The sequence below is a fragment of the Duganella sp. 3397 genome, assembly GCF_031456625.1.
Classification (GTDB): Bacteria; Pseudomonadota; Gammaproteobacteria; order Burkholderiales; family Burkholderiaceae_D; genus Rugamonas; species Rugamonas phyllosphaerae.
The window spans coordinates 397,156-453,682 of the sequence record NZ_JAVDVB010000005.1; the positions used below are offsets into that span (position 1 = coordinate 397,156).

The following is a 56,527-nucleotide window of genomic DNA, read 5'->3' on the forward strand; positions in this document are numbered from 1 at the left end:
TCAAGATGCCGCTGTCGGGCGACGTCATGCAGCGCTTCAATTCGCCATTTTTCTCACCGACGTTTAACTTCGCTGGCGACGCCGGGGTCGAAGACCGCGTGGTGTCGGAAGTGGCCAGTTACGGCAAGCAGATAGGCTGGCTCAACGACCTGGTGATCAAGCTGGCGGAAAAGCAGGAGGCCGATATCAATGTCCTCAACAAGGTGAAAAAAGCCAAGGCTGACATCGACGACATCAAGCAGGCGCAAACGACCACGGTGTTGCGCACGGCAGTCGATGCCCTCAAACAGCTCGAAACCAGCGAGCCCGACCTGTACAAGCAATTGATCAAGCGGCATGCTCAAGCAGCAGCCAGTGCCTCGTGATCAACCCTGTTAGCGCACCGCTTCAAGAAACAGCGTCAATGCGGCGGACGCGAAAATCTACAATGCGCTGAGCTGAAGTCTTGATTTTGTTAGCCCCGAACCGTCGTCCCCGCGCAGGCGGGGACCCAATTTGGCGGGCATTTCGACGAATTTCGCAGAACTTGAGCACCCACGCAAGCCGGTTGGTCGGTCAACCGGACGGGGTAATGGTCGAGGCCGGTGGTACCATATTGTCCTCTCCTGCCAAATACTCCCCCTAGCTGCCAGTTGCCATGTCATGGTCCCGGCGCTCGCTATCGAGAGCCGGCGGGCCGGTGGCGCCGATATCGGTGGCGAACGTGGCTGTGGCTATCCTCTGATCGGCGCTGCAAGGTGACATCCACGCTGCCGTCGCTGGGCCAGCAGCAGCTGATGCACGCGGTGTCGAAGGTCCGTCGCATGCAACCGCGCTAGCGGTCACTGCCCGATCTTGGCCTGTTGCAGAGCGCCGGATCTGGCCGCTGGCCGTCGCGTGCCTGTACCGCATGTCGATTGTGCTGGTCTCGTGCCGGCCGGGTGCCGTATGCGGCAGGGATTTCGCAAGTTCCAGGCGGAGCGGGTGCAGGCGGTAGAGGTCACCCGCGACAGCTTCCGGCCCCGGCGCGCAGCCATGTTGCGCACCTGGCTGGCCGAACTTCAGGCCGCAGCGCCGGAAGCGCCGCCTTCGTTTCAAAGGAAAAATATGTTGTCGAAAAATGTCAAAGGCTGGTGCGGATGCGCAGCGGCCGCTACTGTCCTGTTGTCCGGCGGTGTCGCCATGGCGGCCGACGAGGGCAAGTCGCCCCTCACCGTGGGCGGTGCGATCCGCTTCAATTATGTTTACAAGAGCTGGCAGGACGAATATCGCAACGGCTTCTTCGGCCTGGACACCGCCCGCCTCGACGTCAACTACGACGACGGCACCACCATCGGCTCGGCCCAGTACCGCTACAATAATTTCCCGAAAGGGCAGGGCGGCTATTGGCAGCATTTCCTCCACCACGGCTGGATCGGACGCCGCTTCGACGACAAGAGCGAGCTGCACATCGGCGTGGACAAGAACCTGTTCGGCCTGCAGCCGTACGCGTCGAACAATTTCTACGAATCGATCGCGTTCTATGCCGGCTTCGAGGACAAGTACGATCTCGGTGTGACCTACCTCAGCAAGCCCGGTCCGGTCGAATGGCAGGTGGGCTTTTACCCGCGCGACGGCGGCTCTTACGGCGGTGGCAGCAATACCGCGCCCTCGGCCAACCGCTACTCGTACAACATCGTGGCCGACGACGATGCGCAAGGCTTCGGCACCGGCCAGCGCGATACCGAGCGCAACACCCTGATCGGTCGCGTGGCGTTCAAGCTGGGCGATAAAGGCCAGCAGGAAGTGGGCTTTTCGGGGCTGACCGGTAATATCCGCAACGAAGCGCGCGCCAACGGCGCCGTCAACACCCGCCGCAACGCCTTTGCCGTGCACTTCAAGGGCAAGTCGGGACCGTTCGATGTGATGTTGCAGGCGATGCGCTACGACTACCGCACCAGCCACGAAGCCACCCAGACCTACGGCGGGCTGGACGCCAACAGTTTCGTCATGATCGGCGGCTTCGGCTACCCGTACCCGGTGGCGTCCAAGGGCGACATCTACATCGCCAACGCCAGCTACGACATCGGCGGCAAGGTCGGACCGTTCAGCGGCTTCAAGGTCTATAACGACTACAGCATGCTGCACAAGCGCGTTGGCAGCTACAAGGACTCGGCCCAGAACGTTACGGGCCTGAGCTTCTCGGCCGGTAAATGGTCGTTCTCCGCCGACTTCATGTTGGGCAAGCACCACCCGTACATCTCACCGGACTTTGGTGGCCTGGGTTCGACCTCGGCCGAGCATCCCGGGTATAGCCGCCGGATCAACTTGCAGGCGGGGTATTACTTTTAAGGAAGAGGGCGTTCAGTGCCGCCGCTTGACCCCCCGCTGTACCTTGCCACCCCGATATCCCGCCAGCCACGATCGCGCCCGGTTGGCGTCTGCCGCGTGCGAGTATTTGCCTTGCGAGTTCAGAAACACCATCACCGTCGGCCGGTTGTTGACCATGGTGTAGAGCACCATGCAGCGGCCCGCTTCCGAGATGTAGCCGGTCTTTTGCAGGCGGATGCGCCAGTTGCTGCTGGCGGTCAGGCGATTGGTGTTGTGGTACACGCTGGTGCCGCGCCCCTGGCGGATGCTGAACGCATGGTCGGTGGAATAGCGCCGGATCAGGGCGCTCTTTTCGGCAGCGATCACCAGTTTGGCCAGGTCGCTCGGGGTGGAGACGTTGGCGCTCGATAAGCCGGTGGGTTCCACGTAACGCGTGTTGCGCATCCCCAGCGTGCGGGCCTTGCGGTTCATCGCGGCCACAAAGGCGCGGGTGCCGCCCGGATAATTGCGGCCCAGCGCGGACGCGGCCCGGTTCTCCGAACTCATCAACGCCAGGTGCAGCATGGACGTGCGCGGCAGCGTGGTGCCCACTTGCAGTCGCGACGATGAATATTTCAATCGGTCGACGTCCGCGCTGGTGACGGTGATCTTCTGGGTCATGCTCTGGCCGGCGTCGAGCACCACCAGCGCCGTCATCAGCTTGGTAAGCGACGCAATTGGCAGGACCGTATCCGGGTTTTTCTGGTACAGCACGTCCTGCGTGGTCGGATCGAGGATCACCACCGCGCTCGAGCGCAGCGCCGCCAGGTGCGCCGCGTTCGGTGCTTGCGAGACCGCCACCGCTTTGGCCATCTTGCGCTTGCGCAGCGGCTTGACGGCCTTGACTGTCCTGGCCCTGGTCGCCTTGGCCTTCACTGCCTTGCTGGACTTGGTGACCTTGGCTTTGTGCCGGGTATCGGCGCCGTATGCGTCCACCGGCGCTTGCAAGCCTGCCAGGCCCACCACGCACATCAGGGAAAAAATCAACGGCTTCAGTAGTTTCATGCTTTTCATGCAGCGGGGCCCAGGCTGGAGTAACGACGTCCGGATGGTAGGCAAGCACACTTAGCAGTCACTTAGCAGACGTTCCATGCGCGATGCCGTTAAAATACCGGCCTGGTGCCGACATTCGGCGCGGAAATCGAAAGGACGTCATGCGGGTGCTGTTGGTGGAAGACGATGACATGATCGGCAACGCGATCCAGCAGGCGCTGCGCGAAGCCAGTTATGGCGTCGATTGGGTGGTCGATGGCGACGCTGCGCTCGACTCGCTGGCCTGCAATCCGTACCAGATGGTGCTGCTCGACCTGGGCCTGCCGCGGCGCGACGGCATGTCGGTGCTGCACACGCTGCGCGCAGCCGGCCGCGGCGTGCCGGTGCTGGTGCTCACCGCGCGCGACGCCACCGAAGACCGCGTGGCCGGCCTCGATGGCGGCGCCGACGACTACCTGGTCAAACCGTTCGCGCTGTCCGAACTGCTGGCGCGCATGCGCGCCGTCACCCGCCGCCAGGCCGCCGCCGTCGGCCCCAACCTGGGCAACGGCGTGATCACGCTCGACCCGGCCACCCACGAAGCCTGCCGCGACAGCCGCCAGGTGCGCCTGACCGGTCGCGAGTTCGCCTTGTTGCAGGCGCTGATGGTGCGCCCCGGCGCGATCCTCTCGCGCACTGAACTGGAAAACCGCATCTACGGCTGGAACGAGGAAGTGGAAAGCAACGCGGTCGAATTCCTGATCCACGCGCTGCGCAAAAAACTCGGCGCCGACGCCATCAAGAACGTGCGCGGCGTGGGCTGGATGGTGTCCAAGGCGCCATGAACACGTCGCTCCAGTACCGGCTCTCGGCCACCATCGCGCTGGCCGTGGTGCTCATGGCCGGCAGCGCCGCCGTGTTCACCCTGGTCGCCTCGTGGAACGACGCCCACATCGCCCAGGACAAGCAGCTGCGCCAGATCGCCCACCTGATCGGCCGCCTGCAAACCGGGCCGGTCACGCTGGCCGCCCGCCAGAAAATCAGCGGCATCACGCTCGACGAGCGCATCGTGGTGCGTTTCCTCAATCCCTCGCCGGGCGAACCGGAGGACTACGATGGCCTGCCGGTATTCTCCACGCCGCTGGTCGATGGCCTGCAAACGGTGGACATGGATGCCGATTCGTGGCGCGTGTTCGTGCGCACCGATAACAGCGGCGTGCGGCTGGCGGTGGCCCAGCAAACGCGCGTGCGCAACGCGGTGGCGGTCAACAACGCCTTGCGGGCCTTGATCCCGTTCGGTTTGCTGTCGGTACTGCTGCCGCTGCTGGTGCACTGGCTGATCCGCAAGCTGTTCGGCCCCCTGCGCGCGGTGGCCGACGAGGCGGGCCGGCGCTCCCACTACGACCTGCGCCAGCTCGACGCCGCCGGCCTGCCGGACGAAGTGCAGCCGCTGGTGGCCGAAATCAACCGCCTGCTCACGCGGGTGGACGCGGCGATGCAAACCCAGCGCCGCTTCGTGGCCGACGCTGCGCACGAACTGCGCTCGCCGCTCACCGCCATGTCGCTGCAGACCGAGCGCCTGGCCGCTGCCGACATGCCGGACGAAGCGCGGCGCCGCATGCAAACGCTGGCCGCCGGCCTGCAGCGCACGCGCGTGATGCTCGACCAGCTGCTGGCGCTGGCCCGCTCGCAGCAGGGTGCGCCCGACAGCACGGCGCCAGGCCCGGTATCGTTACAACAGGTGGTGCGCGCCGTGATCGAAGACCTGTATCCGCTGGCCGAGCAGCGCGGCATCGACCTCGGCGTGCTCAGCACCGATGACGCGCTGGTGGCGGCCGCGCCGCTGGACTTGCACATGCTGGTGAAGAACCTGGTCGATAACGCGCTGCGCTATACGCCACACGGGGGGCGGGTCGATGTATCGTTCTGCAGCCACGCGGGCGGAGTGGACTTGATTGTCGATGACAGCGGCCCCGGCATCCCCAAGCCCGAGCGCGAACGGGTATTCCACGCCTTTTATCGCATCTTGGGCAGCAGTGAGACCACCGGCTCCGGACTGGGGCTGGCGATCGTGAAGGCGGTGGCCGACAAGGCGGGCGCCACCGTCACGTTCGATACGGCGCCGTTGTCGTCCACGGGACTGCGGGTGGTGGTGGCGTTCCCGGGGCCTTTGTCGAGAATGGCGACCGACATCAGGCGTCTGCCATCGTCCCCGGCAGCTTGAACACGCTCACCGCCTCGGTCAGCGCCGCCGCCTGTTGCTGCAGCGCGTCGGCCGCCGCTGCCGCTTCTTCCACCAGCGCGGCGTTCTGCTGCGTGACGCCATCCATGTGACTGATGGCAGAGCTGATCTGGGCGATGCCCTCGGTCTGCTCCTGGCCCGCCACCGTGATCTCGGCGATCACCGAGGTGACCCGCTGCACGCTGGCCACCACGTCGCCCATGGTGGCCCCAGCCACGCTTGCCAGTTCGCTGCCGGAGGCGATGCGGCTTACCGAGTCGTTGATCAGCGCCTTGATTTCCTGCGCCGCCGTGGCCGAGCGCTGCGCCAGGTTGCGCACCTCGGTGGCCACTACCGCGAAGCCGCGTCCCTGTTCGCCGGCGCGCGCCGCTTCTACCGCCGCGTTCAGCGCCAGGATATTGGTCTGGAACGCGATGCCGTCGATGGTGCCGATGATGTCGACGATCTTGCTCGACGAGGCGCTGATCGCGGTCATGGTGGAGACCATCTGCGCCACCGCCTGGCCACCCTTGACGGCGATGGCCGAGGCGCTGTCGGCCAGTTCGCCGGCCTGGTTGGCGTTGTCGTTGTTCTGCTTGACCGTGCTGGTCAGCTCCACCATCGAGGCGGCGGTTTGTTCCAGCGCGCCGGCCTGCTGTTCGGTGCGCGAGGACAAGTCGAGATTGCCGCTGGCGATTTCGGTCGATGCTGCGTGGATCGCCACGGTGCCGTCGCGCACCCGGCCCACGATGCCCGACAGGTTGCCCTGCATCTGGCGCAGCGCCTGCAACAGGTCGCCGATTTCGTCGGTGGTGTCCGAGCGTACCTCGGTGCGCAAGTCGCCGGCGGCGACCGTCTGGGCCACCGCCACCGCCGCATACAGGGGCAGGGTGATGCTGCGGATTAGCCACAGCACCGTCACCGAACCAATGACCAGCACCAGTCCGAGCGCGAGGGCGATCGTCAGCGTGGCGCGCTGGTGCGCCGCTGCATTGTCAGCCTCGATCTGCTGCGCCAGGTCCTGCGCCTGCTGGCCGATGTAGGCGACGATGTCGTCGATCTTGCGGGTCGGTTCGCGGTCGGCGCCCTTGACCAGCGCATCGACCTTGTCGGCGGAGGTGGCCTGCGCCGGGTCGAATTGTTCGAGGGCCTTCAGGTAGCGGGCGGTCAGCCCTTCCTGGGTGCGCAGCGCGTCGTTCACCATGGGCGTGGCGATGGCCAGCTGGTCGAGCATGGTGGCCAGGCGCGCCAGGTCGGCGCGGGTGGCGTCGCCGCCCTTGATGAAGGCGGCGCGGTATTTGTCCAGCGTATCCTGGTCGTCGCCGCGCACCAGGATATTTTTCCATTCCTGGATCTGGATCTTGAATTCCACCTGGGCGCTGCGCGCGGTGTCGCTGGCCTGGCCCATGGCCCCCAGGCGCACCATGGCTGCACTGGCGCGGGTGTTGCCCGCGTCGAGCGCGCGCCAGCCGACGAAGCCAACGATCAGCAAAGCGAAGAAGAAAAGCGCCGCCAGCAGGCCGAGCCGGACACCAATTTTGAGATTGCCGAGTTTCACAGGTACACCCTTGGTCAACAGTGAAATGCGTTCCTGCCAGGCGAAGTCCGGATGCAGGGCCGACGGGCGGCCTGTCATTCCGCGCCGCACCGGGCTGGCCGGGGCGGCAGTCAAGAGATCTTGCGGGGAACGTGAATGGCGGCGGGGATGGGGCCGCGAAAGAAGCCGCAGTTGCGTCAGAGCGGCATTGAGTGATTCTATCTCATTTCCACATGGAAAGCCTATGCAGCTGTGTCCGTCACGCGACGCTTTATCCGGCAGGGCCGGCCAACAGCGGCAGCACGACCGTGAAGCGGGCGCCCGTGCCGGCGCCATCGCTGTGCGCCGTCACTTCACCGCCGTGCAGTTCGACCAGTCCTTTGACCAGCGACAGCCCGATGCCGAGCCCGCCTTGTGCGCGGTCGAGGCCGGGCGCCAGTTGCAGGAATTTTTCAAACACCAGTGCCAGCTGGTCGGGCGCAATGCCGATGCCGGTATCGCTGACCTCGATCGCTATCCTGCCGTCGCGGATGCCCGCCTGCAGCACGATGGAGGCGCCGGCCGGACTGTATTTTCTGGCGTTGTTGAGCAGGTTGGCGACGATCTGGGTCAGCCGCACCTGGTCGACGCTGGCCCACAGCGGCTGCGCCGGCAGGTTGGCGGCGGCGTGCTGTCCGGCCGCCTGCATGGCCGGCAGCGCCTCGTCGAAAGCATCGCGCAAGGTGGGCACGATGTCGGCCACCGCCATGGTCAGCGACACCTTGCCCTGGCCGATCTGCGCGACGTTGAGCAAGTCGTCCACCAGCCGGTTGATGCGGGCGATCTGCCGGCCCAGGATCTCGGCCGGACGGTCGCTGGCGTTGGTGGCCTGGGCGCGCAGCCTGAGGATCTCGCTGACGTTGAGCATCGAGGCCAGCGGGTTGCGCAGCTCGTGGGCCAGCGTGGCCAGGAATTCATCCTTGTAGCGGTGCTGGAGCGACAACGCCGCATTGGCGTCGCGCAGTTGCGCCTGCGCTTGCGCCAGCTCGGCGGTTGCAGCTTCGGCCCGCTCCCGCTCGGCGCGCAGTTCGCGCTCGTACAATTTCCGGTCGGTGGCGATCAGCAGGGCGATTTCGTCGTGGATGATGCCGTCGCGCTGGCGCCGGATGGCGCTGAGCATCATCGGGATGCGGCGCCGCTGCTGGTCGAGCAGGTCCAGTTGCACCTCCGACACCGATCCCTGCATTTGCAGCAGCGGTGTCCAGTGGGTTTGCAAAAATACCCGGGCGCCCATGGGCATCAGTTCGGAGAAGCGCTTTGATCCCACCAGTTCGGCCGGTTCGTAGCCCAGCCAGCGGCACACGGTCAGGTTGGCGCGCACGATGGTGCCGTCGTTGTCGGCAAACAGCAACCCGCACGGCGCGTCGTCCCAGACGTCTGGCGCCGCTGTCATTGTGCTGGTGCTGGTGCCGGGGCAGGGGCGTCGAGGAAGGTCTGCATGGCGGCGATACTGGCGTCGGGCGCGCTCAGGTGGGGGCAATGGCCGTGGTTGGCGATCACCACCAGCGTGCTGTCGCGCATGGCGCGGTGCATGTAGGCGCCCACTTCCATCGGTGCGATGAGGTCGTCGCTGCATTGCATGATCAGCGCCGGCGTGGTCGAACGGGCAAAATCGGCGCGGTGGTCCGATAAGAAAGTGACCCGTGCGAAATGCTTGGCAATCGCCGGATCGGTGCGGCAAAAGCTGTTGGTCAGTTCCTCGGCCAGGTGCGGTTGATCCGGCGCCCCCATGATGGCCGGCGCCATGGTGCTGGACCAGCCGAGATAGTTAGCCTGCATGGTGTCGAGCAGGTCGGCGATGTCGTCCTCGGAAAAGCCGCCGCGGTAATCGCCGTCGTCGATATAGCGCGGCGACGGGCCGACCAGGATCTGCGCCGCAAATTTTTCGGGCGCCAGGTTGGCAGCGAGTACGCCGATGGTGGCGCTGACCGAATGGCCCACGAAGATCACGGGACCGCTGGCATAGGCGTCGATCAGCTCGACCAGGTCGTCGGCGTAGCCTTGCAGCGAGCTGTATTTCTGGCGGTCGTACGCCGCCAGGTCGGAGCCGCCGCTGCCCACCAGGTCGAACAGGATAACGCGGTAGCGGCCGGCGAACTCGGGCGCCAGGTGGCGCCACATGCTCTGGTCGCAGCCGAAGCCATGGGCCATGATCATGGTGGGCAGGCCATCGCCGTCACCGATGACCCTGACGTTGTTCCTGGTGTTTAAGTTCATGTGGCGGCGCTGGACTGTTAAAATTATGTCCATTATATAGCGGGATGCAAGTAACGATCAGACTGCCTCGTAGCGGCGCGCCACTTCTTCCCAATTGATGATGTTGAAGAAGGCCGTGATGTAGTCGGGACGGCGGTTCTGGTAGTTCAGGTAGTACGCGTGTTCCCACACGTCCAGGCCCAGAATCGGCGTGCCGCCAGACAGGCCCACGAACGCACCCATCAGCGGGCTGTCCTGGTTGGCGCTATTTTCCACCAGCAGCTTGCCGTCCTGGCCCACCGTGAGCCAGGCCCAGCCGCTACCGAAGCGGGTTTGCGCCGCCTTGATGAACTGTTCCTTGAAACGCTCGTAGCCGCCCAGGTCGTTGTTGATGGCGTCGGCCAGCTTGCCGGTCGGTTCGCCGCCGCCCTTGGGGCTCAGCACGGTCCAAAACAGCGCGTGGTTGGCGTGACCGCCACCGTGGTTGCGCACGGCGGTCTGGGCGGCTTCGGGCAGGGCGCCGATGTCTTTGATCAGGTCTTCGACCGCCACCGCTTCGATGCCGGCGTCTTTCACCGCATTGTTGAGACTGGTGACATAGGTCTGGTGGTGCTTGGTGTGGTGGATTTCCATCGTGCGCGCATCGAAATGCGGTTCGAGGGCGTCGTACGCGTACGGTAAAGGCGGCAATTCATAGGCCATGGGATGCTCCTTTCAGGTCGTGGCGGTGTGCGGTTGCGACACCGGGTGGGATGCAATCTTTGCATTCCCACATCGACAATAACAGAATCGCCCGGGCCTTGCCGCCAACGGGAGCGCGGGTGGCGCATGGTAAGATCGGCGCGATTATTCACGTGGAGTTCGGCAATGGTATCCAACAGCGCGCCCGGTTTGCCGGCGTTTCTCGATGGCGGCGGCGAAATGGGCATGCTCACGCGCGACCATGAGTGGCATGATCACCCCTTGGGCCCGCCCGCCGGCTGGCCGTCGCTGCTCAAGTCCACCCTGCGCCTGATTCTTACGAGCAACCACCCGATGATGATCTGGTGGGGCGACGACCTGCACCAGTTCTACAACGATGCCTATCGCCGCACATTGGCCGACGACCGCCACCCGGCCGCGCTGGGCCAGCGCTGCCGCGACTGCTGGGCCGAGGTATGGCATGGCATCGAGCCTGAAATCGACTACGTCATGGCCGGCAAGGGCGCCACCTGGCACGAGAACGCGCTGGTATCGCTCACCCGCAACGGCAAGCGCGAAGAGATGTACTGGACCTATGGTTACAGCCCGATCCAGGACGAGGCGTGCGTGCGCGGCGTGCTGGTGGTGTGCGCCGACGTCACCGAGGACATGCGCACCAGCCAGCTGCTCAAGCAGTCGTACGTGACGGTGATCGAATCGATGGACGAAGGCCTGGCCGTGATCCGCATCATGCTCGATGACGCCGGCGTGCCGGTGGACTACCGCTTTCTCGAGGTGAACCCGTCGTTCGAGCGCCAGACCGGCCTGGTCGACGTGGTGGGAAAAACCGCGCGCCACCTGGTGCCCGACCTCGAGGATCGCTGGTTCCAGATCTACGGCAAGGTGGCCCTGACCGGCGAGCCGGTGCGCTTTCTGGAAGGGTCCGAGCCGATGAACCGCTGGTTTGAGGTGTATGCCACGCCGGTGGGGCCGAAGGAAGGCCTGCTGGTGGCGTTGATGTTCCGCGACGTGACCGACCGCACCCGCGCCGAACAGGCGCTGCGCACCGCCGACCGCCGCAAGGATGAATTCCTGGCCATGCTCGCGCACGAGCTGCGCAACCCGCTGGCGCCCATCTCGGCCGCCGCCGAAATGCTGCAACAGCCGGGCGCCGATGCGGCGCTGGTGCAGAGTGCCAGCGCCGTGATCGGGCGCCAGGTGCGCCACATCACGGGCCTGATCGACGACCTGCTCGATGTCTCGCGCGTCACGCGCGGCATGATCCCGCTCAACGCCAGCGCCATCGACGTGCGGCGCGTGGTGGCCGACGCCATCGAACAGGTACGCCCGCTGATCGACAGCCACGGCCATCGCCTCACCGTCAGCACGCCGCCCGCGCCCGCGCTGGTGATGGGCGACGCCAAGCGCCTGGTGCAGGTGCTGGCCAACCTGCTGAGCAACTCGGTCAAGTACACGCCCGGTGGCGGCGACATCATGCTGCGCCTGGACACCGGCGCCGACCAGGTCAAACTTGCCGTGATCGACAACGGCATCGGCATGACGGCCGACGTGCTGGCCCACGCGTTCGACCTGTTCGTGCAGGCCGAGCGCGAAACCGACCGCTCGCAGGGCGGCCTTGGCATCGGCCTGGCGCTGGTGAAAAGCCTGGTGGAACTGCATGGCGGCAGCGTCGTCGCGCAGAGTGCGGGACTGGGCCAGGGCAGCCGCTTCACCATCACGCTGCCGCAGATTGCTTGCGCACCGGCACCGGTGCCGGTGCCGGTCCCGCTGGCCGACGAGCATCCAGCGCTAGCCGCGCCGCTCGCTGCAACCGGCACCGCGCTGCGCGCCATGGTCGTGGACGACAACGAGGACGCCGCCGCCATGCTGGCCATGTTCCTGGAAATCCACGGCCACCAGGTACTGACCGAGGACGACCCGGCGCGCGTGGTGGAACGCGCGCTGGTGTTCCGGCCGCACGTGTGCCTGCTCGACATCGGTCTGCCCGGCATGGACGGCTACGAACTGGCGCGCCGCCTGCGCGCCACGCCCGGCCTCGATGGCGTGGTGCTGATCGCGGTGACCGGCTACGGCGACGAGCAGGCCAGACAGCAAGCCACCGCCGCCGGCTTCGATCATCACTTCGTCAAACCGGTCGATCCGGCCAGGCTGGTGGCGCTGGTGGGCACACTGGCCTGATCAGCGCGGGGCGTCGCCTCTCGCTAGCTGCCTCAGTGTTCCCAAGTACCCATCCAGCGATTGCCAAAAACACGGGCCCCGATTGTTATGCTCGACAGTGCCGACAAAGTTCCGACGTCGTGATCTTGTTAAGAAAAGACTCGCGAGAGGCGGGCCGTCAGGCAACGGCACCGCCCTGGTGAGAATAAGGCTTACTTGGTTTGCGTGCCGGAACCGGGCTTGAGCAAGGCATCCGCCCGAACCAGTTCCGCCTGCGACAGCTGCGGTTTCACTTCGGCCAGCGCCACGTCGGCTTCGGGGTAGCGCGCCTGTTTGGCCAGGCTGAACCAGACGTAGGCCATCGACAAATCCTTGGCGCCGCCTTCGCCGTTGCGGGTCATGATGGCCAGGTTGTACATGGCGTCGGGCTGGGCCTGCATGGCGGCGGCGTTGAACAGCTTGCGCGCGGTTTGCAGGTTTTGATCGACCACTTCACCCTTGTAGAAGTAGGTGCCCAGCGCGTTTTGCGCGGCCGGTACGCCCTTGATGGCGGCCTCCTTGTAATACACCAGCGCGCGCTTGGGATCGGGGGCCACGCTCTCGCCGAAGTCGTACATGCGGGCGGCCGCCAGTTGCGCACCCGGATGGCCTTCCTTGGCGCCGGCAGTGAAGTAGGCGCCGGCCAGCTTGAGGTCCTTCGGTACGTCGTTGCCCTCGTAATAGGCTTTGCCGAGCTGGAATAGCGCAGGGGCGTAGCCCGCTTCGCCCGCTTCCTTCAGGTACTTGACGCCCTTGTTGACATCCTTGGCGCCGGCAAAGCCGGACAGGTAGGCGCTGCCCAGCATGCCGGTGGCCGGGGTGTAGCCGGAGTCGGCCGCCACCTCGTAGAACTCGAGCGCCTTGCGCGGATCGCGCTTGACGCCGGAGCCCACCATGTACACCTTGGCCAGCGTCATGGCAGCTTCGGCGCGGATATTCATCAGCTGCGGATGCTTGGGATCGAAGCGCATGCGGTCCTTCGGCCCGAAGCGCTGGTTGACGGCCTTGTCGAGCCAGTAGAGCGCTTGCGAGATGTCGACTTTTTCGCCCTTGCCTTCGAGGTACATGCGGCCGAGCATCAGGGCCGAGAAATCGTTGCCCAGCTTGCTGTAGTTCTGCTTGAACTGCGACATCGCTTCCACGTAGTCGCCCTTGTCGTAGGCGTCCAGGGCCAGGTTGAGGGTCTTGTCCTTGCGCGCAATGCTGTTGCGGCCGGCGGCAAAGCGGCGGTCGGTATTCGAGCATTTGACCGACGGCTCCATCTGGTTGGAGAGCGCGCTGCTGGCGGTCGCATCGGCGCCAGGCATGGTGCTGTCAAATTCGCGGCCCATGGTATTCTTGCCGGCCGCATCGCCCAGCGGCGAGACGTCGCGGATGGTCTCCACTTCGCTGGACAGGCCGTGGAAGCTGGTGATGTAGTCGATGAAGAGATCGTCTTCATAAGGGTTGTAGCCGGACATATAGGCGCACGACGAGGCGAACTTGCGGCCCAGCACGCGGCTGTCGGCGGCGATGAACTCGGTCGGATCCTGCATCTTGCGCTTGCCGGCCACCACCACTTCCTGCCGGGTGGCGAGGTCTGGCGCCGGCGCTTGCTGGGCGCCTGCCGGTAAGCACAGCAATGCGGCGGGCAGCGCGATGACCAGGCCGAGGCCGAGGCCCAGCGACCGGAACCGACTGCCCGGCGTGCGGGTAGATTGCGACATAATATCTCCATAGTAATTGTTATCGGAAAAATAAATATATAGCTTTACCGCGCCGCTGTGCGAATCTTTCCGTGAAACAATCATCCCGGTGAGCGGGCACGCGATAAACACCGTTGTAAAAAATATCTTTTTATTGTTTCTGGGAAATCTATGCCGTATTCGGTTACAATCGGCGATCCCCGGAATATTCAGACCATGACCTTTTCTCCTCCCGTGCTGCGCAGCGAAAACGAGCGCCTGGCCGCCTTGCGCGAGCTGTGCCTGCTCGACACCCCGACCGATCCGGCGTTCGACGAGATGACTTTGCTGGCCACGCACGTTTTCGGCACCTCGATGGCGCTCATTTCGCTGGTGGACGACGGGCGCCAATGGTTCAAGTCGCGTATCGGCATGGCAGTGCGCGAAACGCCGCGCTCGCAGGCATTCTGCGCCTACGCGCTGCACAGCACCGAGCCGCTGATCGTGCTCGACACGCTGCAGGACATCCGCTTTGCCGACAATCCCCTGGTCACCGGGTCGCCGGGCCTGCGCTTTTACGCCGGCGCGCCGTTGATCACGAAGGAGGGCCTGTGCCTGGGGACGTTCTGCGTGCTCGACGCCGCGCCGCGCGCCGCTTTCGACGCCGTCCAGGTCACCCAGTTGCGCCATTTCGCGCGGCTGGCGATGATGCGGATCGAAACCCTGCGCAGCATCGGCTACGCCGATCCGCTCACGCAACTGCCCAACCGCACCCGCTTCCTGGAAGACGTGGCGCTGTGGATCAACGATGCGCCGGACGACGGCCGCCGCCTGTTCGCCGTGGCCATCGACGTTTGCGGCCACGGTTACCTGCAGCAGATGCAGTCGGCATTTGGCGCCGATTACGCCGATGGCTTCCTCATGGCGGCATCCCGGCGCGTGTCGCAAGCACTCGGCCCGGCGCCCGTGTACCGTATCGACAGCACCGTCATGGCGTGCGTGCTGGCCGCCCGGGACGAGGCGGCGCTCGAGGAGCAGTTGCGCGGTTTGCAGCGGCGTTTGTCGGTGCCGTGCGAGCACCAGGGCATTCCGCATGCGCCGGCAGTGGCGCTGGGCGCCGTGGCGCTGGCCACGCCGGACGCAGTGCCGACGGCCGATACTGCGCGCGTGCTGGGCGCGGCGCTGGCCCATGCCCGTGCCGCCCATCGTCCCTGGGCCATCTACCACCCGCAACTGGACGCGGCGCAGCAGCGGGCATTCCGCATCCTGGCCGCGATTCCCGGTGCGCTGACCGCCGACGACCAGTTGCAATTGCACTACCAGCCGCGCATCGACCTGGCCGATGGTGTGTGCACCGGGGTGGAAGCACTGCTGCGCTGGAACCACCCCGAGCTGGGGACGATCAGCCCCGGCGAATTCATTCCGCTGGCGGAAAAGACCGCGCTCATCGGCGACATCACGGCATGGGTGGTGCGCGCGGCGCTGGCGCAGGCGCAGGTCTGGCACGACGCCGGCCTGCGGCTCACCGTGTCGCTCAACGTCTCTGCGCTGGACCTGGCCACCGCCGGTTTTGCCGACCTGCTGGACCGCCTGCTGGGCCAAAGCCGGGTGGATCCCGGGCTGATCGAAATCGAGTTCACCGAAAGCGCCGTGGCCGACGATCCGCTGCCGGTCGGGGTACAGTTGCGGCGCCTGCGCGCGCTGGGACTGCAGATCGCCATCGACGATTTCGGCACGGGCCATAGCAACTTCAGCTACCTCAAGCAGATTCCTGCCACCATCCTCAAGCTCGACCAGTCGTTCGTGCGCACGCTGCCCACCGACATGCACGACGTGACGATCCTGTGCGCGATGATACGGCTCGGCCACGAGTTCGGCCACCGCGTGGTGGCGGAAGGTATCGAGACGGCGCAAGCATACGAACTGCTGGCCAGCTGGGGCTGCGACGAGGGCCAGGGCTACTGGATCGCCCGGCCCATGCCGGCCGCGCAGGTGGCCGACTGGCTGGCGCCGGCCGCTCAGCGGCTGCGCGCCAGCCGGTAGTCATGCCAGAGCGCGGCGCCGGCCATCAGCCCAAGCGCAGCCCCCGCCACGCACACGCCGCGCCAGCCGGCCAACTGCCAGGCCAGCGATCCCAGCGCCGAGCCGGTTGCCGCACCAGCGAAATAGCCGGTCATGTACACCGCGTTGATGCGCGAGCGCGCCTGCGGATCGAGCTGGTAAATCACGCCCTGGTTGCCGATATGGACGCCGGCGAGCGCGATGTCGATCAGCAGGGTACCCACCAAAATCCATGGCAGGCTGGCCAGGCCAAGGCGCAGCGCACCCCAGCTCACCAGCAACAGCAGCAGGCAAGCGGCCGACGTGGCCAGTCCCCAGCCCTTGTCGTTCAGGCGCCCGGCCACGCTGGCCATCATGGCGCCGGCCACGCCCAGCAGGCCGACCAGGCCGATCTGGCTGTCGCCGAGCGCAAAACCGGGCCCGGACAGCAGCAGCGTGGTGGACGACAGCAGCACGCTGACCGAGGCAAACGTCAGCGCCCCGACCAAGGTGCGGCTGCGCAGGCGCGGATGGCGCGCCGCCAGCGCCAGCAGCGACCGTAATACCTGGCCATAGCTCATCGAAACCGGGTTGCGCGAGGCGGGCAGCACGTACCACAGCGCCAGCGCCAGGGCCACCATCATGCACCCCGCCGCACGGTACACGGTGTGCCAGCCACCGAGGTCCGACAGCAGTCCGGCCGCGCTGCGCGCCAGCAGAATGCCGCTGAGCAGGCCGCTCATCACCAGCCCCACGGCGCGGCCGCTGCGCTGCGGCGCGGACAGGGTGGCCGCCATTGGCACCAGCGTTTGCGCAGCCACCGAGAACAGCCCGGTCAGCACGGTACCGATCACCAGCGTGGAAAAACTGGCGGCGTAGCCGCTGATGAACAGGCCGGCGGCGGCCAGCAGCATCAGGCCGCTGGCCAGGCTGCGGCGTTCGAGCTTGTCGCCAAGCGGCACGAACAGCAGCAGGCCCAGCGCGTACGCCAGTTGCGACACGGTGACCGTGAGCGCGGCAGTGGCGTCGGTGACGTTCAGCGCCACTGCGATCGAGTGCAGCAGCGGCTGGTTGAAATAGTTGCTGCCGGCGCAAAGGCCGGTGGCCACGGCCATCAGCAGCAGGACCGGCGTGGTGAGGGTGGCGGCAGGGGTGATGGTCTGGGAGGCGTGCATGCGGACATCTCGGTAAAAGCGATGGCTGTACTATAGAACCTCAACTTAACATGAGGTCAAGGGAGGGTTTGGCATTTAACTAATTTCCTGGGCTGTCGCCTGTTACCGGTACAGATCAATTGCGGGAGAACTCCATGCTGTCGTCACCGTTGTACCGGGCCGGCCAGGCTGCCGAAGCCAGAGGCGAGCCGCTCGCGGCGGGCGGCGACACCGCCAGGCGCCTGCAAGCGCAGGCGCTGGCGGCGCTGGCCAAGCTCAAGCAAAAGCAGGCCGACCAGGCGCGCGAACGCGCCGACGTGGTCCGCGCCTTGCGCACGGCTGCCGCGCAAGCGGCCAAGGCGGCCGCACGCGAACGCCTCGAGATGATCAAGAAGCGCATCAAGGAGCTGTTGCACCTGCTGGCGATGTTCGGCGGCAGCGGCGCCAGCGGCACGCTGCAGGAACTCAGGCAATTGTCCAGCCAACTGAGGGAAGCCGCCGCCGTGCTGCGCGCGGGCGACGGGGCGCCGGCGGCAGAAGAGGGCGGCGCGGCCGCTGCACCAGCGGCTGCTCCGTCAGCACCAGCGGCAGTGCCTGCATCGACCGGCGACGACCACGCCGAAGGCCGCGCCGCCTACGCCGACCAGCAACCGGCGGTCGAGGCAGAATCAGGCGACCCGCTGAAACACCACCACAATCCCCAGGACACCGAACGCGAGTCGGACGAACGCCTGATCGATGCCGTGCAAAAGCTGCTGCGCTCGGTAACGGCCATGGCCGAATCCGAGGCCAAGAAACAAGCCGCCTAAAGTTCAGGGCCAGTGCCTAAAGTTCAGGGTCAGTGCCGACATCTGGACACGAACTCGGCACTAACAAGCGACCGTAACATGCGCAATAAGTTCAAAAATGTCCGAATGTCGGCACTGACCCCGAAGGTTAGTTGAGGGCGGCTTCGGCGGTTTGTGCAGCGGCGAACAGGCGCGCTTCGGCGCCGGGGGCGCACAGCAGCGAGATGCTGGGGACCAGGCCGGTGGCCGGGTCGCGGTACTTCCAGGCTGGCACCGCGATTGCCGGCAGGTCCAGGTAGTTGCCCATGGTGTGGGCAGTGAACAGGCCGTTGACGCCCGGTTTCAACGACTGCCGGTTCATCTTGCCATGGTGCGGCGCCAGCAAGCCCAGGGTGGGCAGGACCACCACGCCGTCCGCGCCCAGCATGGCGTGGTAGCGGGCGCGCGCGCTGGCGTAGTCTGCGGCGATGCGCGTGACCGTGGACTGGCGGCGCGGTTTCATCAGCGGCGCGATCAGCATCCACGTCAGCAGGCCGTTGTCGATGGTGGGGCGGCGCAGCAGTTGCGCCGCCAGTTCGCGCCAGGGCGAGAAGGGCGCCGCTTCCTTTGTGGTCAGCAGCCGGATCCAGGTATCGTAGAAGTCGTCGAGGATGATTTTCGGGATTTGCAGGAACAGGTGGCGCACGTCCGAAAAATCCTGCGCTTCTTCGCGGTAGCCGCCAGCCACCAGGGCCGCTCTCGCCGCCGCCAAGGCCTGGCCGATGCAGGCATCCCGTATCGTCAGCGGAAAGCCGCCCGGCACCACCAGCCGGCCACCGGCCGCGCCGCCAGCGATGTCGCCACCGGCGGCAAGCGGCTGTCGCGCGATCACGTTGTACACCAGGCGGGCGTCGCGCACGCTGCGCGTGATCGGCCCCAGGCCCAGCCAGGTGCGGGTATTGCCGGTCACCTGTGGCCAGGTGCCGGCGCCATCGACCGCTGCCGAATGCGGCTTGAAGCCCACCACGCCGCAGAACGCGGCCGGGATCCGGATCGAGCCGAGGATGTCCGACCCCACGCCAAAGACCGAGCTGTTCGACCCCACCAGCGCGCCTTCGCCGCCGCTCGAACCGCCAGCCACCCGGTCTGGCGCCAGCGGGTTGTTGGTGCGCCCGTAGCGGGGATTGGTCGATTCGGCCGTCATCGCCAGTTCCGGCACATTGCTGCGGGCGATCACCACCGCGCCGGCAGCTTTCAAACGGCGCACGATCTCGGCATCGTGCGTGTGCGGTTCGGGCGCCATCCGCTGCGAGCCGGCCGTCACCTGCTGGCCGGCCAGACCAAAAGTCTCCTTCACGCTGCACGGCAGGCCAAACAGTGGCAGCGAATGGTCGCCTTCGCGATCGAGCCGCCGTGCCTCGGCCAGCGCCTGTTCGTGAAAGATGCTGGTGGCGGCGTTCAGGCGTGGCTGCTCGCGCGCCAGCGTTTGCAGGTGCTGGCCAACCAGCTGTTCGGCGGTGAGCGCGCCCTGGCGCAGTCGTTCCAGCAGGCTGACGGCGTCCGGTGCTCGGTACGATGGGGTCATGGTGTCTCTTGTAATTGTTGAAGTTGGACGGTGAACAGCGCGCCGCCACCGGGACGGTTGGCGGCCGTGATCCTGCCGCCGGCCGCGCGCATGATGGACTGCGACAGCGCCAGGCCCAGGCCCACCCCGGCTACTTCACTGGCACGTGCGCCCGTCCCGCGGAAGAAGCGGTCGAATACATAGGGCAGCTCGGCGTCGGCAATGCCTGGGCCCTGGTCGGCCACGGTGAGCAGTATCGTGCCTTCGCCCCGTGCCAGGCCGACCTCGATGCGCCCGCCCGGCGGCGAGAACTTCAGGGCGTTTTCCAGCAGGTTGCGCAGCACCAGTCCCAGCGCCGCCTGCTCCACCTGCACATCCCCGGGCAAGTCACTGGCATCAACGAGTTCGATGCCGCGCTCGCGCGCCGGCGCCGCCATGCGCGCGACGGTGTCGCGCACCAGGTCCGTCAAAGACACCGGCTGGCCGGGGCCGCGCTCCTGGCCGGCGTCGATTCGCGCCAGCATCAGGAGTTCTTCCACCAGCGTGGTCAGGCGCTCCACCTCGTCCAGGCACGAGCGCAGGGCCGCGACGTAGTCGCCGCTCTCGCGCGGACGGCGCAGCGTGATCTCGATCTCGGCGCGCAGGCGCGAGAGCGGCGAGCGCAGTTCGTGCGAGGCGTCGGCGGTAAAGCGGCGCTGGGTTTCGAACGCCCCTTCGATCCGCTCGAGCATGGCGTTCAGGGTGGTGACCAGGTGGCCGATTTCGTCGTCGCCGCCAGGGTGCGGCAGGCGTCGGTCCAGGTGGTTGTCCTCGATGCGGCCGGCCTGCTCGACGATGTTCTCGATCGCCACGAACAGCTTGCGCGACAGCCGCGCGCCGGCCCAGCCCAGCGCTGCCATCAGCGCCACCGCCATGGCGCCGAACAGCAGCGCCGCCGAGCGCAGCGTGCTGTTGGCGTCGTCGAGCGAGCCGGCCACCTGCACGGCGTACAGCTGGCCTTTGACGCGCGCCGGCACCGACACCATGCGCAGCGGTTCCTCGCTGGTGTCGGGCAGGGTTTCGAACACGGTGCGTCCCGCTGCCAGTTGCTCGAGCAGCTGCGACGACGCCGGCAAATCCTCGGTGCCCAGGTTGCTGCTGCGCGCCAGGATCCAGCCCTGCTTGTCGATGATCTGCACCAGCCGGTCGAGCCGCGTGAGCGAGGGCGGGGCGCTGCCTTGCGGCGCTTCGTGCACGCGTATCACCGTGCCATCGCTGTCGCTCAGCATCGCCGCCTCGGCTTCGGCCAGGGCCAGCAGGGCGGTATCGAGCTGGCGGTTGACCGACTGCGACAACACCCACCAGCCGGCGCCCGCCGTGGCGCCCACGGCGGCCAGGATGGCCAGCAGGTGGACCGCGATCAGGCGCTGGCGCAGACTAAGCATGGTCAGGCTCAGACGGCGGTCCGAGCCGGAAGCCGCGTCCGCGCACGGTCTCGATCAGCGGCGCCGCAGCGGGGGGATCGACCTTGCGGCGCAGGTTCTTGATGTGGACGTCGATCAGGTTGTCGATGGCAATCAGGTCCGCGTGCCATACCTGCTCCGCCAGTTGCAGGCGGGTGACGACGCTGCCGGCATGGCGCATCAGCAGGTCGAGCAGGGCGTATTCCTTGGCGGTGAGGGCGAAGCTGCTGCCGCCGCGCGTGGCGGTGCGGGTACGGGCGTCGAGCGCCAGGTCTGCCACCTTGAGCAATGCCGGCTGGGCGCGGTCGAAGCGGCGCAGCAGCGCGCGCACCCGCGCCAGCAGCTCGTCGAACACGAACGGTTTGGTCAAATAATCATCAGCGCCGGTGTTCAGGCCCAGGATGCGGTCGGCCACGGCATCGCGCGCGGTGAGCATCAGCACCGGCAGTTGGTGGCCGGACTGCCGCCATTCGGCGCACAGGGTCACGCCGTCTTTGCCCGGCATCATCCAGTCGAGGATGGCCAGGTCGAAGCCGGCCGGCGTGGCCGCTTCGTGTGCGCCATGCGCGACCTGCACCTGGAAGCCTTCTTCCTCGAGGCCGCGCGCCAGTAGCCGCGCCGCTTTGTGATCGTCTTCTACCAACAGGATGTGCATGAATGTCCTCGACCGGGAACCCGAGTATAACAGCGCCGGTGCGCAGGAATCCTGAAGAAGTATTCAGGATGCGGTGCAGCATAAATTCGTACCATGGCGGCTGTAGCTTCAGGAGAACCGCCATGAAAAAAATCACCCAATCTTCCAGTGACCGCCGCTGGACCCGTTTCATTCCCGGCCCGCTGCTGCTGGCCGCCCTCATCGCCGTCGGCCTGATCGCCTGGGGCGCGCATGGGATGCACGCGATGCAGGCGGCCAATGCCGCCAATGCCACCAATGCCGCCAACTCCTCCTCGCCGACAGGGCCGGCGCCGGCGCTGCTGCATGAAGGCGAAGCGATCGTCGTGCCGGCCACCTCGCCGTTGCGCCGGACCCTGGCCGTGGCGCCAGTGGTCTCACAAAGCCTGGCGGCGCCATTCGTGTTGCCGGCCGCGGTGGAAGCCGATCCCGCCCGGCTGGTAAAAATCACCACGCCGATGGCCGGCCGCGTGGTCAGCCTGAACAAGCAGCTGGGCGATGCCGTCAGAGCCGGCGAGATCCTGTTCGTGATCGACGCCCCCGACTTCGCCCAGGCCGGCGCCGACGCCGCCCGCGCGCAGGCGGCGCTTACGCTGGCAGCGGGCAACCTCGAACGCCAGCAGGCGCTCGACCACGAGCAGCTGACTGCCCGCCGCGACCTGGAACAGGCGCAAAGCGACTACGCGCAGGCGGCCAGCGAGGCCGCCCGCGCTGCCGCCAGGTTGCGCCAGAGTGGCGCACTCGCCAGCAGCAACATGAAAAACGGCACGCTGGCGGTGCGCGCACCGTTCGCCGGCCGCGTGGTGGAATTGTCCGCCGCGCGCGGCATGTACTGGAACGACGCCACCGCGCCATTGATGACGGTGGCCGACCTATCGCAGGTGTTCGTCGCCATCAACGCGCAGGAAAAAGACCTGGCGCAGGTCTATGCCGGCCAGGCCGCCAGCATTCGCCTCGACGCCTATCCCGAGCCGTTGCAGGGCACCGTGCGCTACGTGGGCGAAATGCTCGATCCCGATACCCGCACCGTCAAGCTGCGCGTGCCGTTCGAGAACCGCGACGGCCGCCTGAAACCCGGCATGTTCGCCACCGCCACCTTGAGCGCGCGCGCGCGTCCGGCCATCCTGGTGCCGTTGACCGCCGTGGTGCAGGGCGGTTTTGCCAGCCGCGTGTTCGTGGAAACGGCGCCGTGGCGCTTTACGTCGCGCGAAGTGAAGCTGGGCGCGCAGGTGGGCGACCAGGTGGAAGTGCAGTCCGGCCTGGCTGCTGGCACCCGCATCGTGGTCAAGGATGGAGTGCTGCTCAATGATTGACCGCATCGTCCACCTGTGTTTCAACAAGCGCGGCATGGTCGCGCTGATCTTCCTGCTCGCCACCGTGTACGGTGCGTACTGCTGGACCGAGCTGCCGTTGGAAGCCTATCCCGACATCGCCGACACCACCTCGCAGGTGGTCACCCAAGTCAACGGCCTGGCCGCCGAAGAGGTCGAGCAGCAGATCACGATTCCGCTCGAGCGCGAAATCATGGGAACGCCCGGCATGCACGTGATGCGTTCGAAGTCCACCTTCGGCCTGTCGCTGATCACCGTGGTGTTCGAGGACGGCGCCGAAGATTACTGGTCGCGCCAGCGCCTGCAGGAGCGCATCGCCGGCGTTACGCTGCCATACGGCGCGCAGCCGTCGCTCGATCCGCTCACTTCCCCGATCGGTGAAATCTACCGCTACACGCTGGAGTCAAAGTCGCGCAGCCTGCGCGAACTGTCCGAATTGCAGCGCTGGACCGTGGTGCCGCGCCTGAAACAGGCGTCCGGCGTGGTCGATGTGACCAATTTTGGCGGCGTGACCACGCAGTTCCTGATCGAGTTCGATCCGGCCAAGCTGGTCAAATACAGCCTGTCGCTGGCGCAGATCACCCAGGCCATCTCGTCCAACAACGCCAACGCGGGCGGCAGCATCCTCACGCGCGGTGAACAGGGCATGGTCGTGCGCGGCGTGGGACTGATCCATGGCCTCGATGACCTGGGCAATATCGTGGTGGCGCAAAAAAGCGGAGTGCCGGTGCTGGTGAAAGACCTGGGCACGGTCACGCTGGGCCAGCAGGAACGGCACGGCATCCTGGGCAAGGACCACGTGTCCGACACCGTCTCCGGCATCGTGCTGCTGCTGAAGAACCAGAATCCGTCGCGCGTGATTGCTGGCGTGCACGACGCCGTGGCCGACCTGAACGACCACCTGCTGCCCAAGGATGTCAAGGTAGTGGCCTACATGGACCGCAGCTCGCTGGTGGAGGCAACCGTGCACACGGTCGGCAAGACGCTGATCGAAGGCGTGGTGCTGGTCACGTTGGTGCTGGTGCTGTTTTTGGGCAGCGTGCGCGCGGCGCTGATTGCCGCTGCCGCGATTCCCGTCTCGCTGATGACGGCGTTTATCCTGATGCACCACTTCAAGGTGCCGGCCAACCTGCTCTCGCTGGGCGCGATCGACTTCGGCATCATCGTCGATGGCGCCATCTTCGTGCTCGAAGCCATCCTGCGCCGGCGCGAAGAACAGCCGGAAGGCCTGCTGGACGAAGACGCGGCGCTGGCCGCCACCAGCCAGGTGATGAAGCCCACGCTGTTCGGCATGCTGGTGATCATGGTGGCGTACCTGCCGCTGTTCGCGTTCCAGCGCATCGAATACAAGCTGTTCTCGCCGATGGCCTTTGCGGTGGGCTTTGCCTTGCTGGGCGCCTTGCTGATGACGATGATGGTGATCCCGGGCCTGGCCCACTGGGCCTTCCGCAAGCCGCGCAAGATTTTCCACAACCCGCTGCTCACCTGGCTGATGCCGCGCTACGAAGCGCTGTTGCAGCGGCTGGTCGGCAAATCGAAGCTGGTGCTGGTACTGGCCAGCGCCACGCTGGCGGCAGTGGTGGTGCTGGGCGGCGCCATCGGCCGCGACTTCCTGCCGGCGCTTGACGAAGGTTCGATTTGGCTGCAGGTAACGCTGCCACCGGGGATTTCGCTCGACAAGGCCACCCGCATGGCCGACGCCCTGCGCGACGCCACCCTGAAAGAGCCGCAGGTGGCGCACGTGGTTACGCAGCTGGGCCGCAACGACGAGGGCACCGATCCCTTTACGCCCTCGCACATCGAATGCGCGGTCACGCTCAAGCCCTACGACCAGTGGCCGTCGGGCATGGCCAAGCAGGACCTGGTCGATCGGCTGGCCGCGCGCTATCGTGATTTGCCCGGCACCGACGTGGGCTTCTCGCAGCCGATGATCGACGGCGTGCTCGACAAGCTGGCCGGTGCCCACAGCGACCTGGTGGTCAAGGTGTATGGCGACGACTTCCAGCAAACCCGCAAGCTGGCCGCCGCCGTGGAGCACCTGCTGCGCACCGTGCCAGGGGCGCAGGACGTGATCATCGACCAGGAGCCGCCGCTGCCGCAGGTGCGCATCGATGTCGATCGCGCCGCCGCCGCGCGCCTGGGCATCAACGTGGCCGACGTGATGGCGCTGATCCAGACCGGCATCGGCGGCAGCCCGGTGGCGCAAGTGTACGTGGGCGACCGCAGCTACGACGTGGCCGCGCGCTTCGAGGGCGCTGCCCGAAGCGATCCGCAGGCGATCGGCAACCTGGTGCTCACCGCCGCCAACGGCGCCCACGTGGCGTTGTCGCAGGTGGCCCATATCGGCATGGCGCAGGGAGAGACCACGATCACCCGCGAGATGAACCGGCGCCACCTGACGGTGCGCACCAACCTGCGCGGGCGCGACCTGTCGTCGTTCCTCGCTGAGGCCCAGGGCCGCATCGCGCGCGAGATCCCGTACGACCACGCGCGCTACCAGATTACCTGGGGCGGCCAGTTCGAAAACCAGCAGCGCGCCCAGGCACGCCTGGCGGTAATCGTGCCGGCGGTGCTGGCGCTGATGTTCGTGATGCTGTTCTCGGCGTTCGGCAACTTGCGCCAGCCGGGGTTGATCCTGCTGGTGGTGCCGCTGTCGCTGCTCGGTGGCCTGGTGGCGCTGCAACTGCGCGGCATGACGCTCAACGTGTCGTCGGCGGTAGGGTTTATCGCGCTGTTCGGCGTGGCGGTGCTCAACGCGGTGGTGATGCTTTCCAACCTGAATCGCTGGCGCGCAATGCTGCCGGACGACCTGCGGTCGGCCGTGATCAAGGGCGCCAGCGAAAGGGTGCGTCCGGTGCTCACCACGGCCACGGTGGCGGCCCTGGGCCTGGTGCCGGCCGCGCTGGCGCATGGCCTGGGCAGCGATGTTCAGCGCCCGCTGGCCACCGTTGTGGTGGGCGGCCTGGTCACCGCCACAGCGCTGACGCTGGTGCTGCTGCCGGCGCTGTATTACTTGATCGAACAGCGCCTGATCGAACATCGCATGAATCAACAAGACATGAAGGAGGAGAGCGCATGAAAAAAATCATTGCCGCCCAATTGGCCGCGATTGCGCTGGCCACGCTGATCGCCGGCTGCGCCGCCGGTCCCGATTTTGTCGCCCCGGCCGCGCCCACGGCGCAGCGCTACACTGCCCAGGTGCTCGACGGCGAAGCGGCGCAGCCGGAATATACCCAGAAACTGGCGGCCGGGCAGGATGTGCCGGCGCGCTGGTGGACCAGCTTCGGCTCGGAATCGCTGAATGCCCTGGTGGACAGTGCACTGGCCGTCAACCCCGACTTGCAGGCGGCGCAGGCCGCGCTGCTGGCCGCGCGCGAAAACGCCACCGCCCAGCAGGGCCTGTGGTGGTCGGACGCCACCTTGCACCTCGCGCCCACGCGCCAGCGGGTGGCCGGTACGTTATCGAGCCCCCTGGCCTCGGGCGCCAACCTGTTCTCGCTGCACACGGCGCAACTGAACGTGGGCTACTCGCCCGATGTATTCGGCGGCGTGCGTCGGCAGCTGGAAGCGGCTGGCGCCGAAGTGGACGTGGCGCGCTACCAGGGCGACGCCGCGCGCCTGACGCTGGAGGCGAACGTGGTGCTGGCCGCGATCAACGAGGCTGCGCTGCGCGCGCAGCTCGACGTCACGCGCGAGCTGGCCGACCTGGCGCAGCGCCAGCTCGAGGCCACGCGCGCCATGCAGCGAGCCGGCCAGGTGGGCCCGGCCGATGTAGCGGCGCAGGAGACTGCGCTGGCGCAGGCGCAAGCCGGCGTGCCGCCGCTGGAAAAACAGGTGGCCCAGCAGCGCAACCTGCTGGCGGTGCTGGGCGGGCGCATGCCGGCCGAGGGCACCGGTGTGGCGGGGGTGGAGTTCAATGGCCTGGAACTGGCCGAAACGCTGCCGGTCAGTGTGCCGGCGCGGCTGGTGGAGCACCGGCCCGACATCCGCGCCGCCGAAGCGCAACTGCATGCGGCCAGCGCCCAGGTAGGCGTGGCCAAGGCCGCGCGCCTGCCCAATATTGCGCTCACCGCCACACTGGGCGGGACGGCGCTCAATGCCGGCACGCTGTTCAAGTCGGGGACAGGTTTCTGGAGCATCGGCGCCGACCTGGTGCAGCCGCTGTTCAAGGGCGGCGCCTTGCTGCACCAGCAGCGCGCGGCCGAAGCGGCATACACCGAAGCGTCGTTCCAGTATCGCAGCGTGGTGCTCACGGCCTTCCAGAATGTGGCGGACGCACTGCACGCGGTCGATGCCGATGCCAGGGCGCTGCGCAGCGCGGACGCCGCCGAGCAGGCCGCGCACCGCAGCCTGGGCATCGCCCAGCGCCAGTGGCAACTGGGCACGCTGGCCTATCCGGCGGTGCTGCTGGCGCAGCAGTCGTGGCAGCAGGCCAGCGTGGCGCTGATCGCGGCCCGCGCCGCGCGGTACGCGGACACGGTGGCGTTGTTCCAGGCGCTGGGTGGCGGCTGGACTGACAGCGCTCAATTGCCAGCGCCGACTATCGCCGCTGTCCGTCCCTGACGAACAGCGCGGTGACCACGCCCACCGCGCACAGCGCCATCACGTACCACGCCGGCGCCAGCGGCTCCACCTTGAGCATCAGCGTGACCATGACCGGGGTGAGGCCGCCGAAGATGGCGTAGGCCAGGTTGTACGAAAACGACAGGCCGGAAAAACGCACCGGCGCCGGAAACGCGCGCACCATCACGCTCGGCACCACGCCCACCACGCCCACCGCAAAGCCCAGCAGGCAGTAGAGCGGCAGCAGCAGGTCGGGGCGTACCTTGACCGTGGTGTAGAACGCGTACGTGCAAATGGCCAGCAGCAGTGCGCCGCCGATCAGCATGCGGCGTGCGCCCAGGCGGTCGGCCAGTACGCCAGCCACCACGCAGCCCACCGCCAGGCACAGGGTGGCGGCGGTGTTGGCCATGAGCGCGGTGCGGGCATCGAAACCATAAACCTTCTGCAGCAGCGTGGGCGTCATCAGGATCACCACTACGATGGCGGCCGACAGCATCCAGGTAAGCAGCATCGACAGCACCACCGCGCCGCGATGTTCGCGCAGCACGGCCTTGAGCGGCAGTTCCGCCGCCAGCGCCTTGCGCTGTTTGAGTTCGGTGAAGACCGGCGTTTCGTGCAGCCAGCGGCGCAGGTACATCGCGCCCAGGCCGAACACGCCGCCCAGCAGGAACGGCAGGCGCCAGCCGTAGTCGAGTACTTGCTGCGGCGTGAACACGCTGTTGATCCCGGTGGCCATCATTGAACCCAGCAATATGCCCATGGTGAGGCCGGCGGTGAGCGTGCCGCAGGCGTAGCCGATATGCCGCGCCGGCACGTGTTCCGAGACGAACACCCAGGCGCCCGGCACCTCGCCGCCCACCGCCGCGCCCTGGGCCACGCGCAGCAGCAGGAGCAGCAGCGGCGCGGCCAGGCCGATGCTGGCATACGTGGGCAAGAGGCCGATCAGCAGCGTAGGCACGGCCATCAGCAGGATCGACAGGTTGAACATCTTTTTGCGGCCCAGCAGGTCGCCGAAATGCGCCATGACCATGCCGCCGATCGGACGCACCACGTAGCCCGCCGCAAAAATGCCGAAGGTCTGGAACAGCCGCATCCAGTCCGGCATATCGGGCGGGAAGAACAGGGCGCCGATGGTGGTGGCGAAGAAGACGAAGATGATGAAGTCATAGAATTCCAGCGCACCGCCGAGGGCGGCCAGCGACAGGGTCTTGTAGTCCTGGCGCACCAGCGGGCGCGCGCTTTCCTGGGAGATGTCCGGCATCGAAGTGTCTCTCGCTATTATTGTTAGAACATTGGTTGAACGATAGCGCCATTCTATGACGATTCAGTCGCCGGTGCAGCGGCGAATGGCGTCGGCAAAGGCGGTGGCCGTAAATGGCTTGGTCAAGTAGCCGTCGGCCCCCGCTGCCAGGCAACGCGCGCGGTCGCCGTCGATGGCATTGGCGGTAAGCGCGATCACCGGCGTATGCGGCCAGCCGTTGGCCGCTTCCTGCGCACGCAGGCGGCGGCACGCTTCATAGCCGTCCATCACCGGCATCATGCAGTCCATCAGCACCAGGTCGTAGCGTCGCGCCGTCAGCGCGTCGAGCGCCTGCTGGCCGTCGTGTACTTCGTCGGCGGTCCAGCCGAGCTTGCGCAGCAGGATGCGCGCCAGCTGCCGGTTCATTTCCGTGTCCTCCACCAGCAGCGCATGGCCGGCAGGCGCCGGGACGGATGCGGCGACCTGCGCCGACGCCGGCGCGCTGTCGGCCGGCGGCGCCGGCACCAGCCGCGCCGGCAGCTCGAAGCTGAAGGTCGAGCCCTGGCCCGGGGTGCTGGCGCACCCGATGGCGCCGCCCATCAATACGACCAGGTGCTTGCAGATCGCCAGGCCCAGGCCGGTGCCGCCGTAGCGGTTGCCGATACTGCTGTCGGCCTGGCGAAATGGTTCGAATAGGTGGGACTGCGCGTGCGGACAGATGCCGATGCCGCTGTCGGTCACCGAGTAGCGCAGGCGCCACTGCGCGGGGTCGGCGCCGGCTGATGGTGCGATGGCCTGCAAGCGGATGCCAATGGCGCCGGCAGGGGTGAACTTGACGGCATTGTTGACCAGGTTGCCCAGCACCTGGCGCACCCGCGCAGGGTCGCCTTCGACGTGGCCAGGCAGGTGATCGACATCGACCGACAGGCGCAGCTGCTTGCGTTCGGCGCTGGCCTGGTGCAGCGCCAATACCTGTTCGATCAGCTGGGCCGGCGCATAGGCCTGCCGTTCGAGCTGCATGTGGCCAGCTTCGACCTTGGAAAAATCGAGCAGGTCGTTGATGATGTGGAGCAGTTCCAGCGCGGCGTGGTGCACATTGCCGGCGTAGGTGCGCTGGGTGGCGTCGAGGCGGGTGTCGAGCATCAACTCGCTCATGCCGACAATGCCGTTCATCGGCGTGCGGATCTCGTGGCTGGTCACGGCCAGGAAGCGCGACTTGGCGGCATTGGCGGCGTCGGCTTCGGCCTTCAGGGCCAGCGCCTGGCGCGCATCTTCCTCGCGGCGCTTGAGCAGGAAGGCCATCAGTACAAAGGCAATCAGTACCGCGATCATGCTGGGCAGGACCACCGCGCCGAGCATGCGCAGGTTGTTGCGCCAGCCGGCGAACAGCAGTTCTTCGGTGATGGTGGCGTTGATGATCAGCGGGTAGTCGCGCACCACGCGTACGGCGCCCATGCGCTGCACCGGGCGCATGCCGTCTGCCGCGCGCGGACTGCTGGTGAGCACCACGTCGTGCTGCTTGCCGGCGCTGATGACGTCGTACGTGGCGCCGCCCAGGTTGCGTTTGCCCATCATGGACTCGCGCACCGGCCAGCGCGCCAGCAAGGTAAAGTCGCTGCGGTACAGCGAGATGGCGGCGTGTTCGCCCAGGCTCACGTTGCGGAAAAACTCGCCGAAAAAATCGCACGACACGCCCACCAGGATCACGCCGGCGAACCGGCCGGCAGGGTCGTTCAGGCGCCGGCTCACGTAAAATGTCCAGGTCTGGTTGCCCTTGTTGCGCACCGGGGTGGAGAGGAACGGCTTGGGCGAGTCGTTCTGCGCGTGGTGCAAAAAATAGTCGCGGTCGGCCACGTTGATGGGCGGCGCCGGATGGCTGCGGGTGAAGTTGATCACGTCGCCGCTGGCGGCGATGATGGTGGCCACGCCGATTTGCGGCGACACGCTGATGCGGTCGCGCAGCGCCTGGGACATGCGCGCGCTGCCGAGTGCCGCCTGGCGCGCGGTCGGTGATGGGCCGGCTTTGTCGGCGGCGTCGGCCACCAGCGCGTCTATGCTGTCGAGCACCTGGTAAGTGGAGGTCATGGTCTGGGCGGTGTTCTCGGCCAGCACGAGGGTGAGGTTTTCCAGTTCGCCGCGCCAGTCGGCGATTTCGTGGACGTACAGGCGCCAGCTCACCAGTGCGGTGGTTGCGCCCAGCATGGCCAGCAGCACCACGCACACGAGTACGGTGGCGCGGCGCGCGGTGAGGGCGCTCCAGCGGCGTCGGACGACGGTCATGGCGCGCGGCGGCTCAGTTCTGCGGTACCGCGCGTACGATGCTCTGGGTGACCTCGCGCATTACCAGCGCAAGCAGCGGCGCCAGTTCGGCCTGGGCGGCGTCGAGCGCGCAGCCCTGGCGCGCGGCCGACTCGTGGCGTTGCAGTTCGCTCGAGAACGTGGCGGCGCCGATCAGCATCGCCATGCCCTTGAGCGCGTGGCTGCTGGCGGCAATCGCCTGATAGTCGCGCCGCGCGAACGCCTGCTCCAGCCGCGAGAACAATCCCGGCGCATGTTCGAGGAAGGTGTGCGACAGCGTGATAAAGGTGCCGTGATCGCCGGCCGCCTCCATCAGCACGGTGGGGTCGATGCTCTGGTAACGGTAGTGGCTCATCGGGCGGCCCGCAGGAAGTTGGCGCAGCCGGCGCGCAGGTAGCCGCGCAATTCGTCGTAGTTGACCGGCTTGCCGAAAAAGACCACGCCCGGTGGCAAACCGCCGCGCGCCACCAGATCCGATTCGCCGAGCGCCGAGACGACGGCAATGTGCATGGGCCGCAGTTGCGGGTCGTTGACGATGGTGTTCAGCAGCTCATAGCCGTCGATGCCTTCCATGACGATGTCGGTGACGACGATGTCGGGCTGGCGGCGGGCCACTTCCAGCAAGGCCTGGTAGCCGTTCTCGCAAAATACCAGTTGCGCCGGCAGGTTCCAGGCGCCCAGGTGCTTCTGGTACAGGATGCGCTGCATCGGATTGTCTTCCACGACCAGGATGGTGGCCTGCTCGCGGCCCGGCTGGCCCTTGTAAGCCAGTACCGCTGCCATGGGAATGCGGCGGTGGCCGCCACGCGTTTTCCAGGCCTCGATGGCGCCCGACTCCACCAGTTGCTGGACCGAGGAGACCGAGACGCCGAGGATTTCGGCCGCGCGCTGGGTGGTGCAGACTTCATCGTTTTCAATTACGGATTTCATTACGCGCTATGGCAGGCAATCGCAGGAATTCGAGGTTATCGCCAAAATTCAATTTAATCAATGAATTTATGGATTTCCCCGCCAATTCACGCTGTTGTCACAATCGCCTGCTAGCCTGTGGGTGATCATGGTCGGCTGGAGATGGAAGCGGATGTCAACGGAAGCAATCGCAAGCGCGCAATCGCCCCCGGGTGGACTGGCGGCGCAGCGGGACGAGTTCACCGCCGCGCTGGCGCGCATCCTGGCCAGCCAGGCGTTTTCGCGCAGCGGACGGCTGACGGCTTTTCTGCGCCACGTCTGCGTCGCAACCCTCGACGGCCAGGAAAAACAGCTCTCCGAGCAGCGCATTGGCACGGCCGTCTTCGGCCGCCCCGACCATTACAACCCTTCCGACGACACCATCGTGCGCAGCACGGCGCGGCTGCTGCGCCAGCGCCTCGACCAGTATTACGAGGACGAGGGCCGTGCGGAAGCGTTTCGCATCGCGATTCCACGGGGCGCATATGTGCCGGTGTTTGTGCCTGTAGCGCCGCTGGCAGCTACTCCGGAGCCGATGCCTGCATCCGTTGTTGCCTCTTCGCCGCCGCCGGCGACGCATGTCCCGGTCCCTTCGGCGCATCACTGGCGGCTGGCGGCGCTGATGCCCGCATTGATGCTGCTGGTGCTGGCCGCCATGGCCATCCTTTGGTGGCAGTCGCGCGATGACGCAGCGAGCAGTTCGGCGCAGGATGCGAGTACGCGGTTCTGGGCCACCATGCTGCCGGCCGACCGCGATGCCACGCTGGTGGTGTCCGACAACGGCCTGGTGATGTACCAGGGCGATACGCGCCGCGCAGTGCCGCTGGCCGACTACATCGCCAACCGTCCCGGTGCGGCGGACACGCCAACGCTGGAGGTGGAACGCTACAACGCACGCCGGTACACCGGCATGTCGTCGGTGACGCTGGCGGCGGAACTGGGCAAGCTGGCCACCGCCGCGCCGCAGCGGTATCACGTGCGCTTTTCACGTGATGTGAAACTGTCAGACCTCAAGCACGACAACACCATCCTCGTCGGGGTCGAGTCTTCCAATCCCTGGTGGGCGCTGTATCGCAACCAGTTCAATTTTCACATCGACTGGGACAGTGAAACCGGTGATTTTCTCATTCTGAACGACCGGCCCGTCAGCGGTGAACGGCCGCGTTACCCGTTCTCTTCACGCGACCCGGCGCGGCGCGGCTATGCGCTGATCGGCTTCAAGCGCAACCTGAGCGGCGACGGCCACACGCTGCTGATCGGCGGTACCACCTCGGCCGGGACCGACGCCGCCATCGAGTTCATGATGAATCCCGCGCAACTCGGGCCCCTGATCCGCCGGGCGCAGCGGGAAAATGGCGCGATCGGCGACTTCGAAGTGCTGCTGCAATGCGTGTTGCAGGCCAATGGCAGCACCGATATCGCGGTGCTGGGCACGCGCGTGGCGCCACGCACGCTGAGACAGCGGCTTTGACAGCGTATTTCACGGTGAGATTTGACCGTGAAACGCACCCCGGCAAGCGGCGCCGACCCTACACTCGATGCCGATCGCAGCAGGCATTCCAGCCGGCGCGGCACCATCTGCAAGGGGATCGAACAAGATGAAGTACACCATGACCAAACACCGCTGGTTGCTGGCGCCTACCGCCGTGGCGCTGACCATGGCGGCCGGCGCCCACGCCCAGCAAGCGGCCCAGCCGGCCAACGCCGATAACCAGGCGACGCCTGACACCGTCGTCACCGTCACCGGCATCAAGCGCGCCTACCTGAAAGCCATCGAGAGCAAGCTCGATCGCAGCGGCATCGCCGACGTGGTCAGCGCCAACGAGGTGCAGGGTCTGCCCGACAACACCATCGTCGAAACGCTGCGCCGGGTGCCGGGGCTCTCGGTCCTGCCCACGCTGGACAACGAGCACCCGCGCGACGAGGCGGCCACGCCGGTGCTGCGCGGCCTGGGTGCGGCCTACAACAACGTCACCATCGACGGCTCGCCCCTGGCCTCGCCGGGTACGCCGAACGGCAATCTCGGTTCGATCGGACGCGGCGTGCGGCTCGACCTGCTGCCGTCGTCGATGATCAGCGAGCTGGTGGTGTCCAAAACCTTCGGCGCCGACCAGGAGCCGAACGCCATCGGTGGCGCTATCGACCTGAAAACGCGCAGCGCCTTCGAACGCAGCGGCCGGCCGTTCTTTACCATCGAGGGAGCGGGTGGGGCGGCCAGCGACGGTTCGCGCCCACGGCCGCAGGACCGTATCGGCCAGCGCGTGATCTCCACCGGCAGCTTCACCTTCGGCGACGCTAAACAGTACGGCATGGTGGTAGCGGCCAACTACCAGAAGCTCGATACCAGCACCGACACGCACATGACCACCGACACCGTGTTCGAGAATTTTTACGACGCGGCCGGCAACCGCCTCAGTGGCAATAACCTCGGCAACGGCTATGCCGTGCCGCAGCAGGACAAGTACTGGTATGTGCAGGACCAGCGCTCGCGCCTGGGCCTCACCGTCAAGCTCGAAGCGAAGCCATGGCAATCGGTGTATGGCTTTGTCACCGGCGGCTATTACAAGTTCCGCGACCAGATGGTGCGCAACGAAAACCTGATCGATCCGCGCAATACGCTCACCGTGCAAAACCAGGGGCCGTCGTCCGGCCGCTATCCGGGCGGCGACGTCGAAGTGGGCTACTCGCAGCAGGACATGACCAGCGCCACGCGGCTGCTGCAAAGCGGTGTCGATTGGCAGATCGCAGACCACGAGACGCTGGGCCTGCGCGCCAACGTCTCGCGCGCTACCTACCGTGAACCGATCAGGATGATCAAGTACGGCACCAATGCCAGCTACAGCGCACCCGGCACCGGCGGCGCCATTCCCGTCGCCACGCCGGAATACGCGTTCGACTACGACACCAGCAATCTGAATCATTCGTTCAACGTCTCGCCGGCGGCATACAACAACCTGTCCAACTACAAGCTGCTGTACTACCGCGACGACTACCGCCGCTCGGCGCAGGACACCATCGGCAACGTGCGCGCCGACTACCGGCGCGACCTCGATCAGCCGGGCGTGGGCTTTGCCGTGGGCGCCGCTTACACCGTGGACCGTCCTGGCTACAATATTCATCGCAACGACCTGGAACCGAACACCAGCCAGCCGGCGCTCACTCTGCTTGGCGTGACCGGCCCTTCCGCACCGCTGCGCTACAGCCAGAATGGCCTGGGACTGATCACCATCGACCCGCAGGCGGCCAGCGCCCAGATCGAGGCGCTGCGGGCGGCCGGTGGCCTGAACACCACCAACCAGACTGCGTTCAGCAACCAGGACAACTTCGAGCATCGCGAGCGCACGCTGGGCGCTTACGCCCAGGTCAGTTTCAACACCGAACAGTGGAAAACCCTGGTGGGCCTGCGCGACGACCGCACCCTGCTCAACACCGCCGGCCGCGCGCTGGTGGCCGGCGCCTGGACGCCGCTGCCCACGTCGTCGCGCTACAACTTCCTGTTGCCGTCGCTGCAAACCACGTGGCAGGCCAGCGCGGACCTCGACCTGCGCGCTGCTGCCAGCCAGACCATCGGCCGGCCCACTTACGATTCCTACGCGGCGCGCAGCGCCATCAGTTTCACCAACGTCGGCGACACGGGCAATCCAAACGCCACCGGTGTGGCGGTCACGGTGGGCAACCCGGACATCAAGCCGCGCCTGTCCACCAACACCGACCTGGCACTGAACTACCGCCTGCCGAAGGCGGCCAACGGCCTGCTGTCGGTGGCGGTGTTCAACAAGGACATCAAGGACGAGATCTTCAACCAGGCCTCGCAGGGCTACACCTACCAGGGTGTGAACTATGTGAACGCGGTGGTCACGCGGCCGGCCAATGCGTCGAAGGCATCGATCCGGGGCGCGGAACTGAGTGCGGTGGTCAACTCGCTGGGCTGGATCCACCCGCTCATCGCCGACATGGGCTTGAGCGCCAACTGGAGCGCGCTCGATGGCAAGATGACGGTGCGCCGGTCCGATGGCTCCGCACGCGACATCGACCGCCTGGTGGGTCAGCCCGACCGCACCGCCAACCTGACCGTGTTCTATGCCAGCGCCGGACTGGAACTGCGCGCGGCGTACAACCGCCAGGGCAAGGCGCTGCGCGCTATCGTGCCGGATATCGCCTGGCAGGACCTGTACTGGGCGCCGCGCTCGCAGGTGGACCTGCAGGCCAGCTACAAGCTTACGCGCGAGCTGACCCTGTTCGGCCAGGTGCAGAACGTCACCGGCAAGCGCATGACCAGCCTCACCGGACCGTCTATGAACCTGCTCAAGGATACCTATTCCGTGCCGAAGGTGGCGTGGGTGGGCTTGCGCTACACGCCGGAGTTTTAACATGGGCCGCTATTTGAAGGTATGGTACGCGGCGCTGCTGCTGGCTGGAACGCAGCCCGCCATGGCTGCCGATCACGCGGATACGATCCGCCGCAAGTTCGACCAGCCGTCCGCCGGCGTGTTCATCGTGGCGCACCGGGGCTGCCACAACGCCTCGCCGCAGCAGCAGCTGGCGGCGGCGCCCGAGAATTCGCTGGCCGCCCTGGAACACTGCGTGCGCCTGGGCGTGGACATGATGGAGCTCGACGTGCGCCGCAGCGCCGATGGTGCGCTGGTGGTGATCCACGACGCCACGGTCGACCGCACGACCGATGGCCGCGGCAAGGTGGCCGACCTGACCCTGGCGCAATTGCAGGCGCTGCGCCTGAAGCAAAACATGGGTGCCCAGATGTCGCCGGAGCTCACCGACGAGCACCTGTCCACGCTGGCGCAGATGCTGGCCGCTGCCAGGGGCCGCATCATGATCAACCTCGACATCAAGGACGACGACATCTACGCCCAGACCATTGCGGAAGCAACCGCGCACGGCATGGCGCGTTACGTGCTGGTGAAGAGTTTCGTGAACCGCGACGCAGCGGGCGTGGGCGCCGACGATCCGGCCTTTGCAGCGGTGCCGTACATGCCGATCGTGGGCGCGTGGACCGGCAAGGGCGAGGGCGCCAGTGCCGCGCAGGTGGTGACGCGCCAATTGGCGGCGCAGCGGCGGCCTGCAGGGGTGGAGCTGGTGTTCCTGCCGCGCGAGCAGTTGGCGCCGGTGCGCAAGCTGGCGGCAGCGGGCGGGGTCCGGCTGTGGGCCAACACGCTGACGTCGGTGGGCGTGATCAGCGTGATCGGCATGGGCGGCGACCTGGAAGCGCTGCGCACGTCGGGCCGGGCATGGGGCGATCTGATCGGTGCCGGCGTAGATACCATCCAGACCGACGAGCCGGGACCGCTGCTGGCATTCTTGAAGCGGCAGGGCATTCGTCACTGACGACGCATGGTTTAGAATGACTGCACAAGTGATTCGAAAACCATGGAGACGCGATGTTATTGAAAGCCCTGCTGGCGCTGGCTGTGTTGGCGCCTGTCGTTGCCCACGCTGGTGCTGCGGATACCGGTGCGCCCACGCGGATTGAAGCCGATGCGCCGGTACGCATTGCCGGCGTCAGCGCCGCTGATGCTTACGTTGAAGCCCGGCTGCGGCCGCTGGCATCGTCCGGAGCCGATGGCCGCGCCTACGTGGTGGGCCGCTACCAGGATGACGGCAACTGGTACGGCGCCGGCCTGGCCTGGCAGGATGCCAAGGGGCGCATGCAGATCGAGATCGTGCGCATGCAGGACGGCCGTCTCACCCGCCTCAAACAGTTCAACCGCGCAGCTGCAGCGCATGGGCGGTTTTACACGGTGCGGCTCGAGATGGCCGGCAGCAGCCTCACCGCGTATCTCGACGGCGAACGGATCACCAGCGTGATCGACGGCGCGCTGGCGCAGGCGGGCAGCTACGGCGTGGTGGCGCAGGGCGCTGCGTTCGAGATGAGCGTGCCGGTGACCGGCGCCTCCATCGACAAGCCGGCCAGGCTGGCGCTCGCGCGCGCACCGCAGCGGGTGCAGTTGTCGGTGGGGGATGCACCGCTGGCAGTGCCGGTGAGCGCGTTGGGTGCTTATCATGTGGCTGCCAATGCAGGCGCGGCAACGACAGCGACCGCCAACGCCAACGCCGACGTGCCGGTCTCCCCGGCCGGTTATCTCACGCCAAGCGCTCTGCAAGACGCCGCCATCGCCGCGCCGGCCAACGGCGCGCAAGCGCTTCGCTTCACCGTCACGGCTGCGCAACCGTCGCTGGTGACGGCAACGGTGACCGATGGCGCGGTGCTACTGGCGCCGCGCGCAGCCGGTGTCACCACGGTCACTCTTGCCGACCCGCAGAACCCCAATGTGCAATCGGTGCTGGAGGTAAGGGTGCTTGCTGCCAGTCCGGCGCGTCGTTCCGAGGTCAAGCTGGCTGGCGCCATCACGCCAGCGATAGGCGAGCATCAAGTACCGTTCGATACGCCGCTGCGGCTGCGCTTCGATCAGGCGCCCACGCTGGGAGAGTCTGGCGGCGCCATTCGCGTCTACCGCGTGCGCGACGGCGCGCTGGTGGACACCGTCCGCACCGGCGGCGAGTTTGACTCGCTCGGTTACGCCGGCCAGCCGTTGCGGCGCGCCGTGCGCTGGCAGCCGGTCGCCATCGAAGGGCGCGACGCCATCATCCACCTGCACAACGCCAGGCTGGCGCCGGGCGAGCAGTACCGTGTGACGGTCGATGACGGCATGCTGCTTGGCGCCATCGGCGGCGTGGCGTTTGCCGGTGTCACCAAAGAGCAGGGCTGGACTTTTACTACCCGCGCCGCCTTGCCTCCTGGCGCCGAAGCACTGGTGGTGGACGACGATGGCGCGGCCGACTTCCGCACGGTGCAGGGCGCACTCAATTACGCCATGGAGCACACCGCGCGCACGGCGCCGGTCACCGTCACCATCCGCGCTGGCCGTTACCGGGAGCTGCTGTACTTGCGCGGCAAGGACAACCTCACCCTGCGCGGCCAGAGCCGCGACGGCGTGGTAATCGACGCCGTCAACAGCGACGGCGTGAATCCCGGGTCCGGCATGGCGCAGGACGCACGCTCGCCCGGCATCACCGGCGGCCGGGCAGTGTTCCTGATCGAGGATGCCGACCTGGTGACCATCGACGGCCTCACGCTGCGCAACAGCGCCTTGCGCGCCTCGCCCACCGGCGGCCAGGCCGAGGCGCTGTTCTTCAACAGCGAAGGGCGGCTGATCGTCAAGAACGCCAGCTTGTACAGCGAGCAGGATACGGTGCAGGTGCGCGGCTATTCGTGGTTCTACCGCTCGCTCATCGCCGGCAACGTGGACTACATCTGGGGCAACAACCGGGCCGCGCTGTTCGAAGACAGCGAATTGCGCACCGTCGGCGATAGCGGCAATGGTAAAAGCGGCGGCTACCTGCTGCAGGCGCGCACGGTCGCCGCGCAGGACAAGGGCTTCATGTTCGTCAACAGCCGCCTGACCCACGGCCCCGGCCCGACCGGCAACGACGTCCCGGCCGGCGCCACCTGGCTGGCCCGCAGCCCCGGCTACGCCGCCACCTGGGACCACGTCGCCTTCATCAACTGCCGCATGGGCCCCCACATCGCACCCGCCGGCTGGGCCGGACCGAACGTCAAGCAGCCGGCGCCCAACCCGGCGCACGCAACGGCCTTCGCCGGCTGGCGTGAATACGGCAGCATGGATCTCGAAGGCAAACCGCTCGACACGAGCATGCGCCAGCATGGCCGGGTGATCGATGCGCAGGAGGCCAAGACTGCTTACAGTACCCGGGCGGGGTTCTTTGCGGGGTTTGGTGCGGGCAAGGGATGGAGTCCGGAATGACAGTTAACCAGCAATGAGGGCAATTCGAATATTTTTACGTATCCTGGTCGTCCTGGTGGTCCTCATCCTGGGCTACGTTTTCATCGGACCAGGCATCGAGCGCGCCATGTACACGGTGCGCCTGGCCGCGATGGACAAGCCCGCCGTGCTGCCGGTGCCGGTCGAAGGCGTCAAGCCGCGCGCCTTGCGCGATACCTGGGGCGGTGCGCGCAGCGAAGGGCGCAAGCACGAGGGCATCGATATTTTCGCCAGGCGTGGCACGCCTGTGCTGTCGACCACCGAAGGCATCGTCGCGCGCGTTGGCACCAATCGCCTCGGTGGCCAGGTGGTGTGGGTGATGGGGCCGGGCGGCCAGCGCCATTACTATGCCCACCTCGATCGCTACGCGGACGTGGAAGCCGGCATGCGCATCGAGGCCGGGCGGGTGCTCGGCTACGTGGGCGATACGGGCAACGCCAAAGGCACGCCGCCACATCTGCACTATGGCGTGTACGATATGGGCGGCGCGATCAATCCGTATCCACTGTTGCGGGCGGGGCAGGCGGCATCCATCAAAAGGAACTGACTTGAAAGAAAATCTTATTGTTGTCGGCGATACCGAAAACCCCGAATTCGAGAAAATCCTCGGCACCGGTCTGGATGATTTCAACCAGGCTGCGTGTGGCGCCACTGATCGGCGGCCGTTGAATGTCATCGTCCAGCATCCCGAGACCGGCGAGGTCCTGGGCGGTGCCGTGGGCAGAACTTCGCTGGGCCTGGCTTTCCTGGACCTTTTTCATCTTCCCGAGACATCACGCGGCGCAGGCCTCGGAACCAAGGTGCTCGATGCATTCGAAGCCGAGGCGCGGGCGCGCGGTTGCCGCTCCGCTGTGCTGTACACCATCAGCTTCCAGGCGCCCGGCTTTTACGAGAAAAATGGCTGGACACGGTTCGGTGAGATCGCGTCCGAACAGGAAGGCGTCAGCCGCATCTTCATGACCAAGAAACTGCACACGCAATGAGCATTGCATACACTGTCGAACCGATTACGTCTTCGGAGTTCGATGGCTTCAGCGTCTATCTGAACGATCACCTGGCCGATAACGGCCAGCCCAGTGGCGTGTATTTTCAGCCCTTGTCCAAGGATGCATCGGTGTTTGCGCCGGAGCGGGCCGCTGCTTTCCGAGGTGCTCTCGACATCGCTGTTGGCGCTCCGGGATGGCGCCGGTTGTGGGGCGCGTTCGAGCCCGATGGCGCCCTGGTCGGGCATATCGATCTGCGCGCCCATGCCGAGCGGCAGGCTGCGCATCGCTGCCTGCTGGGCATGGGCGTGCATCGCCAGGCGCGCAAGCTGGGACTGGGCAGCGCTTTAATCGCCCATGCCGAGGCCTGGGCGGTGGCGCATGCGGCGCTGGACTGGATCGATTTGCAGGTGCTGTCGGTCAACCAGCCGGCTATCAGGCTGTACCGGCGCGCTGGTTTTGCGCATACCGGCGAGATTGCCGACATGTTCAGGATCGATGGCCGTTCGTTCGACTTTACGAATATGAGCAAGCGTATCGGCCAGCGGGTTTGCAGCGAGCTGGATCCACTGTAATCGCTCCCGGCTTTTTGTTCAGTAAACAATCGTTGTCAAAGGCATTTACGTGAAAATTTCAAGGCGTTTGGCGTTGCTGCTGTTGCTGCCTGGTTCTCATCAAGCGCTGGCGCAGAATGGCGTAAAGTGCGACGCCATCATCAAGTCCGCGCAGCAAGGGGGGAAAGGCGAACAGTGTCGTTGGAAAGCGGATGAGATTTTTCGGTACCAAGATGGCATCCGGCCGTGGTCGCCGTTTCTTTTTCATGCAGCCGGCAACTGTCGCCTTGCCTTCATTGCCCGTCGCCGCACACCAATACGCCGACCTAAAACATATTCCCCATGCATCCGTGGGGTCGCACGATGGATGGGCCAGGGCGCGCTCGACCGAAGGACGGTTTTCGATCGACATGCCGGGCACCTTTGTCGACATGACGAAAGGCAGCGGCGAGCAGCCGGCCTTCATTCTGCGCGGTGTAACCGGGAGGGGATAGTGTTTATCGCCGCGTTCGAGCGCTCCGGTCCAGGTTCGAGAATCGGTGCCACGATCGACTCGACGATCTCGGAGCCCAATGCCAAAATCAATCATGGGCTGTGGTTCCGCGTGCCGGGAGGGACGTTCATGCTGGGCGTGGCCGCTGATAAAGCCCAGGAGAAACAGGTATTGAAGCTCAAGGACCGTTTCTTCAATTCGCTGAATTTCGAATAGCGCCGAAGAGCGGCCCGACAGCAGTATTGCTGGGCTCGTGTCCGAATGTCGGCACTGACCCCGAAGGGTCAGCCTGCCCTGAAGCGGCCGCGCAGCCAGCGGATAGGGGCGCCGATCAGCGGCAGTTTTTGCAGCAGTTCTTCCGCGGCGTCCCAGTAGTCGCGGTGTTCGATCACCAGTCCCTGCGCGTTGAAGCGCAGGTGGCTGCCGCCTTCCACTTGGTACTCCGCCCCGCGCAGCGTAAACAGGAAACGCCACGTCACGAAAGCCTGGTCGTCCTGGGCGATGCGCTCGATGATGACGAAGCGCGGCTGCTCGGTAGAGGCGAACATGTGGCGAAAAATGGTTTCGATGGCCGGCACGCCGCGCACGTCGTTGAACGGGTCGCGAAAGTGCGCGTCGGCGGCATAAAATTCGGCGGCGCGCGCGATCGTTTGCGGGGTGATCGCGGCGTACCATTGCAGCAGAGGTTCGAGGACGGTCATTGCGGTTTGAGCAGATTGGCCATCATGGCAAAGCGCAGCCGGTAGGGCAGCATGCGCACCAGTTTTATCGCCCACGTGAAACGCTTGGGGAAGTGGATTTCGAATGCGCCCCGCGCCAGTCCGCGACGGATCGCCTGCGCTGCCGCCTGCGGCGTTTGCAGCGCAGGCATGGGGAAATCGTTCTTGGCCGTGAGCGAGGTTTGCACGAAGCCCGGATTGACCAGGTACACATCGAGTCCGCGTGGATGCAGGTCCAGGTACAGCAACTCGGCCAGGTTGATCAGCGCCGCCTTGCCGGGACCGTACACGCTGGCGTTGGGCAAACCCAGGTAGCCGGCCACGCTGGCCACGATGGCCACACCGCCGCTGCCGCGCGCCAGCATGTCGGGCAGTACGGTTGCCAGGCCGGTGTACACGCTGCCCAGGTTGATGGCCAGCGTGTGCGCGGCGCCGGCGGCGGTCACTTCCCAGCTGCGTTCGGGCTGGTAGTCGGCCGCGCAAAATACGATCAGGTCGACGCCGCCGGCCTGGTCGCAGATGGCGCGATACTGCGCTCCCCAGGCGTCGATGTCCACGATGTCGAACGGCGCCACGATGGCGCTGGCGTGGTCCTGTGCCAGCGCCTGCAGGCGGTCGGCGCGGCGCGCCGAGACGGCCACGCGGGCGCCCAGCTGCAGCAGTTCGGTCGCCAGCGCGGCGCCGATGCCGCTCGAGGCGCCGACCACCCATACGCGCCGTCCGCGCCAGTCGGGAATGCGGCGGTTCAGGGGGCGCATGCGCGTCTCCGGAATGTGAGCGTGACCTGGCCCACTTCCACGCCCAACTTGCTCATGCTGGCGCGGTTGATCATGGTGCAGTCGTCGATGAGGAACATCCAGTCGTCCATGCTCATGGCCCAGGTGGTGCCGTCCACCGGCAGCATCAGGGTGTACTGCCAGCGCAGCGCGTTGCCGGCGACTTCTCCTTTGGCCTCGCCGCGCACGTCGCCGGCGCGGCCTATCCAGCCGCCGTCCGCCGCGCGGGTCAGTTTCCACACGCGCTGCTCCGTGGTGCCGTCGTCGTAGCGGAATCGTTCGTCGAGCGTGAACGCCTGGTCGTCGCCGGTGCCGGTGATGGTGACATGGAAGCGCTTGACCACTTCGCCGTTCCGGCGCTGGAACATGCCCCAGGCATCGGTGGTGCCGGCGAAGTAGCGCGCCACGTCCAGCTTGGGCGCCACGTTCTTGTAGTGCTGCACATCGGGACCGGCGCAGCCGGCCAGGGAGCCGGCCAGCAGGGCCGCCAGCGATGCGGCGATCAGCGGTTTTTTCATGGGATGCTCCGTGATGATGAAGGAAGGGGCGGTGCGAGCCGCGACAGCGATTTCAATGAATACAATGCCATCAGCTTGAGCAAGCAGGGCACGCCCGCGTAGACCAGCGCCAGCGCCAGCGTGTGTTCGGCCACGCCGGGCCGATAACCGAGCCACGCCAGTACCGGCAACGCCAGCCCGGACAAGGCCAGCGCCAGCTTGCCCAGCAGGGTCAGGGTGCCGTAGTAGATGCCGGTCGATTCGCCGGTGTCGATCAGGCGCGCCAGCAGTACCGGCGGCATGGCCAGGTCGGCGCCCAGCGCGGCGCCGGCGGCGATACACACGGCCAGGTAAGGCCAGGTGTCGCCGGGGCCGAGCAGGGTGGCGCCGGCAAAGCCCAGTACCGCCAGCACCATGCCCAGCCGCCAGCAGGCGGCGGGGCCGATGCGCGCGGCCAGCCGGGTCCACAGCGGCAGGCCGCAGGCGGCTGCAGCGAAGTAACAGGCCAGGAACGGCCCGGCCATGGCGCCCGCCTGCAGGCGGTCGTTGATGAAAAACAGCGCCAGCGTGGCCGGCAGCGATACCGACAACGCATTCAGAAAATACGGCGCCAGCAGGCGGCGAAAGCCCTGGTTGGCGGCCATGCGGCGCAGCGCCGCGCGCCAGTCGGCTGCGGCCTGCACCGGTTGTGGCCAGGCTGGCGCCGCGCGCAGCAGGGCCAGCATCGCCAGCAGCAGCAAACCGCCGAACAGGCCGCTGAACAGCAGCATGTCGGCTGGTGCGCGAGCCGGATCGCCTTGCAGGATCGCCGCCGGGATCACGCTGGCCAGCATCACGCCCACCAGCCCCGCACCTTCGCGCCAGCCGGCGGCGGCCAGTTGCGCCGGCTTGTTGTCATGGCCGCCGATGCGCGCACCCCAGGCCAGGTAGGCGATGTTGACCATGCTGTGCGCGGTGTACACCAGTACCAGCATGGCCGCCAGCCACCAGCCGCTCGAGACGCCAGCCATCGGCGGCAGCCACAGGCCGGCGAACGACAACGCCAGCAGCAGCGCGGCCGGCGCCATCCAGCGGGCGATGCCGCCATGCAGGCGGTCGATGGCGTGGCCCAGCAGCGGATCCTGCACGGTATCGACCAGGCGCGCGGCAAACAGGATCCAGCCCAGCGTGGCCAGCGACATGCCATGCACCGAGGTGTAATAGGCCGGCACCTGCACGTACACCGGCAGCGCCGACATGGCCAGCGGCAGGCCGGCCAGGCCATAGGCCGCATAGCGCCACTGGGACGTGTGCTGGCTCACGGCTGTCCCAGTAACTGGCGGCGCAAGCCCTGGTCGCGCGTGGCCGGGTCGAGCCAGATCGCGAAGAATGCGCGCGCCAGCGCCGGGTCGTCGATATCGGCCAGCAGTTTCTGTTCGCTGTACAGGCGCATGCCGCGTTCCGGCACGTACACGCCGATCAACTGGTCGCCTTCCGCCACATCGACCATGGCGCCGCGCAGCGCGGTTTCCCAGCGCGCCAGCGTGGCAGTGTCGATGGCGGGGCGGCTGATGCGGCGGATCTCGTCGATGCTGGTCTGCACCAGGCGGTCGCGCGCGATGCTGCGGTGGTAGGTCAGTTGCAGCGCGAACGCGCGGCCTGGCTGGAACGGCTTTTGATCGGCCCACAAGGTGGCGTGGTAGATCCGAAAACCGAGGAAGCGCATCTCGCCGCCGCCCAGTGCCTGCGCTTGCGGCAGGTCGTCGCGCCAGGTGGCGGCGCTACACCAGCCGCTGGCCAGCACGGCGGTCAGGACCAGGGCGCGCAGCACGCCGATGCTCGAGGGTTTCATGGGCTCAGGCCTTTTTCAGCAGGAACTGGACCACGTCGGTGCGCCCCTCGTCGAACGCCGCCTCGCAATACGCCAAGTACATATGCCAGATGCGCATGAAGCGCTGGTCGTAGCCTTTCGCGTCGATGGCCGGACGCTTGGCTCGGCAGTCGGCGTCCCAGCGGCGCAGCGTCTCGGCGTAGTCGGGGCCGAAGGCGTAGCGCTCCTGCGGCTGCAGGCCGGCGCGCGCGGCGTGGCGCTCGAAGCGCTCCACGCTGGGCAGCATGCCGCCGGGGAAGATGTACTGCTGGATGAAATCGGCGCTGCTGCGGTAGCGCGGGAAAAATTCTTCGCCGATGGTGATCGACTGCACCAGCGCGCGGCCACCGGGCGCCAGGCGCGCCGCCACGGTCTCGAAATAGCCGGCCCAGTAACGCTCGCCCACCGCCTCGAACATCTCGATCGAGACCACGGCGTCGTACTGGCCATCGAGGTCGCGGTAGTCGCGCAGTTCGAGTTGCGCCAGGTCGCCCAGCTTGAGCGCGGCGATGCGCTGGTGCGCCACCTCCAGCTGCGAGGGCGAGATCGTCACGCCGTGCACCTGTATGCCTTGCTGCGCCGCGTGCACCGCAAATCCTCCCCAGCCGCAGCCGATTTCCAGCACGCGGTCGCCGGCGCGCAGTTGCAGCGTGTCGATGATGCGCTGGTACTTGCGCAGTTGGGCGCTTTCCAGTGCCTGGCTATAGTCGCCGGCAAAGATCGCGCTGGAATAGGTCCAGGTTGAGTCCAGCCACAGCTGGTAGAAATCGTTGCCGATGTCGTAGTGGGCGTGGATGTTGCGTGCACTGCCCTTGCGGCTGTTGGGCCGCAGCCAGTGGCGCAGGCGATACCAGCAGCGCGCCAGGGCGCCGCCGAACAGCATCTGGTCCAATGCCGCCTCGTTGCGCAGGGCCAGCCGCATCAGGGCCGTGAGGTCGGGCGTATCGGCCCAGCCGGCGGCGTAGGCTTCGGCAAAGCCGATGTCGCCAGCGGCCAGGATGCGCTGGCAGGCGCGCCAGTCGTGCACGTGCAGCGCGGCGCCCTCGGTGTCGTGGGCGTTACCGAAGACCATGCGCGCGCCGTCGGGCGTGATCAGTTCCAGGTGGCCGCGGCGGATGCGCGCCAATAATTTCAGGAACATGCGGGCCCCTGCGGGCGCCGCCAACGGCGGGGTCGTCACGGTGGTGGTCATCGGGCGGTCTCCTGGTGTACGGTGGTGTCGGGCAGCCGCGCGGGCGGCTTGCTGAAAAAGGGCACGCGCTTGCGCCACAGGCGCAGCGCTTGCCAATGAATGCGGGCGACGATGGCCACGCCCAGCAGCGGATAGCGCAGCAGGGCGCGGCGGGCGGCGGCGGCGGTGAGCGGCACCGGTCGGCCGCTGACGGCGGTCTTCAGGAGCAGGCCGTCGTCGTCGTGGTAGTCGATGGCGGTGTGCTGCGCCAGCTCGCCGAGCCGGAAGCGGAAGCGGTATTCGCCCTTCACTTCGCAAAATGGTGAAACGTGCAGCAGCTTGGTGGCGATCGCCGTGCCGGCATGGGGGCCGGTCGTCGCCATGCGCAGCAGGTAGCGATGGGTTTCGCCGAATGTGCTGTTCACTTCGGCCAGCACGGCGGCCAGGCGTCCGGCGGCGTCGTAGCACTGCCAGAAGCTGACCGGATTGAAGACATAGCCGGCCACGCGCGGAAAAGTTTGCAGCCAGATTTCGCCGTCTGCATCGATGTCGTGTTCGCGCAGCAGCGCGCGCATCCAGGCGTCGAGGCTGGCGCCGTCGCGGGGGCCGTAGTCGCGGGTGCGCAGCGACAGCGGCCGCCAGCAATCCACGCCGAACCAGCGGCTGGTGAGCGCGCCGGCATCGGCATCGAGCCGTGCCAGGTTCAGGCGCACGTAGCATACCGGGTAGACGAAGCGGTTGCGCGCCGGGCGCAGGCGCTCGTGCATCACCTGGCCGTGCACCAGCTGCGCCGCTGGCGCTGTAACAGAGAGCGTCACGGCAGCACCATCCAGTCGGGCGCCACGTCGAAGGCGGCCGCCACGCGCAGCGCCGACTTCAGGCCGTCTTCGTGGAAGCCGTAACCGGTCCAGGCGCCGGCATACCAGATGCCGTCCTTGCCCTGGATGCTCGGCAGCTGCTGCTGGGCGGCGATGGTGGATTGATCCATGATCGGGTGTTCGTAGTCGAAGCTGGCGTGCACCGTTTCCGGCGCGGGCGGCCTGTGCGGATTGAGCGTGACCAGCACCGGCGTCTCGAACCGCAGGTCCTGCAACTGGTTGAGCCAGTAGGTCACGCACACCGGGCGCTGGCCGTCCTGCGCGGGGCTCGACAGGTAATTCCAGGCCGACCACACCTTGCGCCGGCGCGGCATCAGGCGCACATCGGTGTGCAGCCAGGCGCGGTTGGGCTGGTAGCGCACCCCGCCCAGGATGGCCCGCTCGTCCGCGTCGGCGTCGAGCAGCAGTTCCAGCGTGGTGGGCGCGTGGGTGGCGAAGACCACGGCGTCGAAGACTTCGTCGCCGGCACTGCTGGAAACCACCAGTTGACCGTTTTCACGCCTCACCCCGGCCACCGCACTGGCCACGCGGCGCTCGGGCAGGGTGGCGGCCATCTTGGCCACGTAGTTGCGCGAGCCGCCGGCCACAGTGCGCCATTGCGGGCGGTCGTTTACTTGCAGCAGGCCGTGGTTCAGGCAAAAGCGCAGAAAGGTCGCGGCCGGAAAATCGAGGATGTCGCGCGGTGAACTGGACCAGATGGCGGCGGCCATCGGCAGCATGTAGGCTTCGCGAAAACGCTCGCCATAGCCATGCTGCCGCAGCAGCGCACCAAGCGTGACCGGGGTTTGCAGGCACTGCGCCAGGTAGGCGTCGGCATGGCGGTTGAAGTGCAGGATGTCCTTGATCATGCCGAGGAACGATGGCGACAACAGGTGCGCGCGCTGGGCGAACACGGTGTCGAGACTGGTGCCCGCCCACTCCATGGCGCCATCGTCCATCGACACGCCGAACGACATGTCGCTGGCGATGCTGGCCACGCCCAGTTCCTCGAACAGGGCGATCAGGTTGGGGTAGGTGCGCTCATTGAAAACCAGGAAGCCGGTATCGACGCCGCAGGTGCGGCCCTCGAGCGTGACGTCCACCGTGTTGCTGTGGCCACCGAGGTAGCCGCCCGCTTCGAACAGCACCACGTCGTGCTGGCGGTTGAGAAAATAGGCGCTGCCCAGGCCGGATATACCGGCGCCGATGACGGCGATGCGTTGGCGTGTTGGAGTCATGTATGTATATGATTGTTGTCAATATCGCGACCGTGTTTCTACCTGCGTGATAATATTACTACCAATCAATCATAAACGCTACTGATTAGTAGCGAAATTTAACTCATGAGTATCTTTCCGAAAATAAGCTTTAAAAATCAGGCATTTAAGCTGCGCGAGCAGGCCATTCTCGATGTCACGACGGTGGTGCTGAGCAACAAGGGCTACGACTTGATGACCATGGACGACATCGCGGGCGCGGTCGGCATCTCCAAGCCGAGCCTGTACAAGCACTTCAAGTCGAAGGAGGAGCTGGTAGGGGAGGCGTTGATACGCCTGCTGGAAGGCGCGCTCGATTACGTGGTGGCGCTGGACGCCAACCTCGGTCCGCTGCAAAAATTATCGGCGCTGCTCGAGTGGGCGCTGCGGGTGCGCCTGGACGGCGGCCTGCCGTTTCTGCCCTCGACCAGCGCCCACGTGCGCGAGATGTTGATGCGTAATCTGAAGTACATGCTGCGCGTGAGGAAACTCAATCGCCAGCTCGAGGCCATGGTGGAACAGGCGCAGGAGCAGGGGCTGCTGAGCCGCGACCTGCCCACCGACGTGATCCTGTTCAGCTACTACGCGCGCACCTGTGATCCGGCGGTGGAGTACCTGCAAAAGTACAGCAAGATGTCCAACGACGACATTGTGCGCCACATGCTGAAGGTGGCTTTCGAAGGCTTCCGCTAGTAGTTCAGGAGGATTTGGCCTTACCGCCCAGCAGGCGGTCCTTGGTGCTGAGGAGCTTTTGCACCTTGGCGCCCATCTTCATCAGCTGCGCCAGTGACTCGGGCGACAGGTGCTGCATCTCCTCGAACCAGGTGTTGGCCAGGTCCACCAGTTCGTACATCTCGCGCATGCGCTGCTGGGCGTAGCGGTCGCCAGGCTCGTCCGCCGGCGCCATGAGCGATTCGCGCAACACGGTCAGCGTGGGCGCCACTTCGCGCCGGCGCCGCTCGGCCGCCACCACCTTGAAAATCTGCCAGACATCGCCCAGCGATGAAAAATACTCGCGCCGGTCGCCCGGCAGGCGCGTCTGCCGTATCAAGCCCCAGCCTTGCAATTCCTTCAGACCGATGCTCACGTTCGACCGCGAGAACGCCAGGTGCTCGGCGATTTCGTCCGCGTGCAGCGGCTGCTCGGACACGAACAGCAGCGCATACACCTGTCCCACCGTGCGGTTGAATCCCCAGCGGCTGCCCATCTCGCCGAAGTGGCTGATGAAGCCCTGGGCCAGTGGCGTCATCTGGAAGTTGTTTGGCGTCGGTGCGGCTGGGGTATTGGGCATGGTGGACGTCTCCGTGTTTAAAAGTGATGTACATCATCGTTTCGGCGTATTATACTAAAAATCGAATTTACAAGAATTTCTGAAAACTCAGTAATTACAGGATGTTTATCATGTCTTCCGCAAGTGTTTCCCCGCCGGTGTTCGTCGTTCCCCGCCTGCCCGCGATGGTGCAGGGCGCCGCCGCCCTCGCGTGGTTGCCGCAGGCGGCGCTGCTGGCATGGGCGGTACAGGGCATGGTGGCAGGTACTGGCTGGCGTGCCGCGCTGCTGCCGGCAGCGGTCATCCTGGTGCTGGGCGTGCTGCGCGCGCTGGCCGAGGCCTGGGGCGCGCGCACGATGTACGCTGCGGCGCGCAGCCATTTGTCGGCGCTGCGCGCTGGCGCAATCGCAGCGCTGGCGCGCCGTTCGCCGCTGGACCGCGACCGCGCCCGGTCGGGGCAGGCCGCCAGCGTACTGGCCGAGCAGGCCGAAGCCGTGGTGCCTTACCTGGTGCGCTTCCAGCCCGCGCGCTGGAAGGCCGTGCTGGCGCCGCTGGCGATCCTGGCCGCCATCGCGCCGTTGTCGTGGATCGCTGCGCTGGTGCTGCTGGTGGCAGCGCCCCTGATACCGGTGTTCATGGCGCTGGTGGGCATGGGCGCACAAGCGGCCAGTCGCGCCCACATGGTGGAGCTGGGCGGCATGAACGCCTTCCTGCTCGACCGCCTGCGCGGCCTGGCGACCTTGCGCGCGCTGGACGCGGTGGACGCCACCGCCACCCGCCTGGGCGATACCGCGCAGTCGCTGCGCCGCCGCACCATGGCCGTGCTGCGCATTGCGTTTTTGTCGTCGGCGGTGCTGGAGCTGTTCTCGGCGCTGGGCGTGGCGATGGTGGCCGTGTATATCGGCTTTTCGCTGCTGGGCACCCTGGACGTCGGCGCCTGGGGTGCACAGCTGACGCTGGCCCAGGGGCTGTTCATCCTGCTGCTGGCGCCGGCGTTTTTCGAACCGCTGCGCGAGCTGGCTGCGGTGTGGCATGACAAGGCGGCCGGGGAGGCGGGGCTGGCCGGCTTGCGCGACCTGGCGGCCGATGGCGTGATGCTGATCGGGGACGCCAACGGCGCAGCCGCCGCCGTTAGCGACACCGTTAGCGCCGCTGTCGGCACCGCTGTCGGCACTGGTGCGCGCGCCGGCTCGGGCGCGGCCAGCCAATCTGCGCGCACCGCGATCAACGGTCTTCCAGCAAGGTCGGCGCCAGCAGTCGAGGTCTGCTCCCTGCAGTTCGCCCACGCCGGCGAGCAAGCGCTGTTCGATGGCTTTTCCCTCACCGTGCGCCCCGGCGAACACGTGGCCCTGCTGGGCGCGAGCGGCGCCGGCAAGACCACTTTGCTGGCGCTGCTCGCGGGCCTGCTGCCGACGGACGGCGGCGCCATCCGCATCGGCGGCGTGGAGCTGGCCGAGCAAAGCGCCGCCACGCTGCGCCGGCGCATGGCCTGGATGGGGCAGCGCCCGCACGTCTTCAACGCCTCGGTGTCAGACAATATCACTCTCGGTCGTCCGGTCGATGCCAGCCTGGCGGTCTCCGATGCGTTGCACCTGGCCGAACTGGGCGCCGTGGGGCAAGCGCAGCCCGGCGTGATGCTGGCCGACGGCGGCCACGGCCTGTCCGGGGGCGAAGCCGTGCGCCTGGCACTGGCGCGAGTGGTCGTGTGGCCGCACGCCGACCTGCTGCTGGTGGACGAACCGACCGCGCATCTCGACAGCGAAACCGCCGCCCGCGTGACCGACGCCCTGCTGGCGCTGGCCAGGGGCAAGACCCTGCTGGTCGCCACCCACGACCCGGTACTGGCCGCGCGTCTGCACCGCGCCATCGACCTGTCCGCGCGCACCACGCCGCAAAGGAGTATTGCATGAAGGCCGCCCCACACACCGCGCTGCGCCAGCTGCTACTGGCGGAACCGAGGCGCCTGCTGCTGGGCGCCGCGCTGGCGGCGTTGACCACGCTGGGCGGCATGGCCTTGCTTGGCCTGTCCGGCTGGTTCATCACCGCCACGGCGATTGCCGGCATGAGCGCCTCGACCGCCTTCATGTTCGATGTGTTCGCCCCATCGGCCGGCATCCGCCTGCTGGCGCTGGGCCGTACCGGTACCCGTTACGCCGAACGGCTGGTCACGCACGACGCGACCTTCGGCGCGTTGGCCCAATTGCGGGTGCGGCTGTTCCGCGGCTGGTCGCGGCCCGATGCCGCCAGCCGCCTGCTGCGCAGCCCTGCCAAGTTGCTGTTCCGCCTCACTGCCGACATCGATGCGCTCGAGTCGCTCTACCTGCGCCTGCTGGTACCCGCCGCTACCGCATTGAGCGCAGCGGCGCTGGCCGGCGTGGCGCTCGGCTTGATGCAGTGGCAGCTGGGCATGGTGCTGGGCCTGTGGCTGCTGGTGTGCGGCAGCGCGATCACCGCGCTACTGCTCAAGAGCGCAATCCGTCCCGGCGTGGCCCGCTCGCGCGCGGTGGAAGCGCTGCGCGCCCGCGCCATCGACCTGGTGGCCGGCCAGACCGAGCTGGCGATGGCCGGACGCCTGTACGCCCAGTGCCAGGCGCTGGCCCGCACCGACCAGGCGCTGGCCCGGGCCGACCTGGCCTTGATGCTGCGCGACACTCGCGCCGGCGCCGCATTCGGCATCGCCGGCAGCGCCACCCTGGCGGCGGTGCTGCTGGCCTCGGCCGCCCTGGTCGAGTATCGCGCCATGCCGGTGCCGCTGGCTGCGCTGGCCATCCTGATCGCGCTCGCTGCGATGGAGCCTTTTGCCGGCCTGCGGCGCGGCGCGCTGGAAGCCGGGCGCTTGTGGCTGGCGATGAAGCGGCTCGGGCCCGCGCTGGCAGCGGGTGCCGATGCTGATGTCCGCACTGGTACCGACGGTGACATCGTTTTCGACAAGGTATCGGCCGCACCATCGGGAACATCCCCGCTGGTCCACGCCATCGACCTGCGCATCGTCGCCGGCGAGCGCGTGGCGCTGGTAGGCCCCAGCGGCGCCGGCAAATCGACCTTGCTGGCATTGATTGCCGGCGAGATCGCGCCGCTCACCGGCAACGTGCAGGCACCGGCAGCCTGCCTGTTCACCCAGCGCACGGAGCTGTTCCAGGACAGCGTGGGCGACAACCTGCGCCTGGCCGCGCCCGACGCCGACGATGACCTTTTGTGGCAAGCCTTGCACAAGGCGGGGCTGGCAGAGCAGGTGCGCAGCTTCGGCAAGGGGCTGGAGACCATGCTGGGCGAGGGCGGACTGGGACTGTCGGGCGGCCAGGCGCGGCGACTGGCCCTGGCGCGGCTGCTGCTGCATCCGTCGCGGGTATGGCTGCTCGACGAAGCGACCGAGGCGCTCGATGCCGCTACCGCGCACGACGTTTTGCAGCGCCTGGACCGACACGCGCGCGACCATGGCCAGACCGTGATCATCGCCACCCACCTGCGGCGCGAGGCGGCGCTGGCCGACCGGCTGGTGGGCGTGCGCCATGGCCGCATCGCTTTTGATGTGCGGCGCGGGACCGGCAATTTCGACGCCGCGCTGGCCGCGCTGCGGCAGGACTGAATCAGACACCAATCATCATAATTATTGTAATAACCAGGGAAACATCATGGACTTCGATATCGTCGCCTTATCCAGGCTGCAGTTCGCGCTCACTGCGCTGTACCACTTTTTGTTCGTGCCGCTCACCATCGGCCTGTCCATCATCCTCGCCATCATGGAGACCGTGTACGTCATGACCGGCCGCACCATCTGGCGCGACATGGTCAAGTTCTGGGGCGTGCTGTTCGGGATTAACTTCGCCATGGGTGTGGCCACCGGCATCGTCATGGAATTCCAGTTCGGGATGAACTGGAGCTATTACAGCCACTACGTCGGCGACATCTTCGGCGCGCCGCTGGCCATCGAGGGTCTGATGGCATTCTTCCTCGAAGCCACCTTCGTCGGCCTGTTCTTCTTCGGCTGGGACAAGCTGTCCAAGCGCGCGCACCTGGTGGTGACCTGGCTGGTGGCGCTCGGCTCCAACCTGTCGGCGCTGTGGATCCTGATCGCCAACGGCTGGATGCAGAACCCGGTCGGCGCGGCGCTCAACCCGCAAACCATGCGCATGGAAGTGACCGACTTTGGCGCCGTGCTCACCAACCCGGTGGCGCAGGCCAAGTTCGTGCACACGGTATCGGCCGGCTACACGGTGGCCGCCATCTTCGTGCTGGGCATCTCGGCATGGTACCTGCTCAAGGGCCGCCACGTGGCGCTGGCCAGGCGCTCGATGACGGTGGCCGCCGCGTTCGGCCTGGCCGCGTCCCTGTCGGTGGCGGTACTCGGCGACGAGAGTGGCTACCAGTCGTCGGAACACCAGAAAATGAAACTGGCCGCCATCGAAGCGATGTGGGAAACGGAGCCGGCGCCTGCCGCCTTCACCGCCTTCGGCTTCCCCGACCAGCAAGCGCGCGAGACGCACTATGCGCTGCACATTCCGATGGTGATGGGCCTGATCGGCACCCGCTCACTCGATACCGAGATTCCCGGCATTGCCGAGTTGGTCGAGCGCGGTGAAGACACCATCCGCGATGGCATCGTCGCCTACGATGCGCTGCAAACCATCCGCGCCGTGGCGCCGGGCAGGGCCATGCCGGCCGAGGCTAAAGCGGTCTTCGAAGAAAAGGGGCACGCGCTGGGCTACGCTCTGCTGCTCAAGCGCTACGTGGACGATCCAAGACTGGCCACGCCGGCGCAGATCCACCAGGCTGCCCTCGACACGGTGCCACCGGTGGCGCCGTTGTTCTGGTCGTTCCGCGTGATGGTTGGTTTGGGCATGTTCTTCATCGCCCTGACCGCGACTTTTTTTGTCCTGTCGGTGCGCCGCACGCTCGACCAGCACCGCTGGCTGCTGAAGGTGGCCGTACTGGCGATCCCGCTGCCTTGGGTGGCCGCCGAAGCTGGCTGGATCGTGGCCGAACTGGGACGCCAGCCATGGGTGATCGAAGGCGTGCTGCCGACTGCCATGGCCGTGTCGCACCTGGGCGTGGCGACCTTGCTGACCACGATCGCCGGCTTTGCCGCGATCTACACCGTGCTCCTGGTGATCGAAATGAAGCTGATGCTCAAGGCGATCAGCAAGGGGCCGGAGGAATTCACGGTGGCTGCGGTGCCGTCGCTGCCCAAACCACGTCCCCCTGCCGCACCAGCGGTCAACCAACCCCATTCCGCTTAAGGAGCGCATCATGATCCTGCATGAATTAGTGTCGTACGAAACCCTGCGCCTGGTGTGGTGGGTGCTGCTTGGCGTGCTGCTGATCGGCTTTGCCGTCACCGATGGTTTCGATCTCGGCACCGGCATGCTGCTGCCGTTCGCCGGCAAGACCGACCTGGAACGGCGCGTCATCATCAACAGCATCGGCCCGGTGTGGGAGGGCAACCAGGTGTGGCTGATCCTCGGTGGCGGCGCCATCTTCGCCGCGTGGCCGCAGCTGTACGCGGTGTCGTTCTCGGGCTTCTACCTGGCCATGTTCGTGATCCTGGTGGGGTTGATACTGCGCCCGGTCGCCTTTAAATTCCGCAGCAAGCGCGAAGACCCGCGCTGGCGCGCCCGCTGGGACTGGGCGCTGTTCTTCTCCGGCGTAGTCCCGGCCCTGATCTTCGGCGTGGCGGTCGGTAACGTGCTGCTCGGCGTGCCGTTCCGGTTCACCGACGATATGCACATCCTGTACGAAGGCACGTTCCTCGGCCTGCTCAATCCCTTCGCACTGCTGTGCGGCCTGGTGTCGGTGGCCATGCTGGCGATGCACGGCGCGGCGTGGCTGCAACTGAAAACTGACGGTCTTGTGGCTGACCGCGCGCGCCGCTACGGCAGCGTGGCCGCGATTGCCACCGTGGTGCTGTACGCGGCAGCCGGCGTGGTGCTGTGGCAGGCGGTCGATGGTTACCGCATTACCAGCGCCATCGTCACCGAAGGCCCATCGAACCCGCTGTTCAAGACCGCGCAAGTGGCCACCGGTGCCTGGTTCGCCAACTTCGACAACCATCGCTGGACCTGGGCCGCACCGGTACTGGGCCTGGTCGCGTCGCTGCTGGCGCTGGCCCTGATGCGCGCGCGGCGCGGCGGCCTGGCGCTGCTGGCATCCGGCGCGGCAATCGCCGGCATCATCCTGGGCGTGGGCGCGGCGATGTTCCCGTTCATCCTGCCGTCGTCGCTCGACCCGCGCGCCAGCCTGACGGTATGGGATTCGTCGTCGAGCCACCTGACGCTGTTCATCATGCTGGTGGTGTCGAGCGTGTTCATTCCGCTGATCGTGGCGTATACCAGCTGGGTATACAAGGTCTTGTGGGGCAAGGTCGATGGCGCGGCGATTGCCGACCAGCGCGGCCATGCCTATTAATTTTCGATAAAGGAGTCAATCATGTG

The 56,527-nt window shown here is 66.6% G+C and carries 48 protein-coding genes (2 of these 48 running past the window's edge); 24 read left to right on the forward strand and 24 right to left on the reverse strand.

Annotation, left to right across the window (positions count from 1 at the left end; translation table 11 throughout):
• On the forward strand, window positions 1–365 hold the 3' portion of the coding sequence (locus J2X54_RS18235; protein ID WP_310182466.1) for a hypothetical protein. 31 nt of this gene lie to the left of the window's left edge; 365 of the gene's 396 nt are visible here — the last part of the coding sequence; its start codon lies off the left edge, out of view; it ends in the stop codon at window positions 363–365.
• A gap of 562 nt (window positions 366–927) precedes the next feature.
• Window positions 928–2,310, forward strand: a complete 1,383-nt coding sequence (locus J2X54_RS18240) for a hypothetical protein (protein ID WP_310182467.1) — start codon at window positions 928–930, stop codon at window positions 2,308–2,310.
• A 12-nt stretch (window positions 2,311–2,322) separates the two neighbouring features.
• Here J2X54_RS18240 and pbpG read toward each other — a convergent pair whose 3' ends face one another.
• Window positions 2,323–3,333: a D-alanyl-D-alanine endopeptidase gene (pbpG, locus tag J2X54_RS18245; protein WP_310182468.1), complete on the reverse strand. Its 1,011-nt coding sequence runs from the start codon at window positions 3,331–3,333 to the stop codon at window positions 2,323–2,325.
• A 149-nt stretch (window positions 3,334–3,482) separates the two neighbouring features.
• On the opposite strand from pbpG, the gene J2X54_RS18250 reads away from it, so the two are divergent.
• Both J2X54_RS18250 and J2X54_RS18255 read left to right on the forward strand, forming a co-directional pair.
• The gene (locus J2X54_RS18250) at window positions 3,483–4,145 is read left to right on the forward strand and encodes a response regulator transcription factor (protein ID WP_070250988.1); all 663 of its coding nucleotides are present in this window, start codon (window positions 3,483–3,485) and stop codon (window positions 4,143–4,145) included.
• A complete protein-coding gene (locus tag J2X54_RS18255; protein ID WP_310182469.1) occupies window positions 4,142–5,524 on the forward strand; it encodes an ATP-binding protein in 1,383 nt (460 codons plus the stop codon). Before J2X54_RS18250 ends, J2X54_RS18255 begins: the two co-directional genes overlap by 4 nt.
• On the opposite strand, the gene J2X54_RS18260 is transcribed toward J2X54_RS18255, so the two are convergent.
• From J2X54_RS18260 to J2X54_RS18275, 4 genes are all read right to left on the reverse strand, one after another.
• The gene (locus tag J2X54_RS18260; RefSeq protein ID WP_310182909.1) at window positions 5,493–7,079 is read right to left on the reverse strand and encodes a methyl-accepting chemotaxis protein; all 1,587 of its coding nucleotides are present in this window, start codon (window positions 7,077–7,079) and stop codon (window positions 5,493–5,495) included. The two genes, J2X54_RS18255 and J2X54_RS18260, sit on opposite strands and share 32 nt — an antisense overlap.
• 250 nt (window positions 7,080–7,329) lie before the next feature.
• Window positions 7,330–8,490, reverse strand: coding sequence for a PAS domain-containing sensor histidine kinase (locus tag J2X54_RS18265; protein ID WP_310182471.1), 1,161 nt, complete (start codon window positions 8,488–8,490; stop codon window positions 7,330–7,332).
• Window positions 8,487–9,314, reverse strand: a complete 828-nt coding sequence (locus J2X54_RS18270; protein WP_310182472.1) for an alpha/beta hydrolase — start codon at window positions 9,312–9,314, stop codon at window positions 8,487–8,489. The genes J2X54_RS18265 and J2X54_RS18270 overlap by 4 nt, the downstream gene beginning before the upstream one ends.
• Window positions 9,315–9,371: 57 nt before the next feature.
• Entirely contained in the window at window positions 9,372–9,995 is a 624-nt protein-coding gene (locus tag J2X54_RS18275; RefSeq protein WP_310182473.1) for a superoxide dismutase, read from the reverse strand.
• A 165-nt stretch (window positions 9,996–10,160) separates the two neighbouring features.
• On the opposite strand from J2X54_RS18275, the gene J2X54_RS18280 reads away from it, so the two are divergent.
• Window positions 10,161–12,173, forward strand: coding sequence for an ATP-binding protein (locus J2X54_RS18280; RefSeq protein WP_310182474.1), 2,013 nt, complete (start codon window positions 10,161–10,163; stop codon window positions 12,171–12,173).
• Between the two features lie 191 nt (window positions 12,174–12,364).
• Here the strand turns inward: J2X54_RS18280 and J2X54_RS18285 are convergent, their stop codons facing one another.
• Window positions 12,365–13,897, reverse strand: a complete 1,533-nt coding sequence (locus tag J2X54_RS18285; protein ID WP_310182475.1) for an SEL1-like repeat protein — start codon at window positions 13,895–13,897, stop codon at window positions 12,365–12,367.
• A gap of 195 nt (window positions 13,898–14,092) precedes the next feature.
• Between J2X54_RS18285 and J2X54_RS18290 the strand changes: the two genes are divergently transcribed.
• On the forward strand, window positions 14,093–15,898 hold the full coding sequence (locus tag J2X54_RS18290; RefSeq protein WP_310182476.1) for a sensor domain-containing phosphodiesterase: 1,806 nt from the start codon (window positions 14,093–14,095) through the stop codon (window positions 15,896–15,898).
• Here J2X54_RS18290 and J2X54_RS18295 read toward each other — a convergent pair.
• Window positions 15,874–17,070 carry an MFS transporter gene (locus tag J2X54_RS18295; protein WP_310182477.1) on the reverse strand — a complete coding sequence of 399 codons (1,197 nt, stop codon included), beginning with the start codon at window positions 17,068–17,070 and terminating at the stop codon, window positions 15,874–15,876. The two genes, J2X54_RS18290 and J2X54_RS18295, sit on opposite strands and share 25 nt — an antisense overlap.
• 134 nt (window positions 17,071–17,204) lie before the next feature.
• Here J2X54_RS18295 and J2X54_RS18300 point away from each other — a divergent pair, with 134 nt between their 5' ends.
• Complete coding sequence (locus tag J2X54_RS18300; RefSeq protein WP_310182478.1) at window positions 17,205–17,858, forward strand: hypothetical protein; 654 nt, start codon at window positions 17,205–17,207, stop codon at window positions 17,856–17,858.
• Between the two features lie 127 nt (window positions 17,859–17,985).
• Here the strand turns inward: J2X54_RS18300 and J2X54_RS18305 are convergent, their stop codons facing one another.
• From J2X54_RS18305 to J2X54_RS18315, 3 genes are read right to left on the reverse strand one after another with little or no spacing between them, the layout of a single operon-like run.
• Complete coding sequence (locus J2X54_RS18305) at window positions 17,986–19,401, reverse strand: amidase (protein WP_310182480.1); 1,416 nt, start codon at window positions 19,399–19,401, stop codon at window positions 17,986–17,988.
• Window positions 19,398–20,804: an ATP-binding protein gene (locus tag J2X54_RS18310; protein ID WP_310182482.1), complete on the reverse strand. Its 1,407-nt coding sequence runs from the start codon at window positions 20,802–20,804 to the stop codon at window positions 19,398–19,400. The genes J2X54_RS18305 and J2X54_RS18310 overlap by 4 nt, the downstream gene beginning before the upstream one ends.
• Complete coding sequence (locus tag J2X54_RS18315) at window positions 20,797–21,477, reverse strand: response regulator transcription factor (RefSeq protein ID WP_310182483.1); 681 nt, start codon at window positions 21,475–21,477, stop codon at window positions 20,797–20,799. Before J2X54_RS18315 ends, J2X54_RS18310 begins: the two co-directional genes overlap by 8 nt.
• A gap of 122 nt (window positions 21,478–21,599) precedes the next feature.
• On the opposite strand from J2X54_RS18315, the gene J2X54_RS18320 reads away from it, so the two are divergent.
• The 3 genes from J2X54_RS18320 to J2X54_RS18330 are packed head-to-tail and all read left to right on the forward strand — an operon-like array spanning window position 21,600 to window position 27,389.
• On the forward strand, window positions 21,600–22,808 hold the full coding sequence (locus J2X54_RS18320) for an efflux RND transporter periplasmic adaptor subunit (protein ID WP_310182485.1): 1,209 nt from the start codon (window positions 21,600–21,602) through the stop codon (window positions 22,806–22,808).
• Entirely contained in the window at window positions 22,801–25,905 is a 3,105-nt protein-coding gene (locus tag J2X54_RS18325) for a CusA/CzcA family heavy metal efflux RND transporter (protein WP_310182487.1), read from the forward strand. Before J2X54_RS18320 ends, J2X54_RS18325 begins: the two co-directional genes overlap by 8 nt.
• Window positions 25,902–27,389 carry an efflux transporter outer membrane subunit gene (locus J2X54_RS18330; RefSeq protein ID WP_310182488.1) on the forward strand — a complete coding sequence of 496 codons (1,488 nt, stop codon included), beginning with the start codon at window positions 25,902–25,904 and terminating at the stop codon, window positions 27,387–27,389. The genes J2X54_RS18325 and J2X54_RS18330 overlap by 4 nt, the downstream gene beginning before the upstream one ends.
• On the opposite strand, the gene J2X54_RS18335 is transcribed toward J2X54_RS18330, so the two are convergent.
• From J2X54_RS18335 to J2X54_RS18350, 4 genes are all read right to left on the reverse strand, one after another.
• Entirely contained in the window at window positions 27,367–28,650 is a 1,284-nt protein-coding gene (locus tag J2X54_RS18335) for an MFS transporter (RefSeq protein WP_310182489.1), read from the reverse strand. The two genes, J2X54_RS18330 and J2X54_RS18335, sit on opposite strands and share 23 nt — an antisense overlap.
• A gap of 63 nt (window positions 28,651–28,713) precedes the next feature.
• Window positions 28,714–30,909, reverse strand: coding sequence for a response regulator (locus J2X54_RS18340; protein WP_310182491.1), 2,196 nt, complete (start codon window positions 30,907–30,909; stop codon window positions 28,714–28,716).
• 13 nt (window positions 30,910–30,922) lie between these two features.
• Window positions 30,923–31,282, reverse strand: coding sequence for an Hpt domain-containing protein (locus J2X54_RS18345; RefSeq protein WP_070251022.1), 360 nt, complete (start codon window positions 31,280–31,282; stop codon window positions 30,923–30,925).
• A complete protein-coding gene (locus J2X54_RS18350; RefSeq protein ID WP_310182493.1) occupies window positions 31,279–31,857 on the reverse strand; it encodes a response regulator in 579 nt (192 codons plus the stop codon). The genes J2X54_RS18345 and J2X54_RS18350 overlap by 4 nt, the downstream gene beginning before the upstream one ends.
• Before the next feature lie 151 nt (window positions 31,858–32,008).
• Between J2X54_RS18350 and J2X54_RS18355 the strand changes: the two genes are divergently transcribed.
• From J2X54_RS18355 to J2X54_RS18385, 7 genes are all read left to right on the forward strand, one after another.
• Window positions 32,009–33,346 carry a hypothetical protein gene (locus tag J2X54_RS18355; RefSeq protein ID WP_310182494.1) on the forward strand — a complete coding sequence of 446 codons (1,338 nt, stop codon included), beginning with the start codon at window positions 32,009–32,011 and terminating at the stop codon, window positions 33,344–33,346.
• 139 nt (window positions 33,347–33,485) lie between these two features.
• The gene (locus tag J2X54_RS18360; RefSeq protein WP_310182495.1) at window positions 33,486–36,245 is read left to right on the forward strand and encodes a TonB-dependent receptor; all 2,760 of its coding nucleotides are present in this window, start codon (window positions 33,486–33,488) and stop codon (window positions 36,243–36,245) included.
• Window position 36,246: 1 nt separating this feature from the next.
• Window positions 36,247–37,218 carry a glycerophosphodiester phosphodiesterase family protein gene (locus tag J2X54_RS18365; protein ID WP_310182496.1) on the forward strand — a complete coding sequence of 324 codons (972 nt, stop codon included), beginning with the start codon at window positions 36,247–36,249 and terminating at the stop codon, window positions 37,216–37,218.
• Between the two features lie 53 nt (window positions 37,219–37,271).
• Window positions 37,272–39,656 carry a pectinesterase family protein gene (locus J2X54_RS18370; protein WP_310182497.1) on the forward strand — a complete coding sequence of 795 codons (2,385 nt, stop codon included), beginning with the start codon at window positions 37,272–37,274 and terminating at the stop codon, window positions 39,654–39,656.
• Window positions 39,657–39,762: 106 nt separating this feature from the next.
• Window positions 39,763–40,221, forward strand: coding sequence for a M23 family metallopeptidase (locus J2X54_RS18375; RefSeq protein WP_404990934.1), 459 nt, complete (start codon window positions 39,763–39,765; stop codon window positions 40,219–40,221).
• 1 nt (window position 40,222) lies between these two features.
• Window positions 40,223–40,657, forward strand: a complete 435-nt coding sequence (locus J2X54_RS18380; protein WP_310182499.1) for a GNAT family N-acetyltransferase — start codon at window positions 40,223–40,225, stop codon at window positions 40,655–40,657.
• Entirely contained in the window at window positions 40,654–41,232 is a 579-nt protein-coding gene (locus J2X54_RS18385) for a GNAT family N-acetyltransferase (protein WP_310182500.1), read from the forward strand. The genes J2X54_RS18380 and J2X54_RS18385 overlap by 4 nt, the downstream gene beginning before the upstream one ends.
• Before the next feature lie 58 nt (window positions 41,233–41,290).
• Here J2X54_RS18385 and J2X54_RS18390 read toward each other — a convergent pair whose 3' ends face one another.
• Complete coding sequence (locus J2X54_RS18390) at window positions 41,291–41,623, reverse strand: hypothetical protein (protein WP_310182501.1); 333 nt, start codon at window positions 41,621–41,623, stop codon at window positions 41,291–41,293.
• A gap of 81 nt (window positions 41,624–41,704) precedes the next feature.
• Between J2X54_RS18390 and J2X54_RS18395 the strand changes: the two genes are divergently transcribed.
• Window positions 41,705–41,920 (forward strand): hypothetical protein, encoded by a 216-nt coding sequence (locus J2X54_RS18395; RefSeq protein ID WP_310182502.1) that lies wholly within the window; start codon window positions 41,705–41,707, stop codon window positions 41,918–41,920.
• A 68-nt stretch (window positions 41,921–41,988) separates the two neighbouring features.
• Here the strand turns inward: J2X54_RS18395 and J2X54_RS18400 are convergent, their stop codons facing one another.
• From J2X54_RS18400 to J2X54_RS18435, 8 genes are read right to left on the reverse strand one after another with little or no spacing between them, the layout of a single operon-like run.
• On the reverse strand, window positions 41,989–42,405 hold the full coding sequence (locus J2X54_RS18400; RefSeq protein ID WP_310182503.1) for a nuclear transport factor 2 family protein: 417 nt from the start codon (window positions 42,403–42,405) through the stop codon (window positions 41,989–41,991).
• Window positions 42,402–43,181 carry an SDR family NAD(P)-dependent oxidoreductase gene (locus tag J2X54_RS18405; RefSeq protein ID WP_310182504.1) on the reverse strand — a complete coding sequence of 260 codons (780 nt, stop codon included), beginning with the start codon at window positions 43,179–43,181 and terminating at the stop codon, window positions 42,402–42,404. The genes J2X54_RS18400 and J2X54_RS18405 overlap by 4 nt, the downstream gene beginning before the upstream one ends.
• Window positions 43,169–43,717 (reverse strand): DUF3833 domain-containing protein, encoded by a 549-nt coding sequence (locus J2X54_RS18410; protein ID WP_070251041.1) that lies wholly within the window; start codon window positions 43,715–43,717, stop codon window positions 43,169–43,171. The genes J2X54_RS18405 and J2X54_RS18410 overlap by 13 nt, the downstream gene beginning before the upstream one ends.
• Window positions 43,714–44,997: an MFS transporter gene (locus J2X54_RS18415; RefSeq protein ID WP_310182505.1), complete on the reverse strand. Its 1,284-nt coding sequence runs from the start codon at window positions 44,995–44,997 to the stop codon at window positions 43,714–43,716. Before J2X54_RS18415 ends, J2X54_RS18410 begins: the two co-directional genes overlap by 4 nt.
• Entirely contained in the window at window positions 44,994–45,527 is a 534-nt protein-coding gene (locus J2X54_RS18420; RefSeq protein WP_310182506.1) for a chalcone isomerase family protein, read from the reverse strand. The genes J2X54_RS18415 and J2X54_RS18420 overlap by 4 nt, the downstream gene beginning before the upstream one ends.
• Window positions 45,528–45,531: 4 nt before the next feature.
• On the reverse strand, window positions 45,532–46,737 hold the full coding sequence (locus tag J2X54_RS18425) for a cyclopropane-fatty-acyl-phospholipid synthase family protein (RefSeq protein ID WP_310182507.1): 1,206 nt from the start codon (window positions 46,735–46,737) through the stop codon (window positions 45,532–45,534).
• Window positions 46,734–47,483, reverse strand: coding sequence for a DUF1365 domain-containing protein (locus J2X54_RS18430; protein ID WP_404990935.1), 750 nt, complete (start codon window positions 47,481–47,483; stop codon window positions 46,734–46,736). The genes J2X54_RS18425 and J2X54_RS18430 overlap by 4 nt, the downstream gene beginning before the upstream one ends.
• 47 nt (window positions 47,484–47,530) lie before the next feature.
• The gene (locus J2X54_RS18435) at window positions 47,531–48,811 is read right to left on the reverse strand and encodes an FAD-dependent oxidoreductase (RefSeq protein ID WP_310182509.1); all 1,281 of its coding nucleotides are present in this window, start codon (window positions 48,809–48,811) and stop codon (window positions 47,531–47,533) included.
• Between the two features lie 105 nt (window positions 48,812–48,916).
• Between J2X54_RS18435 and J2X54_RS18440 the strand changes: the two genes are divergently transcribed.
• A complete protein-coding gene (locus tag J2X54_RS18440) occupies window positions 48,917–49,522 on the forward strand; it encodes a helix-turn-helix domain-containing protein (protein WP_310182510.1) in 606 nt (201 codons plus the stop codon).
• A gap of 4 nt (window positions 49,523–49,526) precedes the next feature.
• On the opposite strand, the gene J2X54_RS18445 is transcribed toward J2X54_RS18440, so the two are convergent.
• Window positions 49,527–50,120: a GbsR/MarR family transcriptional regulator gene (locus J2X54_RS18445; protein WP_070251051.1), complete on the reverse strand. Its 594-nt coding sequence runs from the start codon at window positions 50,118–50,120 to the stop codon at window positions 49,527–49,529.
• A 110-nt stretch (window positions 50,121–50,230) separates the two neighbouring features.
• Here J2X54_RS18445 and cydD point away from each other — a divergent pair, with 110 nt between their 5' ends.
• The 5 genes in view from cydD to cydX are tightly spaced (at most 46 nt apart) and all read left to right on the forward strand, a layout consistent with a single transcriptional unit that may run on beyond the window.
• Window positions 50,231–52,009, forward strand: a complete 1,779-nt coding sequence (gene cydD, locus J2X54_RS18450; RefSeq protein ID WP_310182511.1) for a thiol reductant ABC exporter subunit CydD — start codon at window positions 50,231–50,233, stop codon at window positions 52,007–52,009.
• Window positions 52,006–53,685 (forward strand): ATP-binding cassette domain-containing protein, encoded by a 1,680-nt coding sequence (locus J2X54_RS18455; protein WP_310182513.1) that lies wholly within the window; start codon window positions 52,006–52,008, stop codon window positions 53,683–53,685. The genes cydD and J2X54_RS18455 overlap by 4 nt, the downstream gene beginning before the upstream one ends.
• A 46-nt stretch (window positions 53,686–53,731) precedes the next feature.
• Window positions 53,732–55,336 carry a cytochrome ubiquinol oxidase subunit I gene (locus tag J2X54_RS18460; RefSeq protein WP_310182514.1) on the forward strand — a complete coding sequence of 535 codons (1,605 nt, stop codon included), beginning with the start codon at window positions 53,732–53,734 and terminating at the stop codon, window positions 55,334–55,336.
• A gap of 10 nt (window positions 55,337–55,346) precedes the next feature.
• Window positions 55,347–56,501, forward strand: a complete 1,155-nt coding sequence (gene cydB / locus J2X54_RS18465; protein WP_310182515.1) for a cytochrome d ubiquinol oxidase subunit II — start codon at window positions 55,347–55,349, stop codon at window positions 56,499–56,501.
• Window positions 56,502–56,522: 21 nt separating this feature from the next.
• Window positions 56,523–56,527 carry the 5' end (the start) of a cytochrome bd-I oxidase subunit CydX gene (cydX, locus tag J2X54_RS18470; protein WP_070248567.1) on the forward strand. It continues 106 nt past the right edge of the window, so only the first 5 of its 111 coding nucleotides appear in the window; the start codon lies at window positions 56,523–56,525; its stop codon lies off the right edge, out of view.

What these genes read in the sequence shown, in the direction of transcription:
- J2X54_RS18240 (WP_310182467.1), top strand. Translation starts at nt 928, where the DNA reads ATGCGGCAGGGATTTCGCAAGTTCCAGGCGGAGCGGGTGCAGGCGGTA.
- pbpG (WP_310182468.1), bottom strand. Translation starts at nt 3,333, where the DNA reads ATGAAACTACTGAAGCCGTTGATTTTTTCCCTGATGTGCGTGGTGGGC.
- J2X54_RS18250 (WP_070250988.1), top strand. Translation starts at nt 3,483, where the DNA reads ATGCGGGTGCTGTTGGTGGAAGACGATGACATGATCGGCAACGCGATC.
- J2X54_RS18255 (WP_310182469.1), top strand. Translation starts at nt 4,142, where the DNA reads ATGAACACGTCGCTCCAGTACCGGCTCTCGGCCACCATCGCGCTGGCC.
- J2X54_RS18265 (WP_310182471.1), bottom strand. Translation starts at nt 8,490, where the DNA reads ATGACAGCGGCGCCAGACGTCTGGGACGACGCGCCGTGCGGGTTGCTG.
- J2X54_RS18270 (WP_310182472.1), bottom strand. Translation starts at nt 9,314, where the DNA reads ATGAACTTAAACACCAGGAACAACGTCAGGGTCATCGGTGACGGCGAT.
- J2X54_RS18275 (WP_310182473.1), bottom strand. Translation starts at nt 9,995, where the DNA reads ATGGCCTATGAATTGCCGCCTTTACCGTACGCGTACGACGCCCTCGAA.
- J2X54_RS18280 (WP_310182474.1), top strand. Translation starts at nt 10,161, where the DNA reads ATGGTATCCAACAGCGCGCCCGGTTTGCCGGCGTTTCTCGATGGCGGC.
- J2X54_RS18285 (WP_310182475.1), bottom strand. Translation starts at nt 13,897, where the DNA reads ATGTCGCAATCTACCCGCACGCCGGGCAGTCGGTTCCGGTCGCTGGGC.
- J2X54_RS18290 (WP_310182476.1), top strand. Translation starts at nt 14,093, where the DNA reads ATGACCTTTTCTCCTCCCGTGCTGCGCAGCGAAAACGAGCGCCTGGCC.
- J2X54_RS18295 (WP_310182477.1), bottom strand. Translation starts at nt 17,070, where the DNA reads ATGCACGCCTCCCAGACCATCACCCCTGCCGCCACCCTCACCACGCCG.
- J2X54_RS18300 (WP_310182478.1), top strand. Translation starts at nt 17,205, where the DNA reads ATGCTGTCGTCACCGTTGTACCGGGCCGGCCAGGCTGCCGAAGCCAGA.
- J2X54_RS18305 (WP_310182480.1), bottom strand. Translation starts at nt 19,401, where the DNA reads ATGACCCCATCGTACCGAGCACCGGACGCCGTCAGCCTGCTGGAACGA.
- J2X54_RS18310 (WP_310182482.1), bottom strand. Translation starts at nt 20,804, where the DNA reads ATGCTTAGTCTGCGCCAGCGCCTGATCGCGGTCCACCTGCTGGCCATC.
- J2X54_RS18315 (WP_310182483.1), bottom strand. Translation starts at nt 21,477, where the DNA reads ATGCACATCCTGTTGGTAGAAGACGATCACAAAGCGGCGCGGCTACTG.
- J2X54_RS18320 (WP_310182485.1), top strand. Translation starts at nt 21,600, where the DNA reads ATGAAAAAAATCACCCAATCTTCCAGTGACCGCCGCTGGACCCGTTTC.
- J2X54_RS18325 (WP_310182487.1), top strand. Translation starts at nt 22,801, where the DNA reads ATGATTGACCGCATCGTCCACCTGTGTTTCAACAAGCGCGGCATGGTC.
- J2X54_RS18330 (WP_310182488.1), top strand. Translation starts at nt 25,902, where the DNA reads ATGAAAAAAATCATTGCCGCCCAATTGGCCGCGATTGCGCTGGCCACG.
- J2X54_RS18335 (WP_310182489.1), bottom strand. Translation starts at nt 28,650, where the DNA reads ATGCCGGACATCTCCCAGGAAAGCGCGCGCCCGCTGGTGCGCCAGGAC.
- J2X54_RS18340 (WP_310182491.1), bottom strand. Translation starts at nt 30,909, where the DNA reads ATGACCGTCGTCCGACGCCGCTGGAGCGCCCTCACCGCGCGCCGCGCC.
- J2X54_RS18345 (WP_070251022.1), bottom strand. Translation starts at nt 31,282, where the DNA reads ATGAGCCACTACCGTTACCAGAGCATCGACCCCACCGTGCTGATGGAG.
- J2X54_RS18350 (WP_310182493.1), bottom strand. Translation starts at nt 31,857, where the DNA reads ATGAAATCCGTAATTGAAAACGATGAAGTCTGCACCACCCAGCGCGCG.
- J2X54_RS18355 (WP_310182494.1), top strand. Translation starts at nt 32,009, where the DNA reads ATGTCAACGGAAGCAATCGCAAGCGCGCAATCGCCCCCGGGTGGACTG.
- J2X54_RS18360 (WP_310182495.1), top strand. Translation starts at nt 33,486, where the DNA reads ATGACCAAACACCGCTGGTTGCTGGCGCCTACCGCCGTGGCGCTGACC.
- J2X54_RS18365 (WP_310182496.1), top strand. Translation starts at nt 36,247, where the DNA reads ATGGGCCGCTATTTGAAGGTATGGTACGCGGCGCTGCTGCTGGCTGGA.
- J2X54_RS18370 (WP_310182497.1), top strand. Translation starts at nt 37,272, where the DNA reads ATGTTATTGAAAGCCCTGCTGGCGCTGGCTGTGTTGGCGCCTGTCGTT.
- J2X54_RS18375 (WP_404990934.1), top strand. Translation starts at nt 39,763, where the DNA reads ATGTACACGGTGCGCCTGGCCGCGATGGACAAGCCCGCCGTGCTGCCG.
- J2X54_RS18385 (WP_310182500.1), top strand. Translation starts at nt 40,654, where the DNA reads ATGAGCATTGCATACACTGTCGAACCGATTACGTCTTCGGAGTTCGAT.
- J2X54_RS18390 (WP_310182501.1), bottom strand. Translation starts at nt 41,623, where the DNA reads ATGTCGATCGAAAACCGTCCTTCGGTCGAGCGCGCCCTGGCCCATCCA.
- J2X54_RS18400 (WP_310182503.1), bottom strand. Translation starts at nt 42,405, where the DNA reads ATGACCGTCCTCGAACCTCTGCTGCAATGGTACGCCGCGATCACCCCG.
- J2X54_RS18405 (WP_310182504.1), bottom strand. Translation starts at nt 43,181, where the DNA reads ATGCGCCCCCTGAACCGCCGCATTCCCGACTGGCGCGGACGGCGCGTA.
- J2X54_RS18410 (WP_070251041.1), bottom strand. Translation starts at nt 43,717, where the DNA reads ATGAAAAAACCGCTGATCGCCGCATCGCTGGCGGCCCTGCTGGCCGGC.
- J2X54_RS18420 (WP_310182506.1), bottom strand. Translation starts at nt 45,527, where the DNA reads ATGAAACCCTCGAGCATCGGCGTGCTGCGCGCCCTGGTCCTGACCGCC.
- J2X54_RS18425 (WP_310182507.1), bottom strand. Translation starts at nt 46,737, where the DNA reads ATGACCACCACCGTGACGACCCCGCCGTTGGCGGCGCCCGCAGGGGCC.
- J2X54_RS18430 (WP_404990935.1), bottom strand. Translation starts at nt 47,483, where the DNA reads ATGCACGAGCGCCTGCGCCCGGCGCGCAACCGCTTCGTCTACCCGGTA.
- J2X54_RS18435 (WP_310182509.1), bottom strand. Translation starts at nt 48,811, where the DNA reads ATGACTCCAACACGCCAACGCATCGCCGTCATCGGCGCCGGTATATCC.
- J2X54_RS18440 (WP_310182510.1), top strand. Translation starts at nt 48,917, where the DNA reads ATGAGTATCTTTCCGAAAATAAGCTTTAAAAATCAGGCATTTAAGCTG.
- J2X54_RS18445 (WP_070251051.1), bottom strand. Translation starts at nt 50,120, where the DNA reads ATGCCCAATACCCCAGCCGCACCGACGCCAAACAACTTCCAGATGACG.
- cydD (WP_310182511.1), top strand. Translation starts at nt 50,231, where the DNA reads ATGTCTTCCGCAAGTGTTTCCCCGCCGGTGTTCGTCGTTCCCCGCCTG.
- J2X54_RS18455 (WP_310182513.1), top strand. Translation starts at nt 52,006, where the DNA reads ATGAAGGCCGCCCCACACACCGCGCTGCGCCAGCTGCTACTGGCGGAA.
- J2X54_RS18460 (WP_310182514.1), top strand. Translation starts at nt 53,732, where the DNA reads ATGGACTTCGATATCGTCGCCTTATCCAGGCTGCAGTTCGCGCTCACT.
- cydB (WP_310182515.1), top strand. Translation starts at nt 55,347, where the DNA reads ATGATCCTGCATGAATTAGTGTCGTACGAAACCCTGCGCCTGGTGTGG.